46 protein-coding genes and 1 tRNA gene are annotated in these 51,384 nt (G+C 29.1%); 20 read left to right on the top strand and 27 right to left on the bottom strand.

Annotation, left to right across the window (positions count from 1 at the left end; all coding sequences use genetic code 11):
• Positions 1-655 precede the first annotated feature (655 nt).
• Complete coding sequence (locus ABIN17_06765; protein ID MEO0284750.1) at positions 656-3,115, top strand: SBBP repeat-containing protein; 2,460 nt, start codon at positions 656-658, stop codon at positions 3,113-3,115.
• Positions 3,116-3,515: 400 nt separating this feature from the next.
• On the opposite strand, the gene rpoN is transcribed toward ABIN17_06765, so the two are convergent.
• The 20 genes from rpoN to ABIN17_06865 all read right to left on the bottom strand — a co-directional run bounded on the left by rpoN (position 3,516) and on the right by ABIN17_06865 (position 24,616).
• A complete protein-coding gene (gene rpoN / locus ABIN17_06770) occupies positions 3,516-4,889 on the bottom strand; it encodes an RNA polymerase factor sigma-54 (GenBank protein ID MEO0284751.1) in 1,374 nt (457 codons plus the stop codon).
• On the bottom strand, positions 4,886-5,605 hold the full coding sequence (gene lptB, locus ABIN17_06775) for an LPS export ABC transporter ATP-binding protein (protein ID MEO0284752.1): 720 nt from the start codon (positions 5,603-5,605) through the stop codon (positions 4,886-4,888). Before lptB ends, rpoN begins: the two co-directional genes overlap by 4 nt.
• Positions 5,602-6,477 carry an OstA-like protein gene (locus ABIN17_06780; GenBank protein ID MEO0284753.1) on the bottom strand — a complete coding sequence of 292 codons (876 nt, stop codon included), beginning with the start codon at positions 6,475-6,477 and terminating at the stop codon, positions 5,602-5,604. Before ABIN17_06780 ends, lptB begins: the two co-directional genes overlap by 4 nt.
• Entirely contained in the window at positions 6,474-7,004 is a 531-nt protein-coding gene (gene lptC, locus ABIN17_06785; GenBank protein ID MEO0284754.1) for an LPS export ABC transporter periplasmic protein LptC, read from the bottom strand. Before lptC ends, ABIN17_06780 begins: the two co-directional genes overlap by 4 nt.
• Positions 6,953-7,567, bottom strand: a complete 615-nt coding sequence (locus tag ABIN17_06790) for a lysophospholipid acyltransferase family protein (GenBank protein ID MEO0284755.1) — start codon at positions 7,565-7,567, stop codon at positions 6,953-6,955. The genes lptC and ABIN17_06790 overlap by 52 nt, the downstream gene beginning before the upstream one ends.
• 207 nt (positions 7,568-7,774) lie before the next feature.
• Positions 7,775-8,749 carry a KpsF/GutQ family sugar-phosphate isomerase gene (locus ABIN17_06795; GenBank protein ID MEO0284756.1) on the bottom strand — a complete coding sequence of 325 codons (975 nt, stop codon included), beginning with the start codon at positions 8,747-8,749 and terminating at the stop codon, positions 7,775-7,777.
• 2 nt (positions 8,750-8,751) lie between these two features.
• Entirely contained in the window at positions 8,752-9,294 is a 543-nt protein-coding gene (thpR, locus tag ABIN17_06800; GenBank protein MEO0284757.1) for an RNA 2',3'-cyclic phosphodiesterase, read from the bottom strand.
• Positions 9,291-9,497, bottom strand: coding sequence for a hypothetical protein (locus ABIN17_06805; GenBank protein MEO0284758.1), 207 nt, complete (start codon positions 9,495-9,497; stop codon positions 9,291-9,293). Before ABIN17_06805 ends, thpR begins: the two co-directional genes overlap by 4 nt.
• 57 nt (positions 9,498-9,554) lie before the next feature.
• Complete coding sequence (locus tag ABIN17_06810; GenBank protein ID MEO0284759.1) at positions 9,555-11,924, bottom strand: YfhO family protein; 2,370 nt, start codon at positions 11,922-11,924, stop codon at positions 9,555-9,557.
• The gene (locus tag ABIN17_06815) at positions 11,921-13,492 is read right to left on the bottom strand and encodes an alkaline phosphatase family protein (protein MEO0284760.1); all 1,572 of its coding nucleotides are present in this window, start codon (positions 13,490-13,492) and stop codon (positions 11,921-11,923) included. The genes ABIN17_06810 and ABIN17_06815 overlap by 4 nt, the downstream gene beginning before the upstream one ends.
• A gap of 11 nt (positions 13,493-13,503) precedes the next feature.
• A tRNA-Val gene (locus ABIN17_06820) sits at positions 13,504-13,577 on the bottom strand.
• A 53-nt stretch (positions 13,578-13,630) separates the two neighbouring features.
• Complete coding sequence (gene hdrA2, locus ABIN17_06825) at positions 13,631-16,090, bottom strand: CoB-CoM heterodisulfide reductase HdrA2 (GenBank protein MEO0284761.1); 2,460 nt, start codon at positions 16,088-16,090, stop codon at positions 13,631-13,633.
• Between the two features lie 15 nt (positions 16,091-16,105).
• Positions 16,106-16,888, bottom strand: a complete 783-nt coding sequence (locus tag ABIN17_06830) for a heterodisulfide reductase-related iron-sulfur binding cluster (GenBank protein MEO0284762.1) — start codon at positions 16,886-16,888, stop codon at positions 16,106-16,108.
• A gap of 2 nt (positions 16,889-16,890) precedes the next feature.
• Entirely contained in the window at positions 16,891-17,313 is a 423-nt protein-coding gene (locus ABIN17_06835) for a 4Fe-4S dicluster domain-containing protein (protein ID MEO0284763.1), read from the bottom strand.
• Entirely contained in the window at positions 17,310-17,885 is a 576-nt protein-coding gene (locus tag ABIN17_06840) for a 2-oxoacid:acceptor oxidoreductase family protein (protein ID MEO0284764.1), read from the bottom strand. The genes ABIN17_06835 and ABIN17_06840 overlap by 4 nt, the downstream gene beginning before the upstream one ends.
• A gap of 1 nt (position 17,886) precedes the next feature.
• On the bottom strand, positions 17,887-18,738 hold the full coding sequence (locus ABIN17_06845) for a thiamine pyrophosphate-dependent enzyme (protein MEO0284765.1): 852 nt from the start codon (positions 18,736-18,738) through the stop codon (positions 17,887-17,889).
• Positions 18,739-18,751: 13 nt separating this feature from the next.
• Entirely contained in the window at positions 18,752-19,894 is a 1,143-nt protein-coding gene (locus tag ABIN17_06850) for a 2-oxoacid:acceptor oxidoreductase subunit alpha (protein MEO0284766.1), read from the bottom strand.
• Positions 19,891-20,178: a 4Fe-4S binding protein gene (locus ABIN17_06855; protein MEO0284767.1), complete on the bottom strand. Its 288-nt coding sequence runs from the start codon at positions 20,176-20,178 to the stop codon at positions 19,891-19,893. The genes ABIN17_06850 and ABIN17_06855 overlap by 4 nt, the downstream gene beginning before the upstream one ends.
• Positions 20,179-20,352: 174 nt before the next feature.
• Positions 20,353-22,926 carry a S8 family serine peptidase gene (locus ABIN17_06860; GenBank protein MEO0284768.1) on the bottom strand — a complete coding sequence of 858 codons (2,574 nt, stop codon included), beginning with the start codon at positions 22,924-22,926 and terminating at the stop codon, positions 20,353-20,355.
• A gap of 43 nt (positions 22,927-22,969) precedes the next feature.
• On the bottom strand, positions 22,970-24,616 hold the full coding sequence (locus tag ABIN17_06865) for a hypothetical protein (protein MEO0284769.1): 1,647 nt from the start codon (positions 24,614-24,616) through the stop codon (positions 22,970-22,972).
• A 56-nt stretch (positions 24,617-24,672) separates the two neighbouring features.
• Here ABIN17_06865 and ABIN17_06870 point away from each other — a divergent pair, with 56 nt between their 5' ends.
• From ABIN17_06870 to ABIN17_06895, 6 genes are all read left to right on the top strand, one after another.
• Positions 24,673-25,539 carry a hypothetical protein gene (locus tag ABIN17_06870; GenBank protein MEO0284770.1) on the top strand — a complete coding sequence of 289 codons (867 nt, stop codon included), beginning with the start codon at positions 24,673-24,675 and terminating at the stop codon, positions 25,537-25,539.
• Positions 25,517-27,085, top strand: a complete 1,569-nt coding sequence (locus ABIN17_06875) for a hypothetical protein (protein ID MEO0284771.1) — start codon at positions 25,517-25,519, stop codon at positions 27,083-27,085. Before ABIN17_06870 ends, ABIN17_06875 begins: the two co-directional genes overlap by 23 nt.
• A complete protein-coding gene (locus ABIN17_06880) occupies positions 27,085-27,429 on the top strand; it encodes a 6-carboxytetrahydropterin synthase (GenBank protein MEO0284772.1) in 345 nt (114 codons plus the stop codon). Before ABIN17_06875 ends, ABIN17_06880 begins: the two co-directional genes overlap by 1 nt.
• Positions 27,426-30,086 (top strand): M1 family metallopeptidase, encoded by a 2,661-nt coding sequence (locus ABIN17_06885; GenBank protein ID MEO0284773.1) that lies wholly within the window; start codon positions 27,426-27,428, stop codon positions 30,084-30,086. The genes ABIN17_06880 and ABIN17_06885 overlap by 4 nt, the downstream gene beginning before the upstream one ends.
• A 34-nt stretch (positions 30,087-30,120) precedes the next feature.
• Positions 30,121-30,642: a YIP1 family protein gene (locus tag ABIN17_06890; GenBank protein ID MEO0284774.1), complete on the top strand. Its 522-nt coding sequence runs from the start codon at positions 30,121-30,123 to the stop codon at positions 30,640-30,642.
• Between the two features lie 102 nt (positions 30,643-30,744).
• Complete coding sequence (locus tag ABIN17_06895; protein MEO0284775.1) at positions 30,745-31,992, top strand: FAD-linked oxidase C-terminal domain-containing protein; 1,248 nt, start codon at positions 30,745-30,747, stop codon at positions 31,990-31,992.
• A 423-nt stretch (positions 31,993-32,415) separates the two neighbouring features.
• Here the strand turns inward: ABIN17_06895 and ABIN17_06900 are convergent, their stop codons facing one another.
• Positions 32,416-33,663, bottom strand: a complete 1,248-nt coding sequence (locus tag ABIN17_06900) for a Glu/Leu/Phe/Val dehydrogenase (GenBank protein MEO0284776.1) — start codon at positions 33,661-33,663, stop codon at positions 32,416-32,418.
• Positions 33,664-33,810: 147 nt separating this feature from the next.
• Here ABIN17_06900 and ABIN17_06905 point away from each other — a divergent pair, with 147 nt between their 5' ends.
• The 9 genes from ABIN17_06905 to ABIN17_06945 are packed head-to-tail and all read left to right on the top strand — an operon-like array spanning position 33,811 to position 42,660.
• Positions 33,811-33,990: a hypothetical protein gene (locus tag ABIN17_06905; protein ID MEO0284777.1), complete on the top strand. Its 180-nt coding sequence runs from the start codon at positions 33,811-33,813 to the stop codon at positions 33,988-33,990.
• Between the two features lie 27 nt (positions 33,991-34,017).
• Positions 34,018-34,416, top strand: coding sequence for a hypothetical protein (locus ABIN17_06910; GenBank protein ID MEO0284778.1), 399 nt, complete (start codon positions 34,018-34,020; stop codon positions 34,414-34,416).
• Positions 34,413-36,242: a DnaA/Hda family protein gene (locus ABIN17_06915; protein ID MEO0284779.1), complete on the top strand. Its 1,830-nt coding sequence runs from the start codon at positions 34,413-34,415 to the stop codon at positions 36,240-36,242. The genes ABIN17_06910 and ABIN17_06915 overlap by 4 nt, the downstream gene beginning before the upstream one ends.
• Positions 36,239-37,816: a tetratricopeptide repeat protein gene (locus ABIN17_06920; protein ID MEO0284780.1), complete on the top strand. Its 1,578-nt coding sequence runs from the start codon at positions 36,239-36,241 to the stop codon at positions 37,814-37,816. The genes ABIN17_06915 and ABIN17_06920 overlap by 4 nt, the downstream gene beginning before the upstream one ends.
• Entirely contained in the window at positions 37,809-38,579 is a 771-nt protein-coding gene (locus ABIN17_06925) for a protein-glutamate O-methyltransferase CheR (protein ID MEO0284781.1), read from the top strand. The genes ABIN17_06920 and ABIN17_06925 overlap by 8 nt, the downstream gene beginning before the upstream one ends.
• Complete coding sequence (locus tag ABIN17_06930; GenBank protein ID MEO0284782.1) at positions 38,576-40,396, top strand: hypothetical protein; 1,821 nt, start codon at positions 38,576-38,578, stop codon at positions 40,394-40,396. The genes ABIN17_06925 and ABIN17_06930 overlap by 4 nt, the downstream gene beginning before the upstream one ends.
• Before the next feature lie 29 nt (positions 40,397-40,425).
• Complete coding sequence (locus tag ABIN17_06935; GenBank protein ID MEO0284783.1) at positions 40,426-41,133, top strand: M28 family peptidase; 708 nt, start codon at positions 40,426-40,428, stop codon at positions 41,131-41,133.
• A 37-nt stretch (positions 41,134-41,170) separates the two neighbouring features.
• Positions 41,171-42,043 carry a hypothetical protein gene (locus ABIN17_06940; protein MEO0284784.1) on the top strand — a complete coding sequence of 291 codons (873 nt, stop codon included), beginning with the start codon at positions 41,171-41,173 and terminating at the stop codon, positions 42,041-42,043.
• Entirely contained in the window at positions 42,013-42,660 is a 648-nt protein-coding gene (locus tag ABIN17_06945; protein MEO0284785.1) for an ABC transporter ATP-binding protein, read from the top strand. Before ABIN17_06940 ends, ABIN17_06945 begins: the two co-directional genes overlap by 31 nt.
• Here the strand turns inward: ABIN17_06945 and rtcA are convergent.
• Together rtcA and ABIN17_06955 are read right to left on the bottom strand one after the other, a co-directional pair.
• Positions 42,647-43,660 carry an RNA 3'-terminal phosphate cyclase gene (gene rtcA / locus ABIN17_06950; GenBank protein ID MEO0284786.1) on the bottom strand — a complete coding sequence of 338 codons (1,014 nt, stop codon included), beginning with the start codon at positions 43,658-43,660 and terminating at the stop codon, positions 42,647-42,649. The genes ABIN17_06945 and rtcA overlap by 14 nt on opposite strands.
• An 8-nt stretch (positions 43,661-43,668) precedes the next feature.
• On the bottom strand, positions 43,669-44,124 hold the full coding sequence (locus ABIN17_06955; GenBank protein ID MEO0284787.1) for a hypothetical protein: 456 nt from the start codon (positions 44,122-44,124) through the stop codon (positions 43,669-43,671).
• A gap of 120 nt (positions 44,125-44,244) precedes the next feature.
• Between ABIN17_06955 and amrS the strand changes: the two genes are divergently transcribed.
• Genes amrS through ABIN17_06975 form a run of 4 tightly spaced genes read left to right on the top strand, consistent with a single transcriptional unit; the run spans position 44,245 to position 47,874 of the window.
• On the top strand, positions 44,245-45,276 hold the full coding sequence (amrS, locus tag ABIN17_06960; GenBank protein MEO0284788.1) for an AmmeMemoRadiSam system radical SAM enzyme: 1,032 nt from the start codon (positions 44,245-44,247) through the stop codon (positions 45,274-45,276).
• Positions 45,267-46,235 carry an ATP-binding cassette domain-containing protein gene (locus ABIN17_06965; protein MEO0284789.1) on the top strand — a complete coding sequence of 323 codons (969 nt, stop codon included), beginning with the start codon at positions 45,267-45,269 and terminating at the stop codon, positions 46,233-46,235. The genes amrS and ABIN17_06965 overlap by 10 nt, the downstream gene beginning before the upstream one ends.
• Positions 46,232-47,056: an ABC transporter permease gene (locus tag ABIN17_06970; GenBank protein ID MEO0284790.1), complete on the top strand. Its 825-nt coding sequence runs from the start codon at positions 46,232-46,234 to the stop codon at positions 47,054-47,056. The genes ABIN17_06965 and ABIN17_06970 overlap by 4 nt, the downstream gene beginning before the upstream one ends.
• The gene (locus tag ABIN17_06975; protein MEO0284791.1) at positions 47,047-47,874 is read left to right on the top strand and encodes a hypothetical protein; all 828 of its coding nucleotides are present in this window, start codon (positions 47,047-47,049) and stop codon (positions 47,872-47,874) included. Before ABIN17_06970 ends, ABIN17_06975 begins: the two co-directional genes overlap by 10 nt.
• A 211-nt stretch (positions 47,875-48,085) precedes the next feature.
• On the opposite strand, the gene ABIN17_06980 is transcribed toward ABIN17_06975, so the two are convergent.
• Genes ABIN17_06980 through rpmB form a run of 4 tightly spaced genes read right to left on the bottom strand, consistent with a single transcriptional unit; the run spans position 48,086 to position 51,070 of the window.
• Positions 48,086-49,522, bottom strand: coding sequence for an NOL1/NOP2/sun family putative RNA methylase (locus ABIN17_06980; GenBank protein MEO0284792.1), 1,437 nt, complete (start codon positions 49,520-49,522; stop codon positions 48,086-48,088).
• Complete coding sequence (locus ABIN17_06985) at positions 49,503-50,234, bottom strand: DUF1732 domain-containing protein (protein MEO0284793.1); 732 nt, start codon at positions 50,232-50,234, stop codon at positions 49,503-49,505. The genes ABIN17_06980 and ABIN17_06985 overlap by 20 nt, the downstream gene beginning before the upstream one ends.
• Entirely contained in the window at positions 50,231-50,884 is a 654-nt protein-coding gene (locus ABIN17_06990) for a heme exporter protein CcmB (GenBank protein ID MEO0284794.1), read from the bottom strand. Before ABIN17_06990 ends, ABIN17_06985 begins: the two co-directional genes overlap by 4 nt.
• Before the next feature lie 3 nt (positions 50,885-50,887).
• On the bottom strand, positions 50,888-51,070 hold the full coding sequence (gene rpmB, locus ABIN17_06995; protein MEO0284795.1) for a 50S ribosomal protein L28: 183 nt from the start codon (positions 51,068-51,070) through the stop codon (positions 50,888-50,890).
• Positions 51,071-51,384 lie beyond the last annotated feature (314 nt).

Here is a 51,384-nt window from a genome sequence, read left to right on the forward strand (position 1 = left end):
GGGAATTGTCCGTTTATATTTATCTGAGTGCTTTTATGTTCTGAATAAAAACAGAGAAGAGGCAAAAAAATTAATAAAGGAGGCTGAGATTTATTTAGAGAAAAGCAGATGGTACAGGAAAGATAAAATTCTTGAATATTTAAAAAAATTAAAAAGACAAAAATTTTTTAATTAATGAAAAATTTTAAAGAGATATTAGATAATTTGAAAAGTAGATTAAAAATACTTAAAGATTAAAATATGAAAAAGAAAAAAAGTTTAAAAAATAATTATAGAGAGGAAAAATTGAGGGAAATTATCAAATTTTTTGAAAAATATGGCGACAAGGCAACAAAGGATGCTTTTGGAGTTTAGAAGGATTGCTGTATATTTATGGAAAAAGAAATTTAGGGAATCGCAAAGGTAAAATAGAATCCCTTATTCCTAAATCAAGAGCACCTATAAGGAGAAGACAAAGACTTTTTATCCTGAAATAGTTGAATTTATAAAAAGGGTAAGGTTGGAAATATCCCAGAAGGGGGGATGATAATCTATAAGGTGCTTCTTTTTTTTAAAGATAAATTTTGGTATTCTAAATTAGCTTGACAAAAACTTTTTTTTAATATAATATAAAAATTATTTCAAAATTAAAATTAAAACAAAAGGAGGTTATAAAATGAAAAAAGCGGTAGCAATGCTCTTAGCGATAATAGGGTTTTATGCCCTTGAAGGTAATCAATTTAGTATTCCGGAAGAACTTTTGAAAAGCTGGACGACTGATTATATAGGATTTGAAAAAAATCTTGGGCAGATTCAGAATTTTGAAGGAGAATTTGCAAAAGAGGTTCTTTTAAGGGCAAAACTTCCTGGACTTGGTATATTCATTACAGAAAAAGGAGCTTCTTATGTAATTTATTCAAAAGAAAAATATGCAAGGATTGATGTTGATCTTTTAAATGCAAATATAAAAGAAGAGAATATAGAGTTTGAGGATCCTTTACCAGGTTATACAAACTATTATCTTTCTTCTTGTCCTGATGGTATTCTTGGTGTTATAACTTATAGAAAAGTGAGGATAAAAGAGATTTATCCTGGTGTGGATTGGGTATGGAGATATGAAGATGGAAAAATGCATCATGAGTTTATGGTTCAGCCTTATGCTGATATAAGTATAATAAAGATGAAATTTAGATGGTCTGATTATGAGATTAAGGAAGGGAATAAGGAGATTATTTTTAGGACACCAATTGGAGTTATAGTGGATGGACCTATTTTTTCTTATGAAGGGGAAAAAAGGGTAAAAAATTTTGTGGATGTTTCTTACAGAATTAATAATGATAAAACAATTTCTTTTGATGTTAAAGACTATCTTATGGAAGAACCCCTGATTATTGATCCACCCCTTTCACTTCTATGGGCAACATACTACGGAGGAGGGGATGCGGATGGAGGCCTTTCAATTACAACAGATGGCTCAGGTAATATATTTTTAACAGGAAACACTGGATCATCAGATTTCCCAACCTATGACCCAGGTGGTGGTGCATATTTTCAGGGAACAATTGCAGGAGGTTATGATTTATTTATTTTAAAGTTTACAAATTCTGGTGTAAGGCAATGGGTAACATACTACGGAGGAGGTAGTAATGAGTTAGGCTCTTCAATTACAACAGATGGCTCAGGTAATATATTTGTAACAGGATACACTTGGTCAGCAAATTTCCCAACCTATGATCCGGGTGGTGGTGCATATTTTCAGGGAACAAATGCAGGAGGTTATGATGTATTTATTTTAAAGTTTACAAATTCTGGTATAAGGCAATGGGCAACATACTACGGAGGAATTTATGATGATTATGGCTATTCAATTACAACAGATGGCTCAGGTAATATATTTGTAACAGGATGGACTCAATCAACAAATTTCCCAACCTATGATCCAGGTGGTGGTGCATATTTTCAGGGAACATATGCAGGAGGTTCTGATGTATTTATTTTAAAGTTTACAAATTCTGGTGTAAGGCAATGGGCAACATACTACGGAGGAACGCATTATGATGAAGGCTATTCAATTACAACAGATGGCTCAGGTAATATATTTGTAACAGGAAGGACTTATTCAACAAATTTCCCAACCTATGATCCAGGTGGTGGTGCATATTTTCAGGGAACATATGCAGGAGGATTGTATGATGTATTTATTTTAAAGTTTACAAATTCTGGTGTAAGGCAATGGGCAACATACTACGGAGGAAGTAATTTTGATTTAGGCTTTTCAATTACAACAGATGGCTCAGGTAATATATTTGTAACAGGATACACTGGATCAACAAACTTCCCAACCTATAATCCAGGTGGTGGTGCATATTTTCAGGGAACAATTGCAGGAGGTTTGGATTTATTCATTTTAAAGTTTACAAATTCTGGTATAAGGCAATGGGCAACATACTACGGAGGAAGTAGTCATGAGTTAGGCTATTCAATTACAACAGATGGCTCAGGTAATATATTTGTAACAGGAAGGACTTTATCACCAGATTTCCCAACCTATGATCCAGGTGGTGGTGCATATTTTCAGGGAACATATGCAGGAGGTTGGGATGTATTTATTTTAAAGTTTACAAATTCTGGTATAAGGCAATGGGCAACATACTACGGAGGAGGGGGTGATGATTATGGCTATTCAATTACAACAGATGGCTCAGGTAATATATTTGTAACAGGAAGGACTTTATCACCAGATTTCCCAACCTATGATCCAGGTGGTGGTGCATATTTTCAGGGAACAAATGCGGGGAATGGTGATGTATTTATTTTAAAGTTTGAAAGTGGTTTACTTGGTGAGGTGGATTTACGACCTAAAAAACCAAAACCTCCTTTTGAATATAATGTTTTCTATGTCTTACAAAATCCAAAGTCCCTTGTTTTAGTTTTTGATATTAAAAACCCCTGTGAAATATCTTTGAATTTTTATAGTGAAAATGGTTCATTAATTGAAAAAAGAGAATATGGACCTATTCCAAAGGGAATGCACCGAATTGAAATAAAAAAGAACGAGATAAATAAAAATATCTACTTTTTAAAAGTAAATTTTGGAGAAAAAACAGAAACAATAAAAATTTTGAATATTGAATAAATTTTAAATCCACAGGAGGGACTTAAACTCTACTGAAAAATTTTATATGGTAGCCGCACCCTTCAGGGTGCGTTAAATTAATTCTCTGGTTGTATTTCGAAGGCTAAAGCCTGCGCCTATTATTTTTTGAAAATCTTCAGCTGGGGAGTCACACCTTTTAAGGTATAAAGTAAAGCATTTTTAGAATATTATTTCTATTATGCCTCATATCTCCCTCACCCTTAATTTTCAAAAAAACAAAGACTTTATAATTTTATGATAGGTTTTATAATTTTATGGTAGCGAAATATTCTTTTTCTTAATAATCTTTTGGGGAATTGAACTTTTAAACCTTTTCCTTTAATTATAACACAAAAAAAATTAATGTCAAATTTTCCAAAAATTTTATTAAGAATCTATTTCAGATTTTTTTTCTTTTATCATAACTTTCTATTTTCATTTCCTTTCTCAATTTGCAAACCTCTCTCCTTGTTATATCAATACCTTTTTCAAACTTTATTATTCTCCTTATTTCCTCATCAGTTAAAGGAGAATCTGGTAATTCTTTATCTATTAACTCTTTTATAATTTTTTTTACTTCATCCCTATCAAAAGTTTCTCCCCTTTTTGTCCTTAATCCCCTCGGAAAGAAAAACTTTAATTCAAAAATTCCTCTCGGTGTCGCCACATATTTACCTGTTATAATTCTATGCAAGGAAGAAACAGAAATGTTAAGCTTTTTTGAGGCATCTGTCTGCGATATCGGTTTTAATTTACCCTCTGAACTTATTAAAAAATCTCTTTGATATTCAATAATAAAATTCAAAACCTTTTCAATCCTTCTTCTTCTTTCATTCAAAAGTTCAAAAAGTTCCATTGCTTTTCTTACATAATCCTTTATAAACTTTTTAACCTCATAAGGTGTATTCTCATCCTCAAGCATCTTTAAATAAGTATGATTCAACCTTATTTCAGGAATAATATCTTTAACCTCCTCATATACAAGCTCATTATCCCTCAATTTTATCACATATTCAGGCATAACATACTCGGGTTCCTCCTCTGAATAAATACGGCCCGGTCTCATATTGAGCTTCCTTATCAATATTAAAGCTTCCTCAACCTCTAAAACACTTTTTTTAAGCTTGGCAGCAATCTCCTCTTTTGGTTTACTCAAAATATCAAAATGATTCTTAACAATTTCATAAGCAAGAGTATCCTCCATTTTTCTTACTTCAAGTTGACATAAAAGAGCTTCCCTTATATCTCTTGAACCAACTCCAAGAGGATCAAGTTTCATTATCTCCTTTCTTATTTCTTCAAGTTTAAATCTATCAACTTTTAATTCTTCTGCAACTTTATCAAGGTCCTCTACTATAAATCCATCACTATTTATATAATCAATAAGTTTTAAAGCTATATCTCTATCTTCTTCATTCCTAAATGCAAACTCTATCTGAAAACTTAATCTCTCATAAAGGGAAGGACCTTTAGAAGGGATTAGTGATAAATAATCTTCTTCTTCCTCTTCCTCTATCCTTCTTCTCTTTTCATAATAATCTGGCTCTGAAAAAATTTGAAAGAACTCTTTTAATTCAAAATCATCTCTTTCTCTCTCCACTCCTTTAACTCTTTTTTCCCTTTTTTCAAGTAAAAAATTATTCTCTATCTCATGATTTAAATATTCTCTTAATTCAAGAAGATTCAAAGAGCATACTTTTGCTATCTGTAATAATCTCGGGATAAGAATGGGTTTTAATCTTAAATCCTGCCTTAATTTAATTTCTTCCTTCATAGTTTAAATTTTTCCCCAAGATAAACCTTTCTAACAGTTTCATTATTCACAAGTTCTTCAGATTTTCCGGAAATTAAAACCTTACCTTCATATATTATGTAAGCTCTATCGGTAATTTCAAGTGTCTCCCTAACATTATGGTCAGTTATTAAAACTCCTATATCCTCATTTTTTAAAGATAAAATAATAGTTTGTATCTCTTCTCTTGTTTTTGGATCTATCCCTGTAAATGGCTCATCAAGTAATAAAAACTTAGGCTGAAGAACAAGAGATCTTGCCACCTCAAGACGCCTCCTCTCACCTCCTGAAAGCATATAGGCTTTGGAATCCTTCAAATGAAAAATTCCCATCTTTTTTAAAACTTCTTCTGTTTTTTCTTTAGCAACACTATTTTTATATCCCCTCATCTGAAGAATTCCATAAACATTATCAAAAACACTTAATTTTCTAAAAACTGAAGGTTCCTGTGGCAAATAGATAATACCCATTCTTGCTCTTTTATACATCGGTAAATCCGTTATATCAATATCACCAATAAAAACTCTACCCTCATTTGGTTTTATAACACCTGAGATCATATAAAAAGTTGTTGTTTTTCCAGCACCATTAGGACCAAGAAGTCCTACAATTTCGCCTTTTTTTAATTCAATAGAAATATTATTTACAACTCTTCTTCTTTTATAAATTTTTACAAGCCCCTCTGTTTTCAAAATCATCTTTTTATCTCCCCTTCAATTTTTTTTCCTCCTGAAACCTTTTCCACCCTTAAAGAATCATCAAGAGAAATGTCAAGAAAATCAGAATAAAGATAAAGGGTATCCTTTTTTTCTGAAACAGTCTTTAGAAAACTTTTATCCTTTGAAAGAATCCTTTTTAATCTTTTATTTTCAAGAAATACCTCAATATTTTTACCCTCTAATTTACTATCTCTTGCAAAAAGCTCTGGTTTTTTTCCTTTAAGTTTAATAATATCACTTTCCCATAACAGTGTGTCACAAAATCCATTAAAATCTTTGGAAATAATATTCACATTTTCTGTGATTAAAAAAGTTTTATTTAAAATTAAAAGTCTTTTACCCTTTATATCAACTGTGTCCTTTTTCTCAAAAATTTTAATACCTATAAGAGAATCAATTTTTCCCTTTTTTTTATTAATTAAATAAACCATTTTAAATCCTTCTATTTCAATATTTCTTATTTTGTCTTTTATTGAAACTTTTTTATCAGCAAAAGCAGAATCTTTTAAGTCACTGTAAAAAACTTTATCTGTTTTTATCATATATGTATCACTTTCTATCTTTACATTTTTTTCAAAAATTGCAAAAGAATTTATAAAATTATAAAAAACCTTATCTGAAAAAATATTCAATTTTCTGGATTCAACTTTAATATTCTTATAAAGATAGGCAGAATCAAGATTCTCACTTTCAAAAAGTAAGGCAGAATCAGCTTTAATTTCAAAATTTTCACCCTTAAGAGTACAATTACCCTTTGCATTTATAATCCTTCCCTTTTCATAAACTTCAACCCATACTTCACTTGCACTGTAATTTATTTCTGAAAAAAGTATATATAAAAAAATTATCATTTTGAAATTCCTTCAACTTTACCAAATATCTTTATTTTTTTGAAGGGCTTTTTACTCTCAAAACCTTTTCCTCTTATATATTTTCCCTTCTGAAATAACTTACATTCAGTATCACTCTTTATAATACCCTCATTAAAATCATACAGTAAATAAGAAGTCCAGAGGGTATCACCCTCATAATTAAAGAGTTTAACATTACCCTTTAATTCCACATTTCCTTTTTCTGAATAATTTCCAGAATCTGCCTTAATGTATACGTTTTTAATCCCTTTATCATAAATAATGATATCAAGTTTTTTAGCTTTTAAAATTTTTTCCTTTGAGACAATATCTTCTGAAAAAAGTTCAAATAATTTATCCTTTTCCTTATATTCAATAATTTTAACTTTTTTAATCTCTTCAAGGTCTTCATCTATTTTAATTTCTTCCTTTTTATTCTCCTCTGAACAGGAAAAAAATAATATAAAAAAAATCATCAAAATCTTTGATGTATCCATACCCATTGCCATGGTTTTCTTCTTATCCATTTTTCAAATTTATTATAAATATTCTGTAAATCATATTTTAAATTATAACTCAAAGTAAAATCTTCAATATAAATAATTTCCTTTCCTTTTTCAATTTCACATCTCATCAAAATAACTTCAGGATTAATTTTATAAGCAATTTCAAGTGGACCCGAAGGTGCTTCAACTTTTTTTCCAAAAAAATCAACCTTTATTCTTTTAGAACCCTGCTTTTGATCCATAAGAATCCCAACAGCATAACCTTTCTTTAGTTTTTTAACAAGACTAAAAGTATTTTCAGGATGAACTATCTCTGTTCCATAATTTTTTCTTATGCTGTTTATAAAATTATCAATAAAGTCAGTATATACTTTTGATGCAAGAACACACACAGGAATCTTTTTTAAAGAAAAGTAAGCTGGGATTATTTCCCAGAAACCCATATGAAGTGTAAGACCAAGCACTCCTCTTTTCTTTTCTATTTTGTTCTTAAGAATATCAAAATTAATAACCTCTGTATTTTTTAAAATAAAATCTTCATTTTTATTCTTCATTTTAATGAATTTTAAAAGACCATAAGTCATGAAACAAAAATTCTTCCATAAAATTTTCTTTTTGAATTTTGCTATCTCAAGATTTTTAATTCCTATTTTTCTAAATCTTGAAAGAAAAAAATAAAAAAATAAAGATAAAAATTTATGAAATTTTAAAGGATAATAAAAAAAAAATTTTTGTTAAGGTTATAATTAAAAGTGAAATTAAAAATCTTTTAAATCTTTTATAAACTTTTCTCAAATTACATTAGCTTTCATAAGATCATGTAAATGAATAACTCCTATTGGTTTATTTGCTTCATCCACAACTATAAGAGCTGTTATCTTATACTCCTCCATCTTTTTTGCTGCTGTATACGCAAGAGCATCAGGACTTATAATTTTGGGGTTTGTTGTCATAACTTCGTATGCCTTATAGCTAAAAATTTTTTCCCAGCTCTTCTCAAGCAATCTTCTTAAATCACCATCAGTTATAACTCCAATTACTTTTCCATCATCATCCACAACACTTGTAATACCCCTCTTTTGTGTCATTTCAATTATCACATCCTTCATAGGTGAATCCTTGTAAACAATAGGAACATCTTTACCTTTCACCATCATATCCCTTACCTTTAGCCAGAATCTTTTTCCAATAACTCCTCCAGGATGAAGAGCAGCAAAATCTTCAGCTTTAAACTTTTTCTGTTCCATAATTACAATTGCAAGAGCATCTCCTACTGCAAGAAAAACTGTGGTACTAACAGTTGGAGCAAGGTCATAGGGACAGGCTTCTTTTTCTATTGGAATATAAAGCAATATATCGGCAGCCTTTGCAAGTTCGGAATCCTTATTTGCAGTCATTGCGATTAAAGGAATGTTCTTTCTTTTAAAGAAAGGAAGAAGTATCTGAAGTTCATCAGTTTGACCACTTTTGGAAATAAAAAAAGCAGTATCATCTTTAGAGACAACTCCTAAATCTCCATGAAGAGACTCTGAAGGATGTAAATAAAGAGCTGGTGTACCGGTGGATGTAAAAGTAGCTGCTATTTTTTTGCCGACAATTCCTGATTTTCCCAAACCAGAAACTATTAATTTACCCTTTGTATTAAGTATGAGTTCAACTGCCTTTACAAACTCTTCACCTATAAGATTAACAATTTTTTCAATTCCTTTTGCTTCAAGTTTTAAAACTTCCCTTGCTCTTGAAATAATATTGTGTTTTTCAACCATTTTTACCTCCGGAAAGGAAAATATTTTAAAATTTTATATGAAGGACCTTCTCTTTTCAAAATACTCTCGTATAATGAGAAACCTTCAATATCCAGCTTAAGCTCAAGGGGTTTTAAATCAGGTAAACTTTCAAACTCTCTCAATCTTGCAAGTGTAATATGGGGATGATATTTTCTTCTTTCTCTTTCAAAATTTAGATGTGCAAGTTTGTTATCTAGCAACTCAAAAACCCTCTCAATTTTCTCTACTTCCTTCACAGAAAGAAAAAAAACTCTTGCTTTTTTTATGTCAGGAAAACCTCCAAATTCATAAGTATAAAGAGAGAAAATATTAAAAGTAGATGCTACTTCTTCACCAACTTTTTCAAGTTTTTCTATTAAATCTTCACTAACATTTCCTAAAAATTTTAATGTTATGTGGTAGTTTTCTTTTTGAACCCATTTATAATTTTTTTTTAAAAGTTTATTTTTATTGAGATATTCAAAAATTTTTTCCTTAATTTCCTCTTTAAGGGGAATTCCGAAAAAAAGCCTCAATTTATTCAAAATTCTTCCTCTTCCTCTTCCTCATCGTATTCAAAAAATTCTTCCTCTTCTTCTTCCTCTTCATCTTCAAGAATTGTATCCTCAAAATCAGAATCCTCTATGTATTCATCCTCTTCAGAAAACTCATGACCACATTCAAGACAGTAAAAGTACCCTTTTTCAATTTCTTCCACCTTCATTGACCCGCATTCAGGACAAATCATATTTTCTCCTCCTTTTATACAAAAAGGGGGTTGAACCCATTTTTTAAAAGATTAATTTTACCTTTTAAAAATGAAAAGTGCAAGTAAAAGCACTACTAAAAATGTAAATAGCAAATTAAGAAAAATTCCTATATAATGAAATTTGGAACCAAACTTGAAAACTATTTCATGCTCACCTTCAGGAACTAAAAGACCTATAAAGCCGTAATTGAGAGGGAAAACTTCCTTTTTCTCTCCATCAATGTAAGCATTCCATCCCTTATGATAATTCATAGAAAAGATAAGTATAGAATTTTTACTTATATTTATTTTAATCCTGTATAAATCAGGCTTTTTTTCAATAATTTCTAAGCTTTTTAAAAAAACAGGGGTACTTTCAAAATCTCTGTAATTCTTTGGTAAAAAATTTTTTTCAATTACTGCGAAAGAATCAGCATAATTTTTTTCAATTATAAGAGAAAGTGCTTCCTCAGGTGAATTAGCAACATAAAATTTATTTCTTAAATAAAATCTTCCAAAATCTTTTTTATTTTCAAAAATATAGTATTTCTTACCTTTAAAAATAAGTTCCATATCCTTTGTATAATCCAACAAAAACTTAACTATACTTTTCTCCCTGCCCCTTAAAATTGTTGTATCCATTGGGAAAATTGGCAATATTATATATTTTATATTAATTAAATTCAAAAGATTTCTGTTTTTAATCAAATTCTGTGGATTAAACATAACCGACTCACCTGCACCTATAAAATCCTGATACCTTTTAAGGGGGTTACCCACATATCCTCCTGCATCCTCAATCCCATAAATTGTTAAAATACCATCATTATCATGTTCATAAAAGTTAGGTAAATAAAAAACTCTGAAAAAGCCTTTATCTTTTTCTAAAAAATTTATAACTTCATCCTTCTGTATATATTCTTTAAGTTCCGTTGATTTTAAAAATTTCGGTCTCAAAAATATAAAAACCTCAAAAAAAGTAATAAGGGGGAAAATAAGAAATAACACTTCTTTTTCCAGATTGATTTTTATAACATAAAAGATAATATAAACAAAAATAAGTTCGAAAATTAGAATGTAAATGTTTCTAACAAACAAGCTCATTGCTTTATCAAAGGCAAATAATTTTTGATTTATTTCTCCTCTTTCTAATGGGTAATTGTTTATAATATCTCTAAATAGGTTTCTAAGAGAAGAGAAAAAAACAAGAAAAAGAATAAATAAAATTAAAAAAATCAAAAAAAAGTATTTTACTCTTTTATCATTGAAATTTTCACTTAAATAAGAAAGTCCTATTGCTGAAAGGGTTACAAGGCAAAAGGTGGTTAAAAAAAATATGTTTGATGGTCCCCTGAATTTACTGATACCTGGAACAATATAATAAAAAATTTTATGGGTGATAAAGTAATTTCCCCAGGAAAAGGTTAAAGTGATAAGGAAGATTACAAAGAAAAAAATTAAATTTTTTTTATCCTTTGAAAAAAAAGCAAATATAAAAAGCATAAAGGGGAAAAGCCCTATATAATAGTGGTTAAGTCTAAAGAAATTTGGACCCCAGTAAGTTTCAAGGAAACCTGTAAAATTTATAAAAATTATATCAAAGGTTTCAAGGGGGAAAAGTGGCCAGCTCGCAGCATACTCATAACCTCTTCCGGCTCCCCTTGCCAGTGCTTTTAGATTTTGTATAACAGGTAAAATATAAGGTGAATAAAGTAAAATTGTGAAAATAATACCGATTAAAGCATAAAAGGTGAGTTTTAATTTATCTATTAATTTTAATTTCCTTGTGAATAAGAGAAAAAAGAAAAATGGGATATAAAGGAAAAAGGAAAAATAAGTAAATTGGAATTGACCACCAAGAAACTGCCATCCTGCAAAATAACCTGCTAAAATAAAAAATAAAAGTCTTTTTCTTTCAACACCAAGTAAAAGAAAATACATAACAAGGGGCAAAAGAGAAGAACTTACAAGCCTATTTAAATGCCCTGCTGATGTGTTTGTTATCAAAATACCTGAAAAAGAGTAAAAGACTCCTGCAATGAAAGCAAATAGCGATTTTATTTTTAATTCCTTTAGAAAAAGATATGTTCCAAAACCTGCTAAAACTGTATAAAAGAAGAAACTGAAATTAAAATGGATATGAGTTGGCAAAAAAAATCTTAGTAATCCTGTAGGTGTGAAAATATCCATCCAGAAGGCTTCTAAAATCGGGTAACCTGCTCTTTCATAGGGAAACCATAGTGGTAAATAGAAGTTTTTAAGGTAATTAGATAACCATTCTCTTGCAACATATCCTCCAAGAAGGTAATCAGACCCTGCTAAAAGTTTTCCTGTTATAAGAGGATCATAAAAATAAATAAGTGATAAGAGGGTATATATAAAAAACACCCTTATTTTTGAATTAAAAAATTTATTTAAATTTTTCATAGGTATCCGAGTCCTTTCAAATGTTCTTTTATAGATTCTTCTTCCTCCTCTTTCAGCTCTTTTACTTTATAAGGTTTATATTCTTTATCAAAAAATTTAATTTTTTCCCTTTCTACTTTTTTTTCAAATAGCTCCTCGCAAATTTTTCCATCCATATCTTTTATAAGGGGTTCGTGAAGAGCATAAAGAAAATTTGGAATTGCATCTAAAAGGGAAAGTTTTGGACCTTTAAAACCCTTTTTAAAAATCTCTCCTTTAAAAATATAAATTCCTTCAAGGTCTCCCATATGATGTCCTCTTATATCTGGTCTTTCCACTATTCTATCAAAGACCTTAGAAGTTAAATTTACATTAATTTTGTATGAAGGAGAAGTGGTATAAACAACTTCAGGCATAAAATCAAAATATGGTCCAAAAAAAATTTCATATTTTGTAAACGCTTTTAAAATGGGTTTTTTATTTACTTCTTCATCAGTAAGTTTCAGAAGTTCTTCTTTAAGTTCAAAGGCGAGCTTTCTTTTTTCCTCTTCATTTTTAAAAAATTTAGGGTTAAAATAAAGTCCAGCATACCAGTTGGCATAAACCTTTGTTTCTTCCCATTCAATTCTCTTTTTCATTTCCTCCCTTGCTATTTTGAATTTTAGTCTTTCAGGAACAAAATTTCTTACAAAACTCATATACTTTAGAGTAAAAACACCAGCCTCATATAAAAATCTTGAAAATTTTCCTCTTATTGTTTTTTTTCTTTTTAAAAGACCTTTTAATTCAAGCCATCTATTTATATAGAAATATCTTTCAGGTGCTTTATGAAATCCATGGTCAGACATTATAAGAATCACTTCAGGTTTTAGTATCTTATACATTTCTTCTATTGCTCTGTCTATTTTTTTAAAATATTCATAAACCTTATTTTCATCATCAAAGAAAAAGTGCATAAAATCATCAAATTCTTTAAAATCTATTATGAAAAAATCGGGATTTTTTTCTTTTAAAAGTTTTAAAGCATAATAAATTCTTCTATCAAGCAAATCATAAAACATTTTTTCAATTTTGGCTCTATCAAGATATTTATCCTTAAATCCAAAACCTGTAGAAAGTTCTGATTTTATTTTATAATCCTTAAGTTCATCTTTTAATTCAGGTGGATAAGTATAATCAATGGCGCCTTTTGGTGTTAAAAAATCAGAAATTAGAAAACCATTAACTTTTTTAGGAGGATAAGTAACAGGAACATTCATAACTCCTACTTTATAGTTAAGCTCGCTTAAATATTCCCAAATAGTCCAGGTTTTAATTTCATTTGCACTTAAAAAATGAGACCTTGAGAAGGCTTCAGGATCAAATCCTTCTGATTTTATTAGAAAAGGACCGATTTTAGCAGGATTTTTACCTGTGTAAAAACAGGGCCATGCTATCATTGTATAGGGCGGTATAGTTGTTTCAAGTATTCCAAAAACTCCTTCTTCAATCAGTTTTCCTGTGAAGAGGAGTTTTTTTTCAGTAAACCATTTTGAAAATAAGTGGTATGGGGCACCATCAAGACCGATTATAAGGGATTTTTTTCTCAAATTTTTTTAAGTGGGCGGGCGAGGATTTGAACCTCGGGCCTCCGGCTTGTAAAGCCGACGCTCTCACCATCTGAGCTACCCGCCCGCAAGGTAGATATTATAATTAAAAGGAATATGATAAGTAAATAAATTATTACTTTATACTGTTATTGTTTCCTTTTTTAAAGATAAGAGCAATTTTTTATATTTTTCAGGTGTTTTAAATTGAGTAAGTGCTTCTTTTGTTTTTTCAATTTCTTCTTTAGTTACAGTTTTTACAATTTCTGCCATCTCCTTCATTTTATTTGCAAACTGAATTCCCTCTGCAGCTGAGAACCAATCCAGCTGAACCCTTTCTTTTCTTATTCCAATTCTCTCAAGTCGCTTCATCAAATTTTCATATCTTCTTTTTGTATTTAAATTTGCATAGTTATAATGACAATCTCCTATATGACAACCAGACCATAAAACTGCTCCAGCACCTTTTTTAAGAGCATGAATAATAAAATCTGGTTTTACCCTCGCTGAACACATTGTTCTTATTATTCTTGAATTCGGTGGATACTGGAATCTTGAAACACCAGCAAGGTCTGCACCAGCATAAGAACACCAGTTACAGGCAAAAACAAGAACTTTATTCTCAGGTTCTTCTTCAAGTAAGGCATCAATCTGAGCATAAATTGCTTCATCAGGGAAATGCCTCATATCAATTGCTTCAGAAGGACACTCAGCACCACATGCACCACAACCAGCACAGGAGGCCTCAATTAATTTTGGAACATTCCTTTCTTCCTTACTCCATATCCAGGCACTGTAAGGACAAACATTAGCACACATTCCACACTTTTTACAAACATCAGGATCTATAACAGGTGTTAAAGCCTCAACAGTCACTTCTCCTTTTGCCATCAAAATTCCTGCCCTTGCCGCTGCAGCAGAAGCCTGAGTTACACTATCCTTTATATCCTTTGGACCCTCAGCACAACCTGCAAGAAAAACACCTCCTATTGCAGTATCAACTGGTTTTAATTTAGGATGAGACTCAAGATAAAAACCATCCTCTGATAAACTTAAAGCAAGCTTTTTCTGAATTTCTTCCCTGTCCCTTCTTGGAATTAAACCAACTGAAAGTATCACCATATCAGCTTCAAGCTCAACAATTTTCGATAACAGAGTATCTTCTGCATAAATTTTTAACCGTTTATCTTCTAATTCTTCAACTCTTGAAGGTAAACCCCTTACATATACAACACCTTCCTCCTTACTCCTTCTGAAAAGATCTTCAAATCCCTTACCAAAAGCCCTTATATCCTGATAAAAAACATATATCTGGGTTTCTGGCCAGTGTTCCTTAATTAAAAGAGCATCCTTCACTGTATTCATACAACAAACATTTGAACAGTATTTATTATTCCTTAAATCCCTTGAACCAACACACTGAATAAAGGCAACAACCTTTGGAATTTTACCATCAGAAGGTCTTATAAGTGTTCCTTTTGTGGGACCTGCTGAATTTATAAGCCTTTCAAATTCAAGAGAGGTTATAACATTTTCATAAATTCCGTAACCATAATCATGATTTTCCCTCGGGTCATAAACATCCATACCTGTCGCTATTATTATTGTCCCAACATCAATTTCAACAACTTCATCCCTATCATTGAAATTTATTGCCTTCTTTTCACAAGCTGTTATACACTCCTCACATACTATTGTTCCTTTTTTAATGTTTAAACATAAATTTGGGTCTATTATATACTGGGTAGGAACTGCCTGAGGAAAGGGAATGTATATAGCCTTCCTTGTAGCCATTCCAACATCAAATTCATTGGGAAATTCATTAGGACAGACTTTTGAGCACTCACCACAGGCAGTGCATTCTTTTGTTACATACCTTGCCTTTTTCAAAATTTTAACATGGAAATTTCCAATATAACCTGTTATTTCTTTAACAATAGAATTAGTGTATATTTTTATGTTAGGATGTCTACCTGCCTCTGCCATTTTAGGAGCAAGAATACATATTGAACAATCCATTGTGGGAAATGTTTTATCAATTTGAGCCATTCTACCACCTATTGAAGGCTCCTTTTCCACCATAAATACCTCATATCCTGTATCTGCAAGATCAAGAGCAGCTTGAATTCCAGCCACTCCTCCACCAATAACAAGTGCTTTTTTAATAATAGGAACTTTTGCTTCCTTCTGGGGTTTTAAAAATCTTGCTCTTGAAACTGCTGCCCTTACAAGATCTTTTGCTTTTTCTGTTGCTTCCTTCCTTTCGTAAAGATGAACCCACGAACAGTGTTCCCTTATATTGGCCATTTCTAAAAGATATTTATTCAATCCAGCCTCTTCAATTGTCTTTCTAAAGGTTGGCTCATGTAATCTTGGAGAACAGGATGCAACAACTACTCTATTTAATTTGTATTCTTTAATATCATTTTTTATCATCTCCTGTCCCGGATCAGAACAGGTGTACTTATAATCTCTTGCTATAACCACATTTGGTAAAGTTGATGCAAATTTTGCAACCTCAGCACAATCAACACTACCTGCAATGTTTAAACCACAATGACATACATAAACTCCTATTCTTATTTCTTCGTTATTATTCATAATTTTCCCCTCCTTTTATATAGAAAAAGGTTTTATTCTGTGAAATTCAAATCCTATGTTTTCCTTATCAAGTCCAAGAGAATAAGCAAGAAGTTCAAAATAAAAGTAGATAGGTACTTCCCTTTTATCATTTGCTAAAACATTCTCAAACTGTGAAAAACAAGAAGGACATATAACAACAATACCATCAACATTTTTAAATTCATCTATTCTTTTTCTTGCAAGGGAAAAGGAAAGATCCTTATCTGTTATAAAATTGGGTAAACCACAACAGCTTTCTGTCCCTCCAACCGCTTCAGCTCCAAGAAGCTCAACCATTTCTTTTAAAACATTAACTTCCTTTAACTCCTTAAATTCAGTTAAAGTGAGAAAGGACGGTCTTTTGAAATGACAACCCTCATGTATTCCAAATCTTTTTCCCTTTAAGGGATTTATTATTTTATTTTTTATTTCTTCTTTTTTATTTTTCCAAAGTGTATATAGAAGGTGCTCTACAGGAATTGATTTACCATTAAAGAAAGTCTTTTTAACTGTAAAAAGTGTTTCAAAACATCCATTACATATCGTTACAAGTTTAGAACCAAGATTTTTTGCAATTTCTAAATTTCTTACTCCTTTTTCTTTCCACTCCTTGTAGGACAACGATCTTACCCAAACTGGATCAGGACAGCAAGAAAATTCATCACTCATTTTAAATTCAATATTGAGTTTCTGTAAGATAAACCTTGTTGAATAATCAAAGCCTGGAAATTTTCTTGAAGCAAGACAACCTGGAAAATATACAAGGGTTTCCTTCATTTTTACCCCCTTGTTTTAACTTCAACCATATAAGTTTCTATCCATTTTTTTGCTCTTGGGGAAAGAGGAACAGAAAATCCTTCTTTCCTTACACTTTCAAGCTCCTGTAAGGGTAATTTAGGAGCATAGCCCTTTTCAGTTGCTTTTGTTCTCAGGTAAACTATAAGTTCTACAAAATTAATCTTCTGTGGACAGTTTTCAGCACACTCATAACAGGTTGTGCACCTCCATATATCATCTAATTTCAAAACATCCTCAGCACCTATATTTACCATTTCAATAATTCTTCTTGGATTAAACTTTTCAGGTTCAATATTAAAAAGAGGACAGAAAGAAGAACACTTTCCACATTGATAACACATTAAAATCTTATGCTCACCAAGTTCCCTATTAACTTCTTCCTTAAAAAATGGATTTAGTTTCATTTTTTTACCCCTGCTTTTAAAACTTCTTCTGCAAGGTTTATACCAAGTTCAAAAGCTTTAATATTTACTTCTGCATAATCTTTTTTAACAGAAGCTTTTATTGATTTTTTTAATGCTTCTTCAGAACATACCCCTGTAATCCTATGAAGAGCACCAAGCATAATAGAGTTTGCTACAAGTTTATTACCAAGTTCTTCTGCCTTTCTTGTTGCAGGAATAGGGTATAATTCCAAATCCTTTCGATCTAAATTTAAGGTAACAAGGTCTGAATCGTAAATTAAAATTCCATTTTTTTTAATTTTATTTGCATAGACATTCAAAGCTTCCTGTGACATACAAACAAGAACATCAGGCTCGGTAACTTTCGGATAGGAAACCATTTCAGAAGGATTATCTGAAATAACAACTCCTGATGAACAGGCACCACCTCTTGCTTCAGGTCCGTAACTCTGTGTCATTGAACTATTCCTTCCTTCAAATACAGTTATAGCCTGACCAAGAATATAACCGGATAAAACTATCCCCTGACCCCCAAAACCGGCAAATTGTATTTCCTTTATATTCTTTTCCATTTTAAACCTCCTTAATTTTTTCTAAATTTTCTTTTAAAATTTCAATATAAGAAGGCTTTTCTATTTCTACAAATTCTCCCACAATTATATTTCCACCCCTGAAGGAAAGCTCAGCTTCTTTCGGATCAACTCTATTTTTTATAACACTCTTTTCCTTATAGTATTTCATTTCATCAATCGCTTCTCCAATTTTGTTAGGTCTTCCAAAACCAGTTGGACAGGGTGAAATAACTTCAATGAAAGAAAAACCCTTTCTTCTTAAAGCTTTTTTAATACTCTGTCTTAAATAATAGGGATGAAGAACTGTCCATCTGGCAACAAAAGTCGCTCCTGCTGATGCTGCAAGATAAGGTAAATTAAAGGGATACTCAAAATTTCCATAAGGGGTTGTAGTCGTTATTGCTTCATGAGGGGTTGTAGGACCAAATTGTCCCCCTGTCATTCCGTAATTAAAATTATTTACACATATACAAATAAGATCAAAGTTTCTTCTTGCAGCATGAATAAAATGATTTCCACCAATAGAGATTAAATCCCCATCACCTGAAAAAACAATAACCTTCATATTAGGTTTTGCTATCTTAAGCCCAATTGCAAAGGGAATCGCCCTTCCGTGGGTGGTATGATATGAATCTACTTTAACATAACCTGCAACTCTTCCTGAACATCCAATTCCACTTACTATAGCAATTTCCTTAGGATCAAGATTTAATTCTTCAAAAGCATAAAGCATTGAACTCATTGCTATACCAATACCACAACCTGAACACCATATATGAGGCCACCTATCCTCTCTTATCCACTTTGAAAGATGATGTTTAACTTCCTTTTCTTTTTTTATTTCCACTTTCATCTTTTTCCTCCTTTTATTTTTCCTTTACTTTTTCAATAATTTCATAAGGCGTAATTAAATCTCCACCAAGTTTATTAACCCCAACAACAGGTAAATTGGATTTTATTGCCTTCAATACCTCACCTTTTATTTGTCCTGAATTTATTTCTGGTACTATAATTTTTGACACTTTTCTTGAAAGCTCTTCTATTCTCTCATAGGGGAAAGGCCATATGGTAATTAAGCGGAAAAGACCTGCTTTAATCCCCTCTTTTCTTAATATTTGAACAGCCTTTAATGAACTTCTTGCAGTAATACCGTAGGATACTAAAAGAATTTCAGCATCATCTGTTTCTATTTCTTCATATTTTATAATTTTTTCTTTATTCTTCTGAATCTTATCAATCAGTCTCCTTACAAGTCTTTCATGTGCTTCACCTGTAATATCAGGATATCCCCTTTCATCATGAGTCAAACCTGTCATATGAACAAAATAACCCTCTCCCGCAAGTGCCATTTTAGGAACAAGATTTCCATCACCTTTATAAGGCAAGTATTCCTCTGGTGAAACATCGGGTTTTTCTCTTTCAACAATTTTTATTTCCTTTTCATCAGGAATAACAACTTTTTCCCTCAGATGACCTACTGCTTCATCTGCGAGAATTATAACAGGAATTCTATATTTTTCAGCTGTATTAAAGGCTTCAACTGTTAAGTCAAACATTTCTTGGCACGAATTGGGAGCATAAGCAACAATTTCGTAATCACCATGGGAACCCCATTTTGCCTGCATTACATCTCCCTGACCTACAAGGGTCGGAAGCCCTGTTGAAGGAGCACCTCTTTGAACATTGACAATCACACAAGGAACTTCAAGCATAACAGCAAGTCCTATATTTTCCATCATAAGGGACATTCCTGGACCTGATGTTGCAGTCATGGATTTTAATCCACCGCATGAGGCTCCGATAATAGCAGCCATGGAGGCAAGTTCATCTTCCATCTGAATATAAACTCCTCCGAATTTGGGAAGTCTTCTTGCTATCCATTCTGCAATTTCGGTTGAAGGGGTAATAGGGTAACCTGCAAAAAATCTGCATCCAGCAGCTATTGCTCCCTCAGCACAGGCATGGTCACCAAGCATATAATGAGTGCCTGTTAAAATCTTAGTTTTCATTTTTCTACCTCCACTTTTTCAACAACAATTGCAAACTCAGGACAAACTCTTTCACAGAAAGAACAACCTGTGCAGTTTTCAGGATTAAATACCGGAGGATGATAGCCCTTTGAATTTAATTTATCTGATTTTGTAAGGGAATTTGTAGGACAAAATTCTATACAAAAAGAACAACCCTTACATAAGTCTTCAAGTATTATAACATTGCCCTTTCTTTTTTTTATTTCCTTATAATCAAGGGGGGTTCTCCAAAAGGGCTCTGAATTTTTTTTATATTTATCCATTTTCTTCCCTCCTAAAAGATTAATTATAAAAAACAAAAATTGTTATTTTTAATAAAATAGTTAAAATTCATGACGGAAAATAATAATTACAAAAAAGAAAATAAATAAAATCTATATTATTTCTAAATTTAAATATTTAAACAAATTATCTTAATTAATTTTTTAATCTGAACTTTACCTGTAAACCACAAATTTTTTCTTTAGGCTATATTTATTACCCTCAATGGCTAAAAAGTATACACCTTTTTTTATATCCTCAGGGATTTTTATTTTTAAACTTGAAACTCCATATTTAAGATCTACCTTCAAAAGTGATTTTTTTCTTCCTGCTTCATCAATAATATTAAAATCAACCTCTGAATCAAAAGGATTTGATAAAATTAAATTTATCTCCCTATCTAAAAGTGAAAACTTCAAAATTTCAAACTCCTTTTTTCCTTTGTATTTTATTTTTACTGGTCCATAAATTATTTCTTCCCCTGATGAAAGTTTCGCCATAAAGGTATATGTATAAATTCTTTCACTTTCAACATCCCTATCAAGATATTCAAAATAATTTTCATTATTTAAAAATCCACTAAAAATAACCTTTTCTTCCCCATTTACTTTTCTAACCAACTTACCACTTACTCCTCTTTCCTCCCCAAAATTAACTATTATCTTTACACCCTCAACTGTCTCAACAAGTTGCATAAGAGATAAATAAGAACCCGTCTGTGAGTAAAACCTTACATCACCTGTAATTGCAATTGAAAATCTCTGTCCGTTTGTTCCAGGCTGAGGTATATTTGTTCCATAAACAACTATCTTATAAACCCCATTCACAACAAGCATTGAAGGAGAAAGATGGATTACTTCAACATTATTTACATTATCTGGTGTGCCTCCAGATTGTGAAACTCTGTTTGTTCTATCAATATTATTTCCCCAATATACTAAGTTATTTGGATCCACCATTTTTAAGTCAATATTATTAACTATACTCCCGGTTGAATTTGCTGCTGATGGATAATCTGTATAGGTAAGAACAATTCTCAATGGGTCAAGATTATTTATAACTTTAATCCAGAAACTATCCTTTGCCCCTGTTGTTAATGAGCCCTCTCTTACAAGAAGAGTATCAGAACTGTTTTTAATTCCAAAAGAATTCCTTAAATTCACCCTTCCCCAACCCACATCGTTACTTGGCCACCCATAATCAGGACCTGGATTTGGCTCACCTGTTCCTAAAACAAATTGTGTCCCGGCAAGTAGAACTGCTTTAATTAAAGAAGCAGGTGGAGATATATATCCAAAATATGTTATTAACCACTGTCTTGTGAGTAAAGCAGATCCAGCAACAACAGGTGTTGCCATACTTGTTCCTTCAAAAGGATTACCCTGAATTCCGCACTGAGTTCCATTATCTGCTGAATTTGTATAACCATTAAATCTATCATCCCCACCACATGCCATAATATCCGGTTTCCACCTTCCGCTTTGTGTAGGACCTTCGGAAGAATAATAGGCTTTTACTTCCTGATTCGGCGCACGAGCAAGAGAACCAACGGTTATAATATTTTTCGCAGTTGCATTATTACTGATATTTTGAGCATTTGATTGTCCTGCACTTGATGCATTTCCTGCAGCAAATAAAATAAGAAAATCAGGATAATCCCACATAAAAAGGTCTTCATCACGAGCATAACTATCATAACTATTTGTTCCTCCACCCCAGGAATTTGTATGAACCCTTGCCCCATTATTATAAGCATCCTGAAATGCAGGATAGATCGGATCAGGAACAGCATCAAGGGAACCCATAAGACAATTCTGGGTACTCGTTGTCTGAACATCCTGGACATAAATCCTTGCTCTTGGAGCCATACCTTTATATGCCTGGTTTGGACTTATATTATCATCACCGCCTGCAGCAGTTCCTGCAACATGTGTGCCATGCCCTGTGGTACATCCATCAGTATTATCTCCATATGCTCTGTACCCAACAATTTTATTTCCTCCAGGAACTGTCCCATTGAAAAAACAATGATTTACATCAACACCGCTATCCATAATACAAAGAATCTGATTCTCACCACGAATTCCTTTTCTCCATATTAAAGTATCTACCTGCACATTTGTCTGATGAACCCATCTATTTGCATCATTTAAAATAAATTTTTCTGTATACGGAACTATCCATTTTACCTCTGGAATCTGTGCTATTTCCTCAATATAAATAGGGTCTACATGTATAATTAACCTCAATATTCTTGTTATATTTCTTAAATCAGCTATTTCAATTATTTCAGCACCGAAATTTTCTTTAATAAAATTTGCAACATAATCAACATCCGCATCAAGAAAAAGCTCTACTTCAAGATATCTCCATGGATCATTTCTGAGCTCAGGTGTTTTGTATTGAACAGTATATACTGAGGGATGGATTTTAAAAGCAGGTTGATAGAGAAAAAGGGCTCTTATATTATTGGGCTTATCAGAAGACAAAAAATTATAGATATTTTCTCCTTTAAACTTAACTAAATAGGTATAATCACTGTAATATTCTTCAATTTTTATACCAAGATTCTCAAGATAATTCCTCTGAGAAAGAGTAATAGGTCCATTAAACTGAATAAAACCATAAAACCCTGCTTCACTTATTGTTCTATAATAAGGCTTTTCATAAACCCAGCCTGGTAAACCCTTTAGGGGATCAAACTCCCCCTGCGCCAGTTTTATTGTAAATGAAAATATCAAAAAAAACATATTTAACACAAAAATTTTAGGAATTGGACCTTATTATAATAAATTACTTTAAATTTTGGAAAAAATCAAGTTTTTCTTTAATGTCTTTAATTTTTCTGAGTGCTTTTATATCTTTTTCTTTCCTGTATAAAAACTCAAGAAGAATTATTGACCTTAAAGGGGATATTTTATAATAAATGGATTTTTCAAGGAGTTTTCTGGAATATAATGGATTTTCATCAATCATTAATTCTCCAAGGGTAAGAAGATAAAATGGGTTACCGAGGTAACTTGATTTTTTTGCAAATTCTTCTGCTTTTGCTTTTTCATCCATTAAAATATAAAGATCAGCCCATTTTCCATAGTAATCAGCAGGAGAAAACTCAAAAGGTAATTTTTGTGTTATATAAATTACTCTTTCTAAATTACCTTTACCCATATATAAAGACCATAAATCATAAAGATAAGCAGGATCACTCGTTAAACTGTATTTGATTTCATTTTCTTTTATTAAATCTGAAAACAATTCACTCTCAAACAAATTTTTATTTTTTAAAAAAAAACCTGTTAAAAGTAAAAGAGATAAAGCTATCTTAAATTTTTTGAATTCTTTTTTAATGTTAGATAGACTTATTAAAAGAGAAATAAATAATGGATAATAAAAGGGATAGGCAAGATGAACTCTTGTTTTTAAAATAAAACCTGCTGAGGAATAAAAAGCAAAAAAAGTTAAAAGAAAATCTCTTATGAAAATCGGGAAAAATTCCTTTTCAAAAAGATAATAGGAAATTAGAAAAATAAAAGGAACATTTGTAAAAGTTATCGGAATTAAAATTGATAAAAGGTATGAAAATAAATTTTCTCTTTTTATTGATATAATAAAAAAAATAAGCAAAATAAATAAATAATCAAAAAAATAAAGATTTTTAAAATCAATTTTTTGCCAAGCTGTTAAAAATCCGAAAATTGCAAAAATAGAATAATAGGAAAAATGAAGTTTCAGTTCAAAAAATTTTAATTTATAAAATCTTGTCAAAAATAAAAAAATTAATAAATTGTAAAGCAAAACCTTATCACTTCTGTAATACAAAAACCCACCCTGCATAAAAATTGTTCTATCTTTTAATAGATAATTAGAAATATAAAAAGGGGAACCAAGAAGCACAATTAAAATAAAAGGAAGAGGAAGTAATAGAAAAAATAAAAAATTCTTATTTTTTAAAGAAAGGTATAAAGATAATAAAAAACACGCTGCTAATATCTCTAAAAACTGACCTCTTGAAAAATAAAGTGCATATTGTGTCCAGGTATCAGAAAAAAGGTTTTTTAGAACAAGGGGGGTTTGAAAAAGATAGGAGTATCTCATTCCACCGCCCTGAAAGATAAAGTCATATATCGGTGGTAAAAGAGTTAAAGGACTGAATAAAAAAACAAGTTTTAAAAGCTTTTCTTCATTTTCATAAGTAAAAAATTTTAGAATCAAAACAAAAATTAAAAACACATTAATATAAAAAATTGGATAATCAAGCAAAAGTAATCTCACTGAATCCCAGAAAAGAAGATAAGTTCCTACCCTTAAATTCCATTGAAGTGATGTTTCAATAACCTGTCTTAAATAAAGAAAGGCAAAAGCATAAATCATAACTTTACTCCATGAAACCCCTTCTACTTTCTTTTCCAATTTCTCAAGGAATTTATATAAAAATCCCATCAATAAAAATTAATAAAACTTGAACTTTTTTTTCAATTTATTTTATGATTTTAAGAATGAAAATTTTTATTTTATTTTTTTCATTTACAACTTTTGACTTTGTAAATATTCCTTACTCTGGAACTCAGGCACTCCTTAGAGATAACCATTTTTTAAAACATTTTGAAACAAATAAAATATTTTATAGACCTATTTTTATAGATGAAACAACAAAAATAAAAATCTCAAGTGGATACACCCCATATATTTTAGATATAAATACCCTTTATTTCGCAGGAAATTATAAAAAATTTTATTTTGCTATTTTTTCATACAATGCAGGAAAATTTGAAGTTATTGATTCCTTCGGTTTTAAAACAGGTGAAATAATTAACCCCACACATATAGGTTTTATATTAAACTTTCCCTTTATTCCCTTCAAAAAAACTTTTGAAATACAAAAAGGATTGGGAGTAAAAGTTCTATATGTGAAATTAAAAGAATTCTCTTCACTTGCTTTTGCCATTGATTTATCACTTCTAAAAGAATTTTTGTTTAAAGAAATTCCTTTAAGAGGCTCCCTTGATATAAGAAATCTGGGATTTTCAACAAATAAAAAAGCAAGCCCGGCGCCCTATGAATTATCCTTCTCTTTTTCCGCAAATCTCAATAAATTCATCCCCTCAACTGGCTTTTCCTTGGAAGAAAACCTCTTTTCCTATAGATTATCTTTTCTTTATGAATTAAATAAATTTTTAAACATAATTTTAAATTATGACTCAAGGAGAAAAGACCTTGTTGAATTTGAGGGATTACACAGAGTTATAACAGGTTTTGGCACAGGTTTGATTTTAACAATAAAGAGAGTTTCGCTTTCTTACTCCTATATTCCTTCAGGAATTTTAGAAGACCTTCACAAAATTGATATATCAATTAGTTTTTAGTCTCCTATTTTCAATCTTTGTTTCACTTTTACTATACAGAAGAGAAAAGAATAAAAAAATTTTGTTTACCTTAAGAACTCTTTCTCTTTTTTTTCTATTTCTTTTTCTCACAGATTTTGTTTTTAAAATTGAAGAAAAAAGAAAAATTAAACCCCTTCTTTTAGTTGAAAAAAATTTTGAAAAAGAATACCAAAAAAATAAAGATTTAAAAATTTTCAGAAAAGAAAAGCTTGAAAGTGAAAGCGATTTTATTAATTTACTTAAAAAAATAAGGGAGGAAGATATATTTTATTTAGGATATTTTGATTATGAAAGAAAAAGAGAAATTTTGAATCTTTTAATGAAAAATAAAATAAGGTTTAATTATTTTTTCCCAGAATATTTTAAAAAAGAAGATTTCAAAATTACACCCATATATTTGATTAGAAAAAATAAAAAAGAGGGTTTTTTAATTGAAGGAGATAACATTGAAATTGAAGTTTATGAAAATAAAATAAAAAAGGAAAGCATAAAAATATTAAAGGAAAAATACTATTTTCCAGAATTTAAGCCCAATTCAACAAGAAAAATAACCTTTAAAACTCAAAATTTAACAAAAAATTTTTATGTTACTGATATTGATGAAAATTTCAAAATAAAATTAACATCTGATAACTTTTATCCTGTCATGGGCTTTTTAAATAGATTTTTTAAAAATTATCTCAATGCTGATATTGAAATGGAAATTAAAGGAAAAACTTATAATAAAATGAATACCGATTATGACTTTTATATTGATATATTCACAGAAAGGGAAAGGGATTTACCGAAAATATTTATCCCCTATCCTGACACTTTTCTTGAAGGAGAATTTGATTTTGGGTTTGAAGAAAAAGTTAATATTGAAAAAATTGAATTTAAAAAAAATTTAAAGGGAGATACACTTTTTTATTTTTTCTTAGATAACAAAAAATTGCCTTTAATTTTAGCTAAAGAAAAAAATTTGATAATATCAACACCTGACTTATGGAAAATAAATCTCGCCTCAGAGAGAAATTTAGAAAAAAAATTTATAGAAATAATAAGAAAAAATTTTTTTTCCAATTTAGATCCAAAAATAGTTCCTCTTTTTTCAGAAAAAGAATCAGAAGGTGAATTCAGTTTATCCTTTTTTATTAAAAGTTTTGGTGATAACCCTCCCCTTTTGTCTTTTTACATAAATGGAAAAAAATACTCCCTTAAAAAAGAAACAGAAAATATCTATGAATCACCTTTAATAAATTTTAAAAAGGGTAAATACCTTATAAAAATTTTTAATAACACTTTTAATTTAGAAATAGAAGAAGAAAAAGAAAAGCCCAAATTTTTTGATATTCAATTTCTTGAATCAGCGAGACTCTCTACAGGTGGAGAAAAGATACCTCTGAATTACGATTATAAAACAAAGGAGAAAGAAAAAATTTCTAAAAAAGAAATATTTTCCTCAAAAAGTATTTTTCTCTTATTATTATTTATAACCTTTTACTCAATTGAAATATATTTAAGAAAAAAAAGAGGGCTTTTATAATGGCTTTTATATTGAAATATAAAAATAGTTTCAGGGCAAAACATGCCCTCCTATCTTATAAAGGGAAAAAAGAAGAGCTTCATGAACACCTTTATACGCTTATAGTATCGATCAATGCCAATGAAAGAAATGATGAAGGTTATACAATTGATTTTATGGAAATTAAAAAATTTATAGATCAGCTTTTGCCCAATGAAGGAGAAAATTTAAATGAAAGATTTCCCTTTCCCACTTCAACAGAAAATATTGCAGAATATTTTTATGAGATTATAAAAGAAGTATTTGATGTTAAAGAAATTGAATTATGGCAGGATGACAATTTCTGTGTAATATACAGAAAATGAGTCTTCTTATATTTTTTATTCTACTCTGGGAACAGAAAGTAAATTACAAGATGGATTTAGAACTTGACACTTTAAAGGATATTTTGAGAGGTTATGAGGAAATAACCTATAAAAATAATTCCCCTTATATTCTAAAGGAGTTATATCTTCATTTATATAACAATGCTTACAAAAATCTTAACACATATGCCTATAAAAGTTTTTTCAAGGATTATCTTATTTCATTTATAAGAATAATAGGAAATTTTTTTTATAAAGACGGATATATAGAAATAGATTCAGTAAAAATTAAAAATAAAAAGGTTAGATTTAAAATAGATGAAACTTTGCTTTTAGTATCCCTTGAAGAGGATCTAAAACCATCGGATTCAATAAAATTTGAGATATATTTTAAAAGTAAGGTTCCATCTTTATTTAGATACCGATCAGGTTATAGTAAAAACCACTATGATTTTGGTCAATTTTATCCTGTTATGTGTGTTTTTGATGAAAAGGGATGGCATAATAGAAAATGGCACTTCAATGCTGAATTTTATCACAATTTTTCCAATTATATTGTTAAGATTAAAGTTCCTGGTAATTTTATTGTTGCAGGTGTTGGAGAATGTATTTCAAAAAATGATACAGTTAAAAAAGATGGATTTAAAGAAGTAATTTTTAGAGCAGAAAATGTAATAGATTACTTTTTCTCTTGTGATCCAGATTTTCTATATCAGGATACTATAATTGATAATACTCATATTATTGCCTTTTACAGGAAAAAAAATGAATCTTACAAAGATTCTTTTTTAATAAGGGGAGTAAGGGCATATAACTATTTAAAAGAAATATTTGGTGAATATCCTTATAAATGGCTAAAGATTGTTGATGGTTTAATTATGGGAGGAATGGAGTATCCTGGTCTTGCCTTATGTGGTAGAGATACATTTGATTTAATTCTTCATGAAATTGGTCACACATATTTTATGGGGATTCTTGCTTCAAATCAGGAAGATGAAGCATGGCTTGATGAAGGAGGCACTTCTTTTATAACTGATTATTACAAATTTAAAAAGAAAAAAAATTTAAAAATTTTCTATGAGAATTCAAAAAATATAACTGAAACAATAAGGGAGGGTTTTGATGATATTCTTTTAACGGCTTCTTATGCTTTTAAAAATAATTATTTTTCAGTTTATTCAAAAGGCTCTCATATTTATGCAATGCTTTTTGATATAATGGGAGAAGAAAATTTTGAAAAATTTCTAAAGGAATACTACATAAGATTTAGATTTAAACATCCCGATACTGACAGTTTATTTAAAGTAGCAGAGGAAATTTACGGAAAATCTTTAAAAGAGATAAAAAATATATATGTAAAGGGATTACCTTTAAATGATTATGAGATTGTAAAATTTAAAAAATTTAAAGAAAAAGATAAATGGTTAAATGAGATTAAAATTAAAAATAATGGTAATACAATTTATCCAATCAGTTTATTTCTTTTAAAAGGGAAAGATACTTTTAAAACAAAAATAGATTTTTTCAAAAGAGATACTATTATAAAAATTCAAACTGATTTTGAACCTGAAAAAATAATTCTTGACCCTTATAATTTTTCCCTTGATATAAAAAGAATAAATAACTTTTATCCAGTTAATTTTGAAAGAAAATTATCCTTAAATCATACCCCTCAAGAAAACGGATTTTATTTAAATTATTTTCCTTTTTTATTTTATTCACCTTTTTCTTACATTTCCCCTGGTTTTAATTTTACCTTTTCCTATTTAAAAAAATATCCCTCTCTTAATGGAGAAATTTTCTATTCTGCAAAGGGAAAGGATATTTATTATAACCTTAAATATAGCATAAGTTTTCCTTTTGTTTTTCCCCAGAATATCATATACTTAAATTCTCTATTTTTTGAAAGTAATTATTTCCTAAAAATAGGTTTTAAAAAAAGATATCAGGAATATTTATTGGATCCTAAAAAAGGAATTTTTCTTTCAGAATTTATTTATAAAAACTCAAAAAAAGAAAGTAAATTTTTTGAGGATGCAAATTATGCAGGTTTTAATTTTGGATTTTATATTTTCCCTGTTACTGACTTATTTTATAATGAGATTACCGTTAATTTTTCTTTTTATCCCCAAAGATTTTCAGGAGATTATAACTTTAAAAAATTTTTTATAAAATATGAACTTTCTTTTAGCCCTTTTTATCCCTATTTATCTTACATAAATCCTTTTGACCTTATAAATATAAAATTTTTTTACGGCAGAATTGAGGGCCATTTCCCTTTACAGGAGTTCTTTAACAATTATTCCATTTCCTCTTATGATATCTTGAGTTCCCCTTTTGAAAGAATTTCTCTTTTATCTTCTGATTATACCTTTACAGGTGAGGAAGGAATTTATTTAAAAGGTTATAAATTTGTAAGATTTAAAAATGTTTTATCTTTTTCCTTTTCTTCAGGTTTCAAAATTTTTGGAATTTTTTATGAAAAGATTTTATGGGGTGACTTCAATCTTTGGGATTCAGGAATTTACTTTAAAAAAAACTTTAAGAATTTTATGTTAAAAATATATTTACCTTTTTATATAAATAACCCCGAACTTAATAAGGAAAAGAACAATTTTGATTTTAGAATTAAAATTGTGTTAAAATTTTTTGAATAAAAGGTTCAAATCCTAAAAATTAGAAAGGAAAAAAATGGATTTCGGAAAAATAGTTGAAAAGGCTCTTTCAATTTTACAATTAAAAGAAGATGTAATAAAGGAAGTATCTGAAAAACCTGAATATTTAACTTTTTCAATTTTAATTGTTGCTATTGCGGGACTTGCAAGTTCAATTGGTTCTTTTAAGTTTATTCCAGGTATAATCACTGGTCCAATTGTTGCTGTGATTGGATTTTTTATTGGGGTTGGAATATTGTGGATTATTGCAAAAATCTTCGGCGGTAAAGGAGATTACCTCTCTTACTTTAAACCTCTTGCAATGTCTGATATAATTCAATGGGTTACAGTTATACCTTTTATAGGCTTTTTTCTTGGTGCCATTGCCTCAATATGGATGGTAATTGTTGCCATAAAGGTAACACAGATTGTTCATGAACTTGATCTTCCTAAGGCGGTGCTTGTAGTTTTAATACCGATTGGTGTAGTCTTCTTCCTGTTTCTTCTTTTTGGGGCCGCAGCCTTTGCTGTAATTGGAATGAAGGGATTAAGACCTTAATCAAAAATAAAAGAAATTTTATCTAAATTTGAAAATAAATTATTAAGAGATAAAGATTTATTAAGTAAATATTCTGAGGACGAATCAAAAGTTAAGGGTAAAATACCTGAATTTGTATTTCTACCTGAAAAAGCAGAAGAAGTCTCCGAATTTGTTAAATACTGCTTTAGGTATAAAATTCCAATAACACCGAGAGGAGGGGGAACAGGTCTTTCAGGCGGAGCTGTTCCCTTAAAAGGTGGTGTTATATCCTTTGAAAGGATGAATAAAATTATTGATATTGATGAAATAAATCAGTATGTGGTTCTTGAACCTGGTGTAGTTACAGGAGAAATTAATAAAGTTCTTAAATCCTTTGATCTTTTTTATCCACCTGATCCAATGAGTCTTGATTCATGTACCATAGGTGGTAATGTTGCAACAAATGCAGGTGGTCCTAAGGCTTATAAATATGGTGTTACATCAAATTACCTTCTTGAACTGGAATGTGTATTTCCAAATGGAAATATAGAAACCATAGGTAAAAAAACAAGAAAATGGAAAGCTGGTTACAACCTGTTGAATCTTTTGTGTGGTTCTGAAGGCACACTTGCATTATTTACAAAGGTTACTCTTAAGGTAATTCCAAAGCCTGAAAAAGAGATTCTTATAATGCTTGGATTTGAAGAAAATAATAAACTTTTTGAGTTTGTAAAAAAAATTATAAAAAATAAATTTTTCCCTTCAGTAATTGAATTTATGGATAAAAGTTGTTTTAATTTAGTGAAAGATAAAATTGAAAAATTTTTTCAATCAGAAAGTTCTATACTTTTTATCAGTTTTGAGGGAGGAGAAAAAGATATAGAAAAAATTATTGAAAGATTTTATTTGCTAACAGAAAAAGAAAAAATAAATAACATTTTTATAGGAGATGATAAAAATACAATTGAAAGAATGTGGAATATAAGAAAAAATATGTTTTATGAAACAGAAAAAATGGGTTTTAAAGTTCATTCAGAGGATTTAGGTATAACATTAACAAAAGCTATAGAATTTATTGAGAATATCAAAAAAATTCTAAAGGATTATAATAAAGAAGGTTATATATTCGGTCATCTTGGTGATGGAAATATACATATAAATTTGACTTATAAAAAGGAAGAAAAAGGGTTAATTAGAAAGATCTCAAAAAATATATGGGAACTAATAATAAAACATGGTGGAACAATAACTGCAGAACATGGAATAGGTTATTTAAAAAAGGAAGGATTTAAAAGGGAAATATCACCTTATTTATATAGAATTCATAAAGATATTAAAAAAATTTTTGACCCAAAGGGAATTTTGAATCCAGGAAAAATTTTTTACTAAATTTTAACTCAAATTAAAATAATCAGAGTGAGAAATTTTATTTAAAGATTTATATGGTTTTAATTAATTTTTCCGGTTCAGCAAGATTACAAAAAGTGCCTCCTAAAAAATGTTACTTTTAAAATCTTTTTTAAATCTTTCAATATGGGCATTTTCTCATATTTTTTTTCATCTACCCTTTTAAAGATTTGTAAGCACAAAACCAAACTTTTTCTTTAATTTAACCACACAGAAAATATCCCTTTTAAACCAAATCACCTGAAAAAAGATTATATTTTACTTTCTAAACAAAATTAATCTTCAACTAATAATTACCTAAATCTATTTTTTAAATTTCTTTTTTTAATTTAACTGATGATTAAAAATTTAAAAGGGGGAGGGAGAATAATACTCTCCCTTACCCCCTGTTATATATCTCCTTAATTACACCCAGCCTCTCAATTTCATTCCTTCAACTACTCTTCTCACAGCAACTGCATATGCAGCAGTTCTGGGGTCAACATTAAATTCTTTCATAGCATCCCAGACAGCATTAAAGGACTTTGTCATTTTATTATCAAGTTTTGAATAAACCTCTTCCTCTTCCCAGTACAACCCAGTAATATTCTGAACCCATTCAAAGTAAGAAACAGTAACACCACCTGCATTAGCAAGAAAATCAGGTAAAAATAAAATATTCTTCCTATGCAAAATTTCATCAGCTTCAGGAGTAACAGGTCCATTTGCAAGCTCTAAAATTATTTTAGCCTTTATTCTTTTTGCATTTTCTCCTGTTATAACCTCCTCAAGTGCTGCCGGAATAAGAATATCCACATCCAGTTCAAGAAGTTCCTCATTTGTTATTTTTTCACTTCCTTTAAAACCAACCACAGAACCTGTTTTATTTTTATGTTCAAAAACTTCCTCAAATAAAAGACCTTTCTTATTAAAAATTCCTCCTTTTGAATCACTGACAGCAATGACTTTTGTTCCAAACATCTCTGTTATGAGTTTGTGGGCAAAGTATCCTGCATTTCCGTATCCCTGAATTGCACAGGTTGCTTTTTTAAGGTCTATCCCGAGTTTTTTAGCAGCTTCTCTCAATACATACATACCACCTCTTGCAGTAGCATCATTTCTTCCAACAGAACCACCTATTCTTAAAGGTTTCCCGGTAATTACCCCAGGGGCATTATACTGTCTTATTTTGCTGAATTCATCCATCATCCAAGCCATTATCTGGGGATTTGTGTAAACATCAGGAGCAGGAATATCTTTTTCAGGTCCTATAACCTGAGCTATAGCTCTTATATATCCTCTTGAAAGTTCTTCCAGTTCCCTTTGAGACATTTCTTTTGGATTACATACAACACCACCCTTTCCCCCTCCATAAGGTAAATCCATAAGTGCTGTTTTCCATGTCATCCAGGCTGCAAGTGCTCTAACAGTATCAATAGTTTCCTCAGGATGGAATCTTATACCACCTTTTGTTGGCCCAAGAGCATCATTATACTGGACCCTGAACCCTCTAAACACCTTAACAGTTCCATTATCCATTCTAACAGGTATAGAAACATGTATTTCCCGCATAGGCCACCTTAACATCTCATGAATATGAGGCTCAAGTTTTAAAACTTGGGCAGCTCTATCAAGCTGCTCCTGAGCAACTTCAAAGGGATTTTTTTTAGCCATTTTTAGTCCTCCAATTGTTATTTTTAAATTGTAGGGGATTTAACCCTCCTCCTTTTTTATAATTTTATAATAACTTTACAAATTCAGTCAAATATTTTAAAATATAATTATAAGGTTCAAGCCCTTTTTAAAAAAAGAGGTTAAAAAATGAACATCTCAAAAATAATATTTATACTTTCCCTTATTACTTTTATAATAGCACTTGTTTTAAAGCTTACAGGCACTGAATTCCCACATCTTTTTAAACCCTATACCTACCTGAAAGGGACCTGGACATTACTTTTATTTTCTATTAGTTACCATTTGATTTTTGAAAAGGGGAAATAAAAGGGAAAATTATTTTAAAATATATATGTGAATAAAGACACTTTAATTTTAGGTGTTGAAGAATTTGTTGAATTACAGAAATTACTTGATGATTTTACATACAGAGCAAACACACACTCTTCAATGCTTTCTACCCTTTCAGGACAATTGCTTGTTTCTTCAGGCTTTAAAACTCCCTTTAATCTCCTTGCAATATCAGCACTCCTTGCAGGAATTTTTCAAAGCACAAGAGAATTGGCAAGAATAATAGGAGAAAAAAATTTTATAACTTTTTTTCAGGAAGGTAACAGCTGGAATATATATTACACCCTGGTTGGAGAAGACCTGCTCCTTACCACCTTTTTTGATGATAGAACTATACTGGGAATGGTAGAAGTTCAGGCAAAAAAACTTGCAAAAAGGATAAATGAACTTTTGAAAAAATGACTCTTTTAAATCCAAGATTTACCTTTAAAAACTTTGTGGAATACAAAGGAAATAGAATGGCAAAAAGAGCACTTGAAACCATAATAGAAGATCCACTTGTTTTCAATCCAGTCTTTATATACTCAGAACCAGGAATGGGTAAAACCCACCTTGTAACTGCCCTTACACACAGATTAAGAGAAAAAAACATTAAGGACATTTTTCTCATACCAAAAGAATTTGAAAAAAATTATGAAAAAATATACGATTTTAAAAAGGGATTTTTAATCATTGATAATTTTGAAAATTTTTCAAAAATAAAAAGTGAAATAATTGAGGAGTTCACGAATAATTTTGAAATACTTCTTGCAAATGAAGTTGAAATAATTCTCTCTTCCTCAGTTCCCTATAATGAATTAAAGGACCTACCTTTCGAACTTTTATCAAGGATAAAAGGGGGTCTCTTAATAGAAATATTGCCACCTGATGAGGAAGACATCAAAATCATAATAAAAGAGAAACTAATTAAAAGAGGAATAGAATTAGAGGAAAGATTTATTAATTTAATTTCAAGGAAAAACTACAAAAATATAAGAGAAATAGAAGGTGATATAAATAAAATTTTTTTAAGGTTTATTTCAAAAGAAAAAATTGAAGAAAAAGATATAGAAGAGATAACAGGAATATCACTTCCTATACTATTCTTTTCAGATATAATTCCTGAAATTGAAAAAAGCCTTGAAAAATTAGAAATAGTTGCAAGGGAAGAGGAAGCTTTAAAAACAGCCTTAAAGGAAAAAATTTATATATGGGAAATGAAGGGATTTAAAATTGATAGACTCAAAAAACTTATAGGAGTGAAAGACTTGCAGATTTTAAAAGAAGAATACAGAAAATTTATCAGCGATGTTACAAAACTGATTGAGTATCAAAAAATTTATGGTGAAATAGGAGTTCAAGATATAGAAATTGAAAAAGCTCTTTTTGATCCTGATAGGGTCTTTGAGGTTGAAAAATGGATAGAAGAAATAAAGAGTCGGGTTTCAAAAAAAGAAGAGCCAATAATTTTAGAAGAAGCAATAAAGGAAACTGAAGAAATTGAAGAAGTTATAGAAGTAAAAGAAGAAGAAAAAGTATTTATAATTGAATCTGAGTATAACAGGAATGTTCTTGAAGAAATAAAAAAACAAGCAAGAGAAGGTAAGCCTGAGATTCTACTTATCTTCTCTCAGGGAAGAAGGGGACTTTCAACTCATCTTCTTTATGCTTATGAAATAAATAAAGAAAAGAAAAAAGTTTTTTACCACTCAAATGACATATCGGATTTATTCTTTGAAGAAGAAAGTAAACTTAATACAATTTTTAAAGATTATAATTTTATTGTGATAGATGATGCGGAAATATTTTTTGACGTTGAGGATTTAAGAGATAAAATTTTACCTTTAATTATAGAAGAAAAAAATAAGGGAAAAAAATTTTTAATAGGAATAAAGAAAAATCCTGAAGAAATCTATTTACCAGAAAAATACAAAAAATTATTTGAATCTTCAAAAAATGTTTCTTTAAAAAAACCAGATAAAAAAATACTTGAAGAAATTTTAAAGGAAAAAATAAAAAAAGAAAACTTGAATTTCGATGAAAATCTGAAAGAAGAAATTCTTAATAAAGATTTTTTTGATTTAAAAGAATTTGAAGATTATCTTGAGGAAACTCAGAAAAAAATTGAAAATAGAGTAAAAAAAGAAGAAATTGAAAAAATTCTAAAGGGAATCTCAGTTAATGAGAAAAGTAATATGATTTTTGATATTGAAATAATAGAAGAAAGAATTTTTGAGGATTACCCATGAGAGGTTCTCTTAAAGAGGTGCCTTTTTCTGATGTGGTTCAGTTGATGGTTATGGGTAAAAAAACAGGAAGGTTATCAGTAACAAATGGAGAAGATTTTTTAGAACTATATTTTAAAGGGGGAATAGTAATATATGGTAAAATGGTTAATAGACCTGAGAGAATAGGGGAAATTCTTTTAGCGAAAGGAATAATTGATGAGGAAAAGTTAAAAGAAGCCAAATCACTTGTTGAAAAAGGAAAACCAAATATAGGAAGTGCTCTTTTAGAACTTAATGTTCCAGAAAAGGAAATTAAAAAAACCTATGAAGAGGAAATTAAAAAATTTGTTGCCAATGCAATTTCATGGAATGATGGATATTTTAACTTTGAACCTGATGAATTTCCAAAGGAAAGACCTGTTGTTTCTATTGATCCTTCTTATCTACTTTTAGAATCTGCAAGAACCTTTGATGAATGGCGAAAAATAGAAGATATTATTCCATCCTTAAATGAAATATGTCTTTTAAAAGACAAAACCTATGAGCCAAAAGATGAAAAAGAAGCTAAAATTATTGAACGAATTGATGAAAAAAAAACTGTAAAAGAAATTTTAGAGGAAACAGGTGAAAATCTCTTTGACCTTGCTGAGGCTTTTAAAAATCTCCTCTTAAAAGGGGTTATAGAAACAAAAGAAAAAATTGAAAAGGAAGAAGTTTCAAAAGCAAAAATTCTTGAACATATAAACTTAGGGTATGCCTTTTTAAAAACAGGATTATTGGAAGAGGCTGAAAGAGAATTTAAAAGACTCAATGAACTTGCTCCCCATAAACCAGAAGGTTATTTTTATTTAGGGCTTCTTTTTATTTATAAAAAGGAGTTCGAAAAAGCAATTTCTTATCTAAATGAAGCATTAAAATTAGACCCACTTAATCCAAAAATACTTAACAATTTGCTTTATATTTACCTCGAAACTAAAAGGTTAGAGGAAGCAGAAAAAATTATAAAAGAGCTAGATGAAAGCAAAATTGATGATGAAAGATTCTTACTTAATAAGGCAATTTATTTTGAAAAAATTGGGGAAAAAGAAAAGTCAGAGGAAATAATAAGAGCATTAATGAAGGAAAAATCTTTCTTAAAAACACCTTATATTCTTCTTGCTCAGAAACTTTATAATGAAAAAAAGTTTCTTCAGGTTATAGAGATACTTTCAATAATAAAAGGCTATGATCCGAAAAATCCTGAAGTTAATTATGGTCTCGGTTTATCATACAGAGCTTTAGGGAAAATAAAGGAAGCTGAAGAATTTTTGAAAAATGCTATGAAACTATCTCCATCAAATATAAAGTATAAACTCGCCCTTGCTGATTTTTATTACGAAAAGGGAAAATTTGATGAATGTAAAAATCTATACACACAAGTTTTATCAATTGATAAACTCAACAAGGAAGCCTTATTCAGAATGGGAAATATTTATTTAAAAGAAGGTAAATACGAAAATGCTCTTAAATATTTTGAAGAGATCTTAAAAATTGAACCTGAAAACAGAGTGGTAAAAAGAAATGTTGAAATTATCAGAAAAACTATTAATGTTTGATTTAAAAAGTATAAAAGAAATAATACTTGAAAAAACAGGTATTGATTTATCCTATTACAGAGATAGTTACCTTGAAAGAAGAATAAGAGTAAGGATGAGGAAAAGCGGGTTTTCAAATTTTTTCGATTATATTGAAAAACTGGAAAGTGATTTTGAAGAAAGAAAAAAATTTATAGATGAAATAGGAATAAATGTATCATACTTTTTCAGAAATAAAACTACCTTTGAAGAGATAAGAAGGTTAATTATACCTGAGTTAAGAAATAGAAAAACAATTAATATATGGAGTGCTGGATGTGCTTCTGGAGAAGAACCTTATTCCTTAGCTATAATTTTAAATGAAGAAAAAATAGAAAACTACAAAATATTGGCAACGGATATTGATAGTGAAATAATTGAAAAGGCAAAAGAAGGGATTTATTCCCCTGATAAGTTTATTGAAACACCTAAGGAATTTATTGAAAAATATTTTTCTAAAATAAATGAAAAATATAAAATAGTTGAGTATTTGAAAAAAAATATTACATTTTTTCTTCATGATGTAATAAAAAAACCACCACTTTTTAATTTTGACCTCGTTCTTTGCAGAAATGTTGTTATATATTTTATTAAGGATAAACAAAAAATTGTATTCGAAAATCTATATAATAGCCTGAAAAAAGGGGGGTTTCTTGTTCTTGGTAAAACAGAATTCCTTCCCTTTGAATTTAATGATAAATTTGATTACATTTCAAAATCTGAAAGAATATTGAAAAAATTATGAAAGAAGAAAAATTTTTTATTCCTGTTTTGGATACAAATTACGAGGAAAGTTACAATTTAAGTTATCCAGAATGGAGAATAAAATTTGAGAAATTATTACAGGAAATGGAAAAGGGAAATCTAAGATATATATATTTAGGAGCAAATACTTCCTTTTTCCTTAGATTTTATAAAGAAAACATTTTAGAAGAAATTAAAATAAATCTTCCCCTTAGATTAAAAAAAATTGGTTTAAACACACTTTATTACTTTATTCCAGTAAATGTTATTGATTCCTTTTCCTTGATTTTAAACTTTAAAATTATTTTTGAAGAATTGAAGGAAAGTTTTTCAGGAGAAAGAACACTTTACTTGCCTTATATAAATAAACTTCCTAAAGGATTTTTAGCACTTTTAAAGGGATTTGGCATAGAATTCATATTTTCAAGAGTTCCTGTAAAAAGACCCTACTTAATAAGGAATGATATTGAAAATGATATAAAAATAGTTAATGTTTCTTCTGACTCAAAAATTGTATTTCTTGATTCCTTTCTAATAAATGAAGATATAAGTAAAAATTTATTCTCTATTGAAGAGATAACATCAAGTATTCCTGATAAGGGTGAATTGTATGAATTTAAATCAGAAGTCAAAATCAAGAAAAGTTTTCCATATTTTAAAAAACTTGAAGAAGTTATTTTTAAATACCATATTTTAAACACAGTATTAAAAATTGAAAATCCTAATATTTCAAATTATTATATTAAAGAAAAAATAAAAAATTTTTTAACCCTCTATAATTCAGAAAATATCGAACTTTTAAAGGAAGAAATAAGGGAAATAAAGCAATATGGTAAAAAGTTAAAAGAAGATTTTCTTGATAATAGTAAAAAATTCTCAGTCTTCAATCCTTTACCCTATAAATTTAATTATTACAGAATAATAAATAACAAACTTTATAAAGCAGAAGCTAAACCTTTTTCCTTTTCAGAATTGAAGGAAGAAGAATCCTATGAAAAAAATCTGGATTTTAGAATTTATAATAGAGGTAACATAAAATTTTATGAACTTTTAATTCTTACAAAATTAATTGGTGAAAAAGGTGAACTTAAAGGTGGAATTTTTGAAGAAGAAGTTATAAAGGAAAACTTTATTAAAACTAAATCAAAATTAAGATTGAGTGATAAATCTTACGATTATTCAATTACATTAATTCCTCATGATAACCTTTTAAAAATAAGAGGAAAACTAAAAAATATAAATAAATGTGAAATTTTAATAGGTAGTGAAAAGAACTTAAATATTAGGGAATTTTCCCTCTTTGAATTAGAGGAATTGACTCTTGAGAAAACCTATTCCGGTTTTCTTATTATTGATGGTGATAACAGATATCTTATAAAAACAATACCTGGAATAGGTGTTAAAAAATATAACAATACCTTGAAACTTATTTTTGAAGGAAAGGTAAGCTTTGATATAAAGAAAATTTCTGAATCTTTAATCCTTGAGTATATGAAGTATAAATATAAACCCATTATTTTTGAAGGCTTACCTAAAAAGGAACTTTCTTCAATTTTTGAAATAAAAAATGAAGATACAAATTTTATTTATATGGATGTTAAAGAAAATATGCTTTATATATACCTTTATTCAGAGGAAAAAGATAATATAAAAATTCTTTTTAAGGGAAAACCTCTTGAAGCTTTTATTTTTGACTTAAAGGCTAATAAAAAACTTGATAAAGTTATGATTAGGGATAGATGGGTAATAATACCCCCAAAAAAGGGAATTTTCTGTATTGGGGTTGACATAAAAACTTTCCCCTTTTCAATATTTTAATGATAAAAGATTCAATTTTATTTTTTTATATGAATTTTTTAATGTCAATTGGACCAAGAGTTCCTGGAACTTATGCACATGAAAGTTTGAGAAAATTTCTCTTAAAGGAATTTGAAAGAATGGGATTTAAATCTGAGATTGACTCTTTCTATGAAGATGGGTATAAATTTTTTAATTTAATATTTAAAAAAGGAAAAGGAAATTTCATACTTCTTGGAACCCACTATGATACAAAGCCTGGTATAGAAGGAGCAAATGATTCAGGTTCAGGTGTTCTTTTACTTTTATATTTGGCAAATTTACTTAAAAAAACTCATAAAAATTTTCTATTTGTCTTCTTTGACGGGGAAGATTTCGGTTATAACGCACCTCTTTACGGTTCAAAACATTTTGCAAAAACAAAAAATTATAAAATTGAATGGGGAGTCATTTTTGATATGATCGGTGACAAAAACCTTGAAATTTTTATGGAGGGTTTTTCATATGAATCAGCACCGGATTTAACCTTAAAAATTTTTAATTTTGCAGAAAAAAAGAAAAAAGATTTTATGTTCAAAAATATAAAACACTACATAATTGATGACCATTTACCCCTTCTAAGGGAAGGGGAAAAGGTTATTCTTTTAATTGATTTTGACTACCCTTACTGGCACACAGAAGAAGATACATGGGATAAGATAAGTATAGAAAATATAAAAAAATTAGGGGAATTCTTTTTTGAATATTTAAATGAATAAATTTGAAATTATGAATTCAAAAATAGTATAAATAAACATGGAAATAACATTATTATTTTTTTCAATAATTTTAAAAGGGGAACTTCTTTTAAAAGACTCTATTCCCTTAAAGGATTATAAAGTTACATTTTATGAACTTGACTCTACTCTCTCACTTATTGATTCTTCTTTCACAAAAACTGACCATGAGGGTAAATTTTTATTCAAAAATGATAAAAAGGGAATATATATTGTGAAAGTTAACTATCAAAATGTAAGATACAGAACTGATCCAATACTTAAGGATGATGACAAAATAAGGTTAAGTGTCTATGACACTGTTTCCAATTATGAGCAGATGGTTTTGCAGAGAGCACATATTGCTTTTATACCGTCACCTGGATTAATTCAGGTAATTGAAGTTTACAATTTTTTTAATGCTCATAACAAAACAGTTAAAAGAGAATTTAGAATACCTCTTCCTCATAATGCTACACATATTTTTTCTCCACAGGGTGTTCTTCCTTTTGAATTTAAACTCATTGAAAATTCCTTCATATATAAGGAAGGGTTTAAACCGGGGTTAAAAACAATTTCTTTGCTTTATCACCTTACCTTTGACAAGATTAAATTTGAAAGAAAAATTCCCTTTATAACAAATGAATTTCTTGTTATGCTACCAAAGGAACTTGAATTAAAAACAAAGATAAATTTTGAAAAAGAAAATTTACAAACACCACAGGGGAACTTTTCTGTTTATTCCTTTAAAAATTTAAAAGCTAACGAAATTTTATCTTTTGAAATTAAAGTCAAGAAAGATGAAGGGTTAAAGAATTTTATTCCACCTTTTCTTTTATTAATTTTGTTTTTAATATTTTTGCTTTTTATTTTTAGAAGAAAATGGAAGAAAAAGGAAGTTATCTCAGAGTAATTGATTTAAAAAAAATTTTTAGAAAAACTTATGTTTTAAAAAATGTAAATTTTGAAATAAAAGAAAAAGGTCTTTATCTTTTCATAGGTGACAACGGTGCGGGTAAAACAACTCTCTTTAAAATTCTTTCCTTTTTACTTTTCCCCTCAGGCGGAGAAATATTTTACATGGGAGAAAAAATAAGAGATAATCAAGAAAAAATTTTAAAAAATATAGGTTTTTCAACTCATAATCCCTTTCTTTATCCTGACTTAACTTGTCTTGAGAATCTCGAATTTGCCTCAAAATTTTATAATATAAAAAAAGATGTAATTTTTGAAATTTCTGAAATTTTTGAAACAGGTGAGTATCTCCGCAAAAAAGTAAAGGAACTTTCAAGAGGTCAGCTTCAGAGGATTTCCTTAATAAAATCAATAATCCACGACCCTCTATTTTTATATCTTGATGAACCTTTTAATGCACTTGATAAAAAGGGAGTAAAAATTCTTGAAGATTATATCATTAAAAATCTTGATAGAAAAATAATCTGTATATCAAGTCACACCTATTCTGATATCTTTGAAAAAAAAAGAAAAGCCTATTATTTAAAAAAAGGTGAAATTATCAGAGAGGAATAAATTTAAAAAAACCTTCTTTTCTTTCTACTTCAAAATTTAAAAAATGTTTACATGTCCAGATTGCTGTTTCAAAGTGTCTTGTTGGTTCTGGAACAAAAATTTGTCCTCCATACAAACAAAGAAAAGGAACTAACTGGTCAGAAAGATTTGGATCAGGAGAATCACCCCTTTTTAAAAGAAGTAAAAATCTATCAGCAATTTCTTCACCCAGTTTTTCAGAAGTTACTCCTTTTTTACATAATATATCAAGAGCAAGTTCTCTATTACCATCAAAAATTCCCTTGATAAAAAAAGCACATCCAGGTGAAAGGGATTGCTCATAAGATATTTCAATTTCCTTAATAACATTTATTTCTTTAATTTTCTTTAAAAAGGATTCTTTCATTCTTTCAAGAACTCTTCTTTCTTTCAAAATTATTGAACCTGATAATTTACCCAGTATTTTTTTTAGTTCTCCTTTTCCGAAATTTAAATTTATTTTATCAAGTTTTCCATGAAATTTAAGTTTAACAAAACCTCCACCCTGTGGGTAATATCCCCTTCTTATAATAAAAATTTCCTTTTCAAAAAGAATCTTTTCAAATAAAGGTAAGAAATGAAACCTGAAATAATCAAAGGTAGGTGCACCTTCTACATCAGTTCCCCCCTGTATTTCAAGATATAAAGGTTTTTCAGATATAAGGGAAACAGGGAAAATTGTCTGTAAAAAAAGGGGAATTGAACCAGCGGTTTTAAAATCCATTTTAACCTTTCCACCTTTAATTTTTCCAGGAAAAAATTTAACTTCAAGGGAATTTAAAGTATCACCTTCTACCTTTATATCAGATATCTCCTTTAAACATTTTATAATATGTAAATGTTGGTTTTTTAGGCCTGGATTTGATCTTCCCCTTCTAATGTTATAAATATAAAAGGGTTTATTTGTTAATAGTGAAAGAAAAAGAGAAATCCTTAAAATCTGACCTCCACCTTCAAGGTAAGAACCATCAATTTGAATCATATACTAATTTACTTCCTCAAACTTTCAGTGAATTCTAATCCTTTCTCAGTTAAAACATAAAGTGGTTTTCCGTTCCTCTTTTTAGGTAAAGAATAAATAAAATTTTTTTCTCTAAATTTCTGTAAAAAGGTTGAGGGATTTTTTGTTATTTTCCATTTCATTATTTTATAGATTGATTTTATATCAGAAAGTGTAAAAGATTTTCTTCCAAAATTCTCATAATGGAATCTCGCAGCAAGTAACATTTTTTCAGTATTACTTTTTATTTTAAAATTTTTAAAATAATCCTTTGTTTTTTCTAAATCACCCTCTTCATATTTCTCTTTTTCAATATACTTCTTTTCAGGAAACTTTTTAAAAAAAGTTTTTAAAAATTCCTTAAATTTTCTTTCAACAAAATCCCTGTCACCCTGAATTTCTAATTCTAAATCTCCTTCCTTAATTCTTATAAGATATGTTGGCATTATTTTCTCCCTTATGGATTTATGGAATAGAACCTTTAAAAAGCAGTATATTATAATAACTTATGAAGATTTTTTTTTCAATCAAGGTTCAAATCCTCTTATTAAAAAGAAGGGTAAAAAATGATTAGAATAGATGAACTTACAAGAGAAGGAGAGCTGTATGAGGTTTTAGATAACAAAAAAGTAAGATGTTTTGCCTGTGCCCATAAATGTGTTATATTTGAAGGTAAAAGGGGAATCTGCCAGGTTAGATTTAATGTAGAAGGAAAACTTTATGTTCCTTTTAATTATGTTTCAGGACTTCAAAATGATCCTATTGAAAAAAAACCTTTTTTTCATTTTTTACCAGGTTCTTATGCCTTAACCTTTGGGATGCTTGGTTGCGATTTTCATTGTCCATATTGCCAAAACTGGATAACATCACAAGCTTTTAAAGATGAAAGAGCTATCCTTTATTATGAGGAAATAACACCGGAAGAGATAGTAAAAATAGCACTTTTAAAGGGTTCAAAAAGTGTAATTTCTTCCTATAATGAACCACTTATAACAACAGAATGGGCAAGGGAAATTTTTAAATTAGCAAAAGAAAAAGGTCTTAAAACAGGTTATGTTTCTAATGGTTATGTAACTGATGAGGTTTTGGATTATCTTACCGGTTTAATTGATGCCTATAAAATTGACCTAAAAAGTTTTAAAGAGGAAAATTATAGGATTTTAGGTGGAAAACTTAAATATGTTCTTGAAGGGATTGAAAAAGTTTTTAAAAGGGGATTATGGCTTGAAATTGTTACACTCATTGTTCCAGATTACAATGATTCTGAAGAGGAATTAAGAGAGATTGCAAAGTTTATTAAAAGTTTATCACCTTTTATTCCATGGCATGTTACTGCCTTTCATCCTGATTATAAAATGCAAGATCGTAATAGAACCTCTGTTAGAAAAATAATGAGAGCAAGGGAAATTGGACTTGAGGAAGGTCTTAAATTTGTATATGGAGGAAATGTTTGGGGTTTTCCTGAAATTGAAAGCACCTATTGTCCTTCTTGTGGAGAAATTCTCATTAAAAGGGAAACATTTTTTGTTTTAGAAAATAAAATTAAAAATGGAAAATGCCAAAAGTGTAAAACTGAAATAAAAGGAATATGGAATTAAATTTACCAATAAAAACCCTTGATTTAAAAAGATATTACGGGAAAGTCTGTGCTCTTGATGGTATTTCAATAGAGGTTAAAGAGGGAGAAATTTTCGGGCTTTTAGGTCCTAATGGAGCAGGTAAAACAACCTTTATAAGAATTCTAACAACTTTACTTTTACCTTCTTCAGGAAAGGCTTATGTTTTGGGTTATGATGTGGAAAAAGATTTTAGAGAAATAAGAAAAAGAATAAATATGGTATCAGGAGGTGAAGAGATAGGTTATGGAATTTTAACCCTTGAAGAGACCCTTTTTTTATTTTCCCAATTCTATGGAATTTCAATTAAAGAAACAAGAAGAAGAATAAAAGAACTTTCTCAATTACTTAACTTAGAACCCCATCTAAAAAAAAGAGTATCAAGACTTTCAACAGGATTAAGGCAAAGGATGAATATAGCAAGGGGATTTATAAATAATCCTCAAGTAATATTTCTTGATGAGCCAACAATGGGACTTGATGTTGAGTCAAGTATTGAGGTTAGACGATTCATTAAAAAATGGGTAAGAGAAAACAGTGGAAAAACAATACTTCTAACAACCCATAATATGTTTGAAGCAGATGAGTTATGTGATAGAATAGCAATAATAAATAAGGGAAAAATCCTTGCCTGTGATACACCTCAAGGGTTAAAGGAAATGGTAAAAAAGGAAGATATATATGAGTTTGAAATAAGAGCAAGAGAATATGAGCTTAAAAAAACCTCTGAATTATCAATACTGGAAAAAAAGAAATTGGAAGGTGAAAGAATATATATTAAAATAAGAACTCAAAAAAATTTACCTTTTGAAAGAATTATAAATGAGATAAAGAGGAATAAAGAGGAAATACTTTCTTTTAAAAAAATTGAACCAACTCTTGAAGAGGTATTTGTTAAACTTGTTGGTAAAACTTTTGAAGAGATTGAAAAAGAAAAATGAAAAAATTTAAGGAATCTCTTTCAATAAATATAAGAGCAATATTAGCAAGAGCCTATGTTAGAATAGTTGCAACCCACAGGGAAGGTTCTTGGATTTTTTTATATGGTTTAACAGGTCTTATTTCAATAGCCTCCTACATTTTTTTATACAGGAATCTTGGAGCAAAAAAGGTATTTGAAGGATTTGTTATAATAGGTGGTTTTGTTTTAGCTTTCTGGATAAATGTTTTATGGAGTATAGCCTCACAGCTATACTGGGAAAAACTTTCAGGTAATTTAAGATACTTTATAATAGCACCTTGTTCAAAAATGTCAATTTTAATTGGAATGTCAATAGGTGGAATTTATATGATTTTATTCAGATCTATATTTATTCTTTTTACTGCTTTTATAATTTTTAAAACACCATTAACACTTTTTAATCCTTTTCTTGCAATTTTAACATTTTTTATTACTCTTTTTGGACTCTATGGGCTTGGTATGTCTTTTTCTTCTTTATATCTTATATGGGGAAGAGAGGCTTGGCACTTATCTAATCTATTTCAAGAGCCTGTTTATGCAATTTCTGGTTTATATTATCCGATAAAAGTTTTACCAATTTTTATTATTTTTGTAGCTTCTCTTATCCCCCTTACCCTTGGTCTTGATGCTATTAGGCAGGCTTTTTTCGGAAAAGAAGCAGAAGGAATTTTAAACATTTATATTGAAATTTTAATACTTACAATTTTATCAGTGATTTTTCTTTTACTTTCTTACTATACTTTAATAAAGATGGAAAACATAGCAAGAAAATGGGGAACACTTATTGAAAGATGGCAATAGTAAGATTTCTTTACTCCTCTTTCCTATTAGCTTTCAAGGTTGAATCAAACTGGACTCGACCTTTCTGGTTTTTCTTTTATCATGCAATAAAACCCTTTTCTACAGTTATTCTGGTTTTATTCATGTATAAGGCTATACTTGGTTTTGATTTTGAAAATCCTTATTTCCCCTTTTTATATACTGGAACGGTTTTCTGGGCTTTTATTCAGAATTCAATATTTGGAATTTCATGGAGTATTCTCAGTGATAGGGAATTTTATCAGACTTTAAAATATATGGTAACTTTACCTTTTTCCTATTCATTAAATTTATTTGGTAGATTCTTAGCCTATCTTGTTCTTTCAATATTTTCAGTAACAGTTCTTTTAATAGCAGGAAAGATAATATTCAAGGTAAATTATTTAATTGAACCTTTATTTTTCATATATTTTTTTTCTGCAATACCTTTATTTTTTTCATCAGGTTTACTTTTTTCATCTCTTTTACTTATTTATCCCAGATATGCTTTTTTTATTCAGGAACTCTTTTCAGGAGTATTGTTTTTAATTTCAGGAGTTATTTATCCTATTAAAATTCTTCCTTATCCCTTAAATCTAATTGCAGCATATTCACCTATTACAATATGGCTTGATGGTTTGAGGAAAAGTCTTGGATTAAAGCTTTTTTCCCAGGAGATTTTTAATCCTGAAAATATTTCCTTTATTTTTATATTTTTCTTATTTTCTTTTTTCTTTTCCATTATCTCAATTTACCTTTTTAATCTTTCAGAAAATATGGCAAGGAAAAAGGGACTCCTTGAAGAAACAACAGGTGGTTGAAGTTTTAATAGTGAAATAATAAATGAAATAAATGAAAAAAAGAAGAAGATATTTAGATGATTTCCTTTCCCTTATACCGATTTATGAGGATAAAAAAAGAAACTGCCTTAAAAAATTTACTTTTAGAAAATAGAAAATTTATTAAAAACAAGGTATTTTTCTTGTATTTTCATTAGAAATAAAAGGTCATATTCAAGTGGGTGTAAAATTATTAAACTACTATTTCTTCAAACCTTCTACTCTTTGGAATCTGGCTTTTTATTTTGTTTTCCCTTTTAACACCAATTCCAAGGCATATTCCATCATAAACAAGAATTTTAAAACCATTTTCCTCTTTATCTGAAATTTCAATATCAAGACCCTTTAAAATTTTTATCGCATCTTCAGAATTTTTTATTTCATAAATATTTTTCTTAATAAATGGAAAAACAAGTTGAACAAAATTTGTTGTCAATTTATATTCATTATTATGCAATCTTGCTATACGGATTCCCTCTCTGAAAGAATGGGGAATCTCAAATTTTTCAAAATCTCCTGATAAAAGCCATATATCATTTTTTAATTTAAAAATTTTATCATCAAAATAAGATTCATCTATTCCAAAATATTCCTTAAGAAATTTTAAAAACCTTCTAATTTCAGAATTATCCCTTTTTAAAAGTTTTCTATATTCTTTTTTTACAACATAATTTTTTTCTTTTTTTAGTTTATCTATTTTTTTCATTTTAACAATAAAAAACCCCTCCATTTTTGATTTATGAGGCCATATCCTGATAGCTTTTTCAATTTCTTTTGAAAACTTTTTATCCCTGTATTCAGTTATACCTCTTTCCTCATTTATGTTAATTTCGTCAATTTTCATCACTTCTAATGGATAAGTTTTTAAAATTTCATCAATAAGTTCTTCGTTTTCTTCAACTGTTAATGTGCAAGTTGAATAAACAATTTCACCCCCTACTTTTAAAGCCTTTATTGCTGAAACAAGAAGTTTTTTTTGAATATTTTTATAAAAATTAACTTCCTTTTCATTCCACCAGGAAAGAACTTCCTTTGCTTTATGGAGAGTTCCCATACTTGAACAAGGAGCATCAACAAGAATTTTATCAAAACTTTCAAAATAAAATTTTCCAAATTGGGCTCCATCCATCATAGTTATGGCAGAATTAATAAGACCAATTCTATCAATGTTATGGGTTAAAGCTTTTATTCTTGGTAAATGAATATCATTACAAACAAGAACACCTTTATTTTCCATAATTTCACCAATCTGAGTTGCTTTTGAACCAGGAGCAGAAGCAATATCAAGTATAAATTGACCTTTTTCAGGTTTTAGAATCTTTACAGGTAAAAGGGAAGATTTTTCCTGTATGTAAAAAAAACCTGCGTAGTGTTCAAGAGTTTTACCTATTTCATATGGTTCATAAATAACTTCAAAGGAATTTTCATAAAGAGGGTTTTCTTTTAATATAAAACCTTTCTTTATTAGTCTTTCCTTCAAAAAATTTCTATCAGTTTTTAAAATATTAACCCTTAAGGTTTTAGGGAATTCATCCTTAACAGATTCAAAAAATTCTTTTGTTTCCTTAGAACCAATAAGTTTAACAAGGTAAGAATAAAAGGAGGTATTTTCAAACAAGATTTCTTGCAAGTTCCCTTATGTTAAGAGCACTTTCCTTTATTTTTATTGCAGAGTTTATTACCTTTAAATCTTCAGTCTTCTGTGAAATTGTATTTGCTTCTTTTAAAATTTCCTGTCCATAAAAATCCAGTTTTTTACCCCATGGTCCATCTTTATTTTTTAAAATTCTCATAATACTTTTTATATGAGAGCCTATTCTAACAATTTCCTCATTTATTTTCTCACTATTCATCTTTTCTAAATTAAACACAATTTTTTTTATTTCCCTTTCAATTGCTTTCTTTATTTCTTCTCCCTCTTTTAATCTTTTTTCTTCAAGTTCTATTAGGGCTTTTTTTAAAAGTTTTTTTAAAAGTATCCATATTCTTTTTTCAGGATAAATAAATTTAACAAGACCAGGAATTTTGAATGGGTCAATTGTAAATAGTAAATTCTTTTTACTTTTAAGTTTTATATCTTTAATTAAATTTTCATTAATTTTGAATCTCAATCCCGTTTCAGGAAAATTAATTTTAACTACGAATTTTCCATCTTTTAAATGTTTTTCAAGAAAATTTCTTACCTTTGCTTCTATTCCAGGTATCTCTGGCTGTAAAATAACTTTAAATTCAGAACCTAATGAATTTAAAGATATAATTTCAAGTTTACAGAAAATATTACCTTCTCTTCCTGATTTCGTGCTTACACCTGTCATACTTTTTATCCCCTTTTTAATTTTCATTCCATTAAAACATATTCAAAAAGCAAATCAGATATAAAGAAATAAAGAACATCAAAGAAAAAAAGAAAAAAAGCATAGTTTAAATTAAAAATTTTCTCTTCAAGCAAAAGAGTTAAACTTTTTGTAACTGAGATAAAGGGAGGAACAAATAGGGGTAATAAAATTATAGGCAGTAAAAATTCCCTTGCCTTAGATGAAAAGGTGAGAAAGGATAAAAGTGTTCCAAGAATTGAAAACCCAAAGGAAAATAAAATTAAAATTATAAAAAAAGGAAAAAAGAGCGGAAAATCAATATTAAGGAAAATTGAGAAAATTACCATTAAAATAAAACCTGAAATTAACTGAAATAAAAACATGGAAAGGATTTTTGAAATGAAAATATAATTTCTCGGAATAGGAAATGTTAAAAGAGAGTATATTCCACCTGTTTCAAATTCCATTGAACTTATTCTTTCAAATCCAATCATTCCTGCAAAAATAAAGGATAAAAAATAGAAAAAGGAAAAAAGCTTCAAATCTTCAATTCTTTCAATTCCAAAACTTATAAGAAAAAGTAATAAAAAGGAAAAAAGGAGATAGGGTATAATTATTTCTTTTGTTCTAAATTCAAGTAAGATATCTTTTTTAATTAAGTGGATTATATACTTCAAAAATCAGACTACCTCAAGTTTTCTTAAACACTTTGTGCATACTCTAACTTTTTTAATTTTTCCCTCTATTTTTGCCCTTCTTGTATGTAAATTAACCTTAAATTTTCTTGGTGTAACCCTGTGGGAATGGGAAATTTGTCTTCCAATAATTGTTTTTTTTCCACAGATTTCACATTGCATTGCCATTTTTCTTCCTCCTTTAGTTTTTAATTATAATAAAAATAAATAAAATTTTCAATATCCTGTAGAATACAATGAAAATATTGAATTTTTCTTGCTAAATAAAATTATAAGGGTACCTACGACAAAATGTTTTTAATTTTTCTTTTTACATAAATATACCGCAATCTTTTTAACTTCAAAAGCATTTCTGTTGCTTTGCTGTCTATTTTTCAAAAAATTTGACTGCGAATTTTTTCGCACCCTACCATAAAATTATAGAATATGGGAATAAATGTTAAAGATTTTCAAAAAATGGTAGGCGCAGGTTTTAGCCTGCG

The sequence above is a fragment of the candidate division WOR-3 bacterium genome (assembly GCA_039803925.1).
In the GTDB taxonomy this organism is placed as follows: domain Bacteria; phylum Hydrothermota; class Hydrothermia; order Hydrothermales; family JAJRUZ01; genus JBCNVI01.

Coding starts and splice junctions, on each gene's coding strand:
- ABIN17_06765 (MEO0284750.1), top strand. CDS start 656: ATGAAAAAAGCGGTAGCAATGCTCTTAGCGATAATAGGGTTTTATGCC.
- rpoN (MEO0284751.1), bottom strand. CDS start 4,889: ATGAAGGAAGAAATTAAATTAAGGCAGGATTTAAGATTAAAACCCATT.
- lptB (MEO0284752.1), bottom strand. CDS start 5,605: ATGATTTTGAAAACAGAGGGGCTTGTAAAAATTTATAAAAGAAGAAGA.
- ABIN17_06780 (MEO0284753.1), bottom strand. CDS start 6,477: ATGATAATTTTTTTATATATACTTTTTTCAGAAATAAATTACAGTGCA.
- lptC (MEO0284754.1), bottom strand. CDS start 7,004: ATGGATAAGAAGAAAACCATGGCAATGGGTATGGATACATCAAAGATT.
- ABIN17_06790 (MEO0284755.1), bottom strand. CDS start 7,567: ATGACTTATGGTCTTTTAAAATTCATTAAAATGAAGAATAAAAATGAA.
- ABIN17_06795 (MEO0284756.1), bottom strand. CDS start 8,749: ATGGTTGAAAAACACAATATTATTTCAAGAGCAAGGGAAGTTTTAAAA.
- ABIN17_06805 (MEO0284758.1), bottom strand. CDS start 9,497: ATGATTTGTCCTGAATGCGGGTCAATGAAGGTGGAAGAAATTGAAAAA.
- ABIN17_06810 (MEO0284759.1), bottom strand. CDS start 11,924: ATGAAAAATTTAAATAAATTTTTTAATTCAAAAATAAGGGTGTTTTTT.
- hdrA2 (MEO0284761.1), bottom strand. CDS start 16,090: ATGAATAATAACGAAGAAATAAGAATAGGAGTTTATGTATGTCATTGT.
- ABIN17_06830 (MEO0284762.1), bottom strand. CDS start 16,888: ATGAAGGAAACCCTTGTATATTTTCCAGGTTGTCTTGCTTCAAGAAAA.
- ABIN17_06835 (MEO0284763.1), bottom strand. CDS start 17,313: ATGAAACTAAATCCATTTTTTAAGGAAGAAGTTAATAGGGAACTTGGT.
- ABIN17_06840 (MEO0284764.1), bottom strand. CDS start 17,885: ATGGAAAAGAATATAAAGGAAATACAATTTGCCGGTTTTGGGGGTCAG.
- ABIN17_06845 (MEO0284765.1), bottom strand. CDS start 18,738: ATGAAAGTGGAAATAAAAAAAGAAAAGGAAGTTAAACATCATCTTTCA.
- ABIN17_06850 (MEO0284766.1), bottom strand. CDS start 19,894: ATGAAAACTAAGATTTTAACAGGCACTCATTATATGCTTGGTGACCAT.
- ABIN17_06855 (MEO0284767.1), bottom strand. CDS start 20,178: ATGGATAAATATAAAAAAAATTCAGAGCCCTTTTGGAGAACCCCCCTT.
- ABIN17_06860 (MEO0284768.1), bottom strand. CDS start 22,926: ATGTTTTTTTTGATATTTTCATTTACAATAAAACTGGCGCAGGGGGAG.
- ABIN17_06865 (MEO0284769.1), bottom strand. CDS start 24,616: ATGGGATTTTTATATAAATTCCTTGAGAAATTGGAAAAGAAAGTAGAA.
- ABIN17_06870 (MEO0284770.1), top strand. CDS start 24,673: ATGAAAATTTTTATTTTATTTTTTTCATTTACAACTTTTGACTTTGTA.
- ABIN17_06880 (MEO0284772.1), top strand. CDS start 27,085: ATGGCTTTTATATTGAAATATAAAAATAGTTTCAGGGCAAAACATGCC.
- ABIN17_06885 (MEO0284773.1), top strand. CDS start 27,426: ATGAGTCTTCTTATATTTTTTATTCTACTCTGGGAACAGAAAGTAAAT.
- ABIN17_06890 (MEO0284774.1), top strand. CDS start 30,121: ATGGATTTCGGAAAAATAGTTGAAAAGGCTCTTTCAATTTTACAATTA.
- ABIN17_06900 (MEO0284776.1), bottom strand. CDS start 33,663: ATGGCTAAAAAAAATCCCTTTGAAGTTGCTCAGGAGCAGCTTGATAGA.
- ABIN17_06905 (MEO0284777.1), top strand. CDS start 33,811: ATGAACATCTCAAAAATAATATTTATACTTTCCCTTATTACTTTTATA.
- ABIN17_06915 (MEO0284779.1), top strand. CDS start 34,413: ATGACTCTTTTAAATCCAAGATTTACCTTTAAAAACTTTGTGGAATAC.
- ABIN17_06920 (MEO0284780.1), top strand. CDS start 36,239: ATGAGAGGTTCTCTTAAAGAGGTGCCTTTTTCTGATGTGGTTCAGTTG.
- ABIN17_06925 (MEO0284781.1), top strand. CDS start 37,809: ATGTTTGATTTAAAAAGTATAAAAGAAATAATACTTGAAAAAACAGGT.
- ABIN17_06930 (MEO0284782.1), top strand. CDS start 38,576: ATGAAAGAAGAAAAATTTTTTATTCCTGTTTTGGATACAAATTACGAG.
- ABIN17_06935 (MEO0284783.1), top strand. CDS start 40,426: ATGAATTTTTTAATGTCAATTGGACCAAGAGTTCCTGGAACTTATGCA.
- ABIN17_06940 (MEO0284784.1), top strand. CDS start 41,171: ATGGAAATAACATTATTATTTTTTTCAATAATTTTAAAAGGGGAACTT.
- ABIN17_06945 (MEO0284785.1), top strand. CDS start 42,013: ATGGAAGAAAAAGGAAGTTATCTCAGAGTAATTGATTTAAAAAAAATT.
- rtcA (MEO0284786.1), bottom strand. CDS start 43,660: ATGATTCAAATTGATGGTTCTTACCTTGAAGGTGGAGGTCAGATTTTA.
- ABIN17_06955 (MEO0284787.1), bottom strand. CDS start 44,124: ATGCCAACATATCTTATAAGAATTAAGGAAGGAGATTTAGAATTAGAA.
- amrS (MEO0284788.1), top strand. CDS start 44,245: ATGATTAGAATAGATGAACTTACAAGAGAAGGAGAGCTGTATGAGGTT.
- ABIN17_06965 (MEO0284789.1), top strand. CDS start 45,267: ATGGAATTAAATTTACCAATAAAAACCCTTGATTTAAAAAGATATTAC.
- ABIN17_06970 (MEO0284790.1), top strand. CDS start 46,232: ATGAAAAAATTTAAGGAATCTCTTTCAATAAATATAAGAGCAATATTA.
- ABIN17_06975 (MEO0284791.1), top strand. CDS start 47,047: ATGGCAATAGTAAGATTTCTTTACTCCTCTTTCCTATTAGCTTTCAAG.
- ABIN17_06985 (MEO0284793.1), bottom strand. CDS start 50,234: ATGAAAATTAAAAAGGGGATAAAAAGTATGACAGGTGTAAGCACGAAA.
- rpmB (MEO0284795.1), bottom strand. CDS start 51,070: ATGGCAATGCAATGTGAAATCTGTGGAAAAAAAACAATTATTGGAAGA.